The sequence below is a fragment of the Ruegeria sp. AL1 genome (assembly GCF_056540905.1).
The window spans coordinates 56,954-112,888 of the sequence record NZ_JBQFXP010000003.1; the positions used below are offsets into that span (position 1 = coordinate 56,954).

Annotated in this window: 57 protein-coding genes and 3 pseudogenes (1 of these 60 running past the window's edge); 31 read left to right on the top strand and 29 right to left on the bottom strand. The window is 54.0% G+C overall.

Annotation, left to right across the window (positions count from 1 at the left end; all coding sequences use genetic code 11):
- From ACRZ9X_RS05695 to ACRZ9X_RS05705, 3 genes are all read right to left on the bottom strand, one after another.
- Window positions 1-274 carry the 5' portion of a YciI family protein gene (locus tag ACRZ9X_RS05695; RefSeq protein WP_480516701.1) on the bottom strand. It extends 98 nt beyond the left edge of the window, so 274 of the gene's 372 nt are visible here — the first part of the coding sequence; the start codon lies at window positions 272-274; its stop codon lies beyond the left edge, outside the window.
- A gap of 121 nt (window positions 275-395) precedes the next feature.
- The gene (locus ACRZ9X_RS05700) at window positions 396-557 is read right to left on the bottom strand and encodes a VOC family protein (RefSeq protein WP_480516703.1); all 162 of its coding nucleotides are present in this window, start codon (window positions 555-557) and stop codon (window positions 396-398) included.
- Between the two features lie 563 nt (window positions 558-1,120).
- On the bottom strand, window positions 1,121-3,097 hold the full coding sequence (locus tag ACRZ9X_RS05705) for a trypsin-like peptidase domain-containing protein (RefSeq protein ID WP_480516705.1): 1,977 nt from the start codon (window positions 3,095-3,097) through the stop codon (window positions 1,121-1,123).
- A gap of 71 nt (window positions 3,098-3,168) precedes the next feature.
- Here ACRZ9X_RS05705 and ACRZ9X_RS05710 point away from each other — a divergent pair, with 71 nt between their 5' ends.
- The gene (locus ACRZ9X_RS05710; RefSeq protein WP_480516707.1) at window positions 3,169-3,549 is read left to right on the top strand and encodes a CU044_2847 family protein; all 381 of its coding nucleotides are present in this window, start codon (window positions 3,169-3,171) and stop codon (window positions 3,547-3,549) included.
- Between the two features lie 151 nt (window positions 3,550-3,700).
- Window positions 3,701-4,333, top strand: a pseudogene (locus tag ACRZ9X_RS05715) (tyrosine-type recombinase/integrase).
- Between the two features lie 157 nt (window positions 4,334-4,490).
- Here the strand turns inward: ACRZ9X_RS05715 and ACRZ9X_RS05720 are convergent.
- Window positions 4,491-4,649 carry a hypothetical protein gene (locus tag ACRZ9X_RS05720; protein WP_480516709.1) on the bottom strand — a complete coding sequence of 53 codons (159 nt, stop codon included), beginning with the start codon at window positions 4,647-4,649 and terminating at the stop codon, window positions 4,491-4,493.
- Window positions 4,650-5,548: 899 nt separating this feature from the next.
- Between ACRZ9X_RS05720 and ACRZ9X_RS05725 the strand changes: the two genes are divergently transcribed.
- The 6 genes from ACRZ9X_RS05725 to ACRZ9X_RS05750 all read left to right on the top strand — a co-directional run bounded on the left by ACRZ9X_RS05725 (window position 5,549) and on the right by ACRZ9X_RS05750 (window position 11,618).
- A complete protein-coding gene (locus tag ACRZ9X_RS05725) occupies window positions 5,549-5,881 on the top strand; it encodes a YegP family protein (RefSeq protein ID WP_480516711.1) in 333 nt (110 codons plus the stop codon).
- 236 nt (window positions 5,882-6,117) lie between these two features.
- On the top strand, window positions 6,118-6,576 hold the full coding sequence (locus ACRZ9X_RS05730) for an EF-hand domain-containing protein (protein ID WP_480516713.1): 459 nt from the start codon (window positions 6,118-6,120) through the stop codon (window positions 6,574-6,576).
- A gap of 125 nt (window positions 6,577-6,701) precedes the next feature.
- Complete coding sequence (locus tag ACRZ9X_RS05735; RefSeq protein WP_480516715.1) at window positions 6,702-7,766, top strand: hypothetical protein; 1,065 nt, start codon at window positions 6,702-6,704, stop codon at window positions 7,764-7,766.
- Window positions 7,763-9,292, top strand: coding sequence for an ABC transporter transmembrane domain-containing protein (locus ACRZ9X_RS05740; protein ID WP_480516717.1), 1,530 nt, complete (start codon window positions 7,763-7,765; stop codon window positions 9,290-9,292). Before ACRZ9X_RS05735 ends, ACRZ9X_RS05740 begins: the two co-directional genes overlap by 4 nt.
- Window position 9,293: 1 nt before the next feature.
- Window positions 9,294-10,877, top strand: a complete 1,584-nt coding sequence (locus ACRZ9X_RS05745; protein WP_480516719.1) for a sensor histidine kinase — start codon at window positions 9,294-9,296, stop codon at window positions 10,875-10,877.
- Window positions 10,878-10,946: 69 nt separating this feature from the next.
- Window positions 10,947-11,618, top strand: coding sequence for a response regulator transcription factor (locus tag ACRZ9X_RS05750; RefSeq protein ID WP_480516721.1), 672 nt, complete (start codon window positions 10,947-10,949; stop codon window positions 11,616-11,618).
- Between the two features lie 1,063 nt (window positions 11,619-12,681).
- On the opposite strand, the gene ACRZ9X_RS05755 is transcribed toward ACRZ9X_RS05750, so the two are convergent.
- Together ACRZ9X_RS05755 and ACRZ9X_RS05760 are read right to left on the bottom strand one after the other, a co-directional pair.
- Window positions 12,682-13,794 (bottom strand): linear amide C-N hydrolase, encoded by a 1,113-nt coding sequence (locus ACRZ9X_RS05755; protein WP_480516723.1) that lies wholly within the window; start codon window positions 13,792-13,794, stop codon window positions 12,682-12,684.
- Window positions 13,795-13,912: 118 nt separating this feature from the next.
- A complete protein-coding gene (locus ACRZ9X_RS05760; RefSeq protein WP_480516725.1) occupies window positions 13,913-14,401 on the bottom strand; it encodes a hypothetical protein in 489 nt (162 codons plus the stop codon).
- Window positions 14,402-14,554: 153 nt separating this feature from the next.
- Between ACRZ9X_RS05760 and ACRZ9X_RS05765 the strand changes: the two genes are divergently transcribed.
- Window positions 14,555-15,220 (top strand): Crp/Fnr family transcriptional regulator, encoded by a 666-nt coding sequence (locus ACRZ9X_RS05765; protein WP_480516727.1) that lies wholly within the window; start codon window positions 14,555-14,557, stop codon window positions 15,218-15,220.
- Window positions 15,221-15,400: 180 nt separating this feature from the next.
- On the opposite strand, the gene ACRZ9X_RS05770 is transcribed toward ACRZ9X_RS05765, so the two are convergent.
- Entirely contained in the window at window positions 15,401-15,556 is a 156-nt protein-coding gene (locus tag ACRZ9X_RS05770; RefSeq protein ID WP_480516729.1) for an ACT domain-containing protein, read from the bottom strand.
- A 371-nt stretch (window positions 15,557-15,927) separates the two neighbouring features.
- Between ACRZ9X_RS05770 and ACRZ9X_RS05775 the strand changes: the two genes are divergently transcribed.
- The 3 genes from ACRZ9X_RS05775 (at window position 15,928) to ACRZ9X_RS05785 (ending at window position 18,392) form a co-directional block, all read left to right on the top strand.
- On the top strand, window positions 15,928-16,704 hold the full coding sequence (locus ACRZ9X_RS05775) for an MBL fold metallo-hydrolase (protein ID WP_480516731.1): 777 nt from the start codon (window positions 15,928-15,930) through the stop codon (window positions 16,702-16,704).
- Window positions 16,705-16,792: 88 nt separating this feature from the next.
- Window positions 16,793-17,521, top strand: coding sequence for an SDR family oxidoreductase (locus tag ACRZ9X_RS05780; RefSeq protein WP_480516733.1), 729 nt, complete (start codon window positions 16,793-16,795; stop codon window positions 17,519-17,521).
- Between the two features lies 1 nt (window position 17,522).
- Window positions 17,523-18,392, top strand: coding sequence for a sigma-70 family RNA polymerase sigma factor (locus ACRZ9X_RS05785; protein WP_480516735.1), 870 nt, complete (start codon window positions 17,523-17,525; stop codon window positions 18,390-18,392).
- 204 nt (window positions 18,393-18,596) lie between these two features.
- Here ACRZ9X_RS05785 and ACRZ9X_RS05790 read toward each other — a convergent pair whose 3' ends face one another.
- From ACRZ9X_RS05790 to ACRZ9X_RS05815, 6 genes are all read right to left on the bottom strand, one after another.
- Complete coding sequence (locus ACRZ9X_RS05790; RefSeq protein ID WP_480516737.1) at window positions 18,597-19,013, bottom strand: YybH family protein; 417 nt, start codon at window positions 19,011-19,013, stop codon at window positions 18,597-18,599.
- Window positions 19,014-19,159: 146 nt separating this feature from the next.
- On the bottom strand, window positions 19,160-19,504 hold the full coding sequence (locus ACRZ9X_RS05795; protein WP_480516739.1) for a hypothetical protein: 345 nt from the start codon (window positions 19,502-19,504) through the stop codon (window positions 19,160-19,162).
- Window positions 19,480-19,944: a phosphate-starvation-inducible PsiE family protein gene (locus ACRZ9X_RS05800; RefSeq protein WP_480516741.1), complete on the bottom strand. Its 465-nt coding sequence runs from the start codon at window positions 19,942-19,944 to the stop codon at window positions 19,480-19,482. The genes ACRZ9X_RS05795 and ACRZ9X_RS05800 overlap by 25 nt, the downstream gene beginning before the upstream one ends.
- A gap of 49 nt (window positions 19,945-19,993) precedes the next feature.
- A complete protein-coding gene (locus tag ACRZ9X_RS05805; protein ID WP_480516743.1) occupies window positions 19,994-20,782 on the bottom strand; it encodes a transporter in 789 nt (262 codons plus the stop codon).
- A 40-nt stretch (window positions 20,783-20,822) separates the two neighbouring features.
- Window positions 20,823-21,833: a DUF1254 domain-containing protein gene (locus ACRZ9X_RS05810; protein ID WP_480516745.1), complete on the bottom strand. Its 1,011-nt coding sequence runs from the start codon at window positions 21,831-21,833 to the stop codon at window positions 20,823-20,825.
- A gap of 17 nt (window positions 21,834-21,850) precedes the next feature.
- Window positions 21,851-22,906: a DUF1214 domain-containing protein gene (locus ACRZ9X_RS05815; RefSeq protein WP_480516747.1), complete on the bottom strand. Its 1,056-nt coding sequence runs from the start codon at window positions 22,904-22,906 to the stop codon at window positions 21,851-21,853.
- Window positions 22,907-23,231: 325 nt separating this feature from the next.
- Between ACRZ9X_RS05815 and ACRZ9X_RS05820 the strand changes: the two genes are divergently transcribed.
- The 3 genes from ACRZ9X_RS05820 (at window position 23,232) to ACRZ9X_RS05830 (ending at window position 26,703) form a co-directional block, all read left to right on the top strand.
- A complete protein-coding gene (locus ACRZ9X_RS05820) occupies window positions 23,232-24,458 on the top strand; it encodes an AraC family transcriptional regulator (protein WP_480516749.1) in 1,227 nt (408 codons plus the stop codon).
- A gap of 68 nt (window positions 24,459-24,526) precedes the next feature.
- The gene (locus ACRZ9X_RS05825; RefSeq protein WP_480516751.1) at window positions 24,527-25,264 is read left to right on the top strand and encodes a porin family protein; all 738 of its coding nucleotides are present in this window, start codon (window positions 24,527-24,529) and stop codon (window positions 25,262-25,264) included.
- Between the two features lie 263 nt (window positions 25,265-25,527).
- On the top strand, window positions 25,528-26,703 hold the full coding sequence (locus tag ACRZ9X_RS05830) for an alpha/beta hydrolase (RefSeq protein ID WP_480516753.1): 1,176 nt from the start codon (window positions 25,528-25,530) through the stop codon (window positions 26,701-26,703).
- 209 nt (window positions 26,704-26,912) lie between these two features.
- On the opposite strand, the gene ACRZ9X_RS05835 is transcribed toward ACRZ9X_RS05830, so the two are convergent.
- From ACRZ9X_RS05835 to ACRZ9X_RS05850, 4 genes are all read right to left on the bottom strand, one after another.
- Window positions 26,913-27,485, bottom strand: a complete 573-nt coding sequence (locus tag ACRZ9X_RS05835; protein ID WP_480517296.1) for a tyrosine-type recombinase/integrase — start codon at window positions 27,483-27,485, stop codon at window positions 26,913-26,915.
- Window positions 27,486-27,720: 235 nt separating this feature from the next.
- A complete protein-coding gene (locus tag ACRZ9X_RS05840; RefSeq protein WP_480516755.1) occupies window positions 27,721-28,347 on the bottom strand; it encodes a LysE family translocator in 627 nt (208 codons plus the stop codon).
- A 444-nt stretch (window positions 28,348-28,791) separates the two neighbouring features.
- Complete coding sequence (locus ACRZ9X_RS05845; protein WP_480516757.1) at window positions 28,792-29,010, bottom strand: GDCCVxC domain-containing (seleno)protein; 219 nt, start codon at window positions 29,008-29,010, stop codon at window positions 28,792-28,794.
- A 355-nt stretch (window positions 29,011-29,365) separates the two neighbouring features.
- Entirely contained in the window at window positions 29,366-30,073 is a 708-nt protein-coding gene (locus ACRZ9X_RS05850) for an IS6 family transposase (protein ID WP_480516759.1), read from the bottom strand.
- Window positions 30,074-30,229: 156 nt separating this feature from the next.
- On the opposite strand from ACRZ9X_RS05850, the gene ACRZ9X_RS05855 reads away from it, so the two are divergent.
- The 5 genes from ACRZ9X_RS05855 to ACRZ9X_RS05875 all read left to right on the top strand — a co-directional run bounded on the left by ACRZ9X_RS05855 (window position 30,230) and on the right by ACRZ9X_RS05875 (window position 33,565).
- Complete coding sequence (locus tag ACRZ9X_RS05855) at window positions 30,230-30,631, top strand: cupin domain-containing protein (RefSeq protein ID WP_480516761.1); 402 nt, start codon at window positions 30,230-30,232, stop codon at window positions 30,629-30,631.
- Window positions 30,628-31,236 carry a glutathione transferase GstA gene (gstA, locus tag ACRZ9X_RS05860; RefSeq protein ID WP_480516763.1) on the top strand — a complete coding sequence of 203 codons (609 nt, stop codon included), beginning with the start codon at window positions 30,628-30,630 and terminating at the stop codon, window positions 31,234-31,236. The genes ACRZ9X_RS05855 and gstA overlap by 4 nt, the downstream gene beginning before the upstream one ends.
- 594 nt (window positions 31,237-31,830) lie before the next feature.
- Window positions 31,831-32,463: a tyrosine-type recombinase/integrase gene (locus tag ACRZ9X_RS05865; protein ID WP_072776096.1), complete on the top strand. Its 633-nt coding sequence runs from the start codon at window positions 31,831-31,833 to the stop codon at window positions 32,461-32,463.
- A gap of 144 nt (window positions 32,464-32,607) precedes the next feature.
- Entirely contained in the window at window positions 32,608-33,267 is a 660-nt protein-coding gene (locus ACRZ9X_RS05870) for a hypothetical protein (protein WP_480516766.1), read from the top strand.
- Entirely contained in the window at window positions 33,245-33,565 is a 321-nt protein-coding gene (locus ACRZ9X_RS05875; RefSeq protein ID WP_480516767.1) for a hypothetical protein, read from the top strand. Before ACRZ9X_RS05870 ends, ACRZ9X_RS05875 begins: the two co-directional genes overlap by 23 nt.
- On the opposite strand, the gene ACRZ9X_RS05880 is transcribed toward ACRZ9X_RS05875, so the two are convergent.
- Window positions 33,510-34,988, bottom strand: coding sequence for a pentapeptide repeat-containing protein (locus tag ACRZ9X_RS05880; RefSeq protein ID WP_480516769.1), 1,479 nt, complete (start codon window positions 34,986-34,988; stop codon window positions 33,510-33,512). The genes ACRZ9X_RS05875 and ACRZ9X_RS05880 overlap by 56 nt on opposite strands.
- Window positions 34,989-35,006: 18 nt before the next feature.
- The gene (locus ACRZ9X_RS05885; protein ID WP_480516771.1) at window positions 35,007-36,668 is read right to left on the bottom strand and encodes a hypothetical protein; all 1,662 of its coding nucleotides are present in this window, start codon (window positions 36,666-36,668) and stop codon (window positions 35,007-35,009) included.
- A 1,840-nt stretch (window positions 36,669-38,508) separates the two neighbouring features.
- Here ACRZ9X_RS05885 and ACRZ9X_RS05890 point away from each other — a divergent pair.
- The 3 genes from ACRZ9X_RS05890 (at window position 38,509) to ACRZ9X_RS05900 (ending at window position 39,657) form a co-directional block, all read left to right on the top strand.
- Window positions 38,509-38,646, top strand: a complete 138-nt coding sequence (locus tag ACRZ9X_RS05890) for a hypothetical protein (protein WP_480516773.1) — start codon at window positions 38,509-38,511, stop codon at window positions 38,644-38,646.
- Complete coding sequence (locus ACRZ9X_RS05895; protein ID WP_480516775.1) at window positions 38,646-39,335, top strand: hypothetical protein; 690 nt, start codon at window positions 38,646-38,648, stop codon at window positions 39,333-39,335. Before ACRZ9X_RS05890 ends, ACRZ9X_RS05895 begins: the two co-directional genes overlap by 1 nt.
- Window positions 39,336-39,408: 73 nt before the next feature.
- A complete protein-coding gene (locus ACRZ9X_RS05900) occupies window positions 39,409-39,657 on the top strand; it encodes a ParB N-terminal domain-containing protein (RefSeq protein WP_480516777.1) in 249 nt (82 codons plus the stop codon).
- 254 nt (window positions 39,658-39,911) lie between these two features.
- Here the strand turns inward: ACRZ9X_RS05900 and ACRZ9X_RS05905 are convergent, their stop codons facing one another.
- Genes ACRZ9X_RS05905 through ACRZ9X_RS05920 form a run of 4 tightly spaced genes read right to left on the bottom strand, consistent with a single transcriptional unit; the run spans window position 39,912 to window position 44,534 of the window.
- Window positions 39,912-41,432 (bottom strand): tripartite tricarboxylate transporter permease, encoded by a 1,521-nt coding sequence (locus ACRZ9X_RS05905; protein ID WP_480516779.1) that lies wholly within the window; start codon window positions 41,430-41,432, stop codon window positions 39,912-39,914.
- A gap of 6 nt (window positions 41,433-41,438) precedes the next feature.
- Window positions 41,439-41,930: a tripartite tricarboxylate transporter TctB family protein gene (locus tag ACRZ9X_RS05910; RefSeq protein ID WP_480516781.1), complete on the bottom strand. Its 492-nt coding sequence runs from the start codon at window positions 41,928-41,930 to the stop codon at window positions 41,439-41,441.
- Between the two features lies 1 nt (window position 41,931).
- Complete coding sequence (locus tag ACRZ9X_RS05915; RefSeq protein WP_480516783.1) at window positions 41,932-42,924, bottom strand: Bug family tripartite tricarboxylate transporter substrate binding protein; 993 nt, start codon at window positions 42,922-42,924, stop codon at window positions 41,932-41,934.
- Entirely contained in the window at window positions 42,921-44,534 is a 1,614-nt protein-coding gene (locus tag ACRZ9X_RS05920) for a sulfatase (RefSeq protein WP_480516785.1), read from the bottom strand. Before ACRZ9X_RS05920 ends, ACRZ9X_RS05915 begins: the two co-directional genes overlap by 4 nt.
- On the opposite strand from ACRZ9X_RS05920, the gene ACRZ9X_RS05925 reads away from it, so the two are divergent.
- From ACRZ9X_RS05925 to ACRZ9X_RS05935, 3 genes and pseudogenes are all read left to right on the top strand, one after another.
- Window positions 44,500-45,528, top strand: a complete 1,029-nt coding sequence (locus tag ACRZ9X_RS05925; RefSeq protein WP_480516787.1) for a LysR family transcriptional regulator — start codon at window positions 44,500-44,502, stop codon at window positions 45,526-45,528. The two genes, ACRZ9X_RS05920 and ACRZ9X_RS05925, sit on opposite strands and share 35 nt — an antisense overlap.
- 245 nt (window positions 45,529-45,773) lie before the next feature.
- A pseudogene (locus ACRZ9X_RS05930) lies at window positions 45,774-46,511 on the top strand (tyrosine-type recombinase/integrase); the annotation flags it as partial.
- Window positions 46,506-46,883 (top strand): annotated as a pseudogene (locus ACRZ9X_RS05935) (transposase); the annotation flags it as partial. The pseudogenes ACRZ9X_RS05930 and ACRZ9X_RS05935, both read left to right, overlap by 6 nt.
- A 503-nt stretch (window positions 46,884-47,386) precedes the next feature.
- On the opposite strand, the gene ACRZ9X_RS05940 reads toward ACRZ9X_RS05935, so the two are convergent.
- Complete coding sequence (locus ACRZ9X_RS05940) at window positions 47,387-48,085, bottom strand: hypothetical protein (RefSeq protein ID WP_480516789.1); 699 nt, start codon at window positions 48,083-48,085, stop codon at window positions 47,387-47,389.
- A gap of 234 nt (window positions 48,086-48,319) precedes the next feature.
- Here ACRZ9X_RS05940 and ACRZ9X_RS05945 point away from each other — a divergent pair, with 234 nt between their 5' ends.
- Both ACRZ9X_RS05945 and ACRZ9X_RS05950 read left to right on the top strand, forming a co-directional pair.
- Window positions 48,320-49,201, top strand: a complete 882-nt coding sequence (locus ACRZ9X_RS05945) for a cation diffusion facilitator family transporter (RefSeq protein ID WP_480516791.1) — start codon at window positions 48,320-48,322, stop codon at window positions 49,199-49,201.
- A 159-nt stretch (window positions 49,202-49,360) separates the two neighbouring features.
- Window positions 49,361-50,203, top strand: a complete 843-nt coding sequence (locus tag ACRZ9X_RS05950) for a hypothetical protein (RefSeq protein WP_480516793.1) — start codon at window positions 49,361-49,363, stop codon at window positions 50,201-50,203.
- An 82-nt stretch (window positions 50,204-50,285) separates the two neighbouring features.
- Here ACRZ9X_RS05950 and ACRZ9X_RS05955 read toward each other — a convergent pair whose 3' ends face one another.
- The 3 genes from ACRZ9X_RS05955 to ACRZ9X_RS05965 form a co-directional block, all read right to left on the bottom strand.
- Complete coding sequence (locus ACRZ9X_RS05955) at window positions 50,286-50,927, bottom strand: response regulator (protein WP_480516795.1); 642 nt, start codon at window positions 50,925-50,927, stop codon at window positions 50,286-50,288.
- Window positions 50,924-52,249 (bottom strand): sensor histidine kinase, encoded by a 1,326-nt coding sequence (locus ACRZ9X_RS05960; RefSeq protein ID WP_480516797.1) that lies wholly within the window; start codon window positions 52,247-52,249, stop codon window positions 50,924-50,926. The genes ACRZ9X_RS05955 and ACRZ9X_RS05960 overlap by 4 nt, the downstream gene beginning before the upstream one ends.
- A gap of 181 nt (window positions 52,250-52,430) precedes the next feature.
- The gene (locus tag ACRZ9X_RS05965) at window positions 52,431-52,829 is read right to left on the bottom strand and encodes a MerR family transcriptional regulator (RefSeq protein ID WP_480516799.1); all 399 of its coding nucleotides are present in this window, start codon (window positions 52,827-52,829) and stop codon (window positions 52,431-52,433) included.
- Window positions 52,830-52,928: 99 nt separating this feature from the next.
- Here ACRZ9X_RS05965 and ACRZ9X_RS05970 point away from each other — a divergent pair, with 99 nt between their 5' ends.
- Complete coding sequence (locus ACRZ9X_RS05970; protein ID WP_480516801.1) at window positions 52,929-53,252, top strand: hypothetical protein; 324 nt, start codon at window positions 52,929-52,931, stop codon at window positions 53,250-53,252.
- A gap of 4 nt (window positions 53,253-53,256) precedes the next feature.
- Entirely contained in the window at window positions 53,257-53,475 is a 219-nt protein-coding gene (locus ACRZ9X_RS05975) for a GDCCVxC domain-containing (seleno)protein (protein WP_480516803.1), read from the top strand.
- A 332-nt stretch (window positions 53,476-53,807) separates the two neighbouring features.
- Here the strand turns inward: ACRZ9X_RS05975 and ACRZ9X_RS05980 are convergent, their stop codons facing one another.
- Window positions 53,808-54,386: a luciferase domain-containing protein gene (locus ACRZ9X_RS05980; RefSeq protein ID WP_480516805.1), complete on the bottom strand. Its 579-nt coding sequence runs from the start codon at window positions 54,384-54,386 to the stop codon at window positions 53,808-53,810.
- Between the two features lie 26 nt (window positions 54,387-54,412).
- A complete protein-coding gene (locus ACRZ9X_RS05985) occupies window positions 54,413-55,003 on the bottom strand; it encodes a YceI family protein (protein WP_480516807.1) in 591 nt (196 codons plus the stop codon).
- A gap of 124 nt (window positions 55,004-55,127) precedes the next feature.
- Between ACRZ9X_RS05985 and ACRZ9X_RS05990 the strand changes: the two genes are divergently transcribed.
- Window positions 55,128-55,709 carry a TetR/AcrR family transcriptional regulator gene (locus tag ACRZ9X_RS05990; protein WP_480516809.1) on the top strand — a complete coding sequence of 194 codons (582 nt, stop codon included), beginning with the start codon at window positions 55,128-55,130 and terminating at the stop codon, window positions 55,707-55,709.
- The last annotated feature ends 226 nt before the right edge of the window (window positions 55,710-55,935 follow it).

Below are 55,935 nucleotides of genomic sequence, written 5' to 3' on the forward strand. Positions count from 1 at the left end.
CAAGATCCTTGAACTCCGCGGCATAGAACCCAAGGAAGTTCTCCTTTGTTTCGGCGAATGGACCGTCAGTGATCAGTGTCATTGCGTCTTCGGTCGAAGCGGGCTCGACCATCACGGCAGAGGTCGGCGGCATCAGCTTCATCGACACGAACTCCCCGCGCTCTGATAACGCCGATTGCAGTGCGCCGTGGCCTGACATCACCTCGTCCTGGCGATCTTTGGGCAGCGCTTCGAACACGCCCGGCTCCCCATAAATCGTGATTGCGTATATCATTTTCGCCTCCATGCATCATTCACATGGTGCAAGGACGCGCGAGGATATGCAAATCCGACAACCGGTAAACAACGCAAGGTCGCAAGATAGCCGCTTGGAACCCCGAGACGCTGATCGAATGCTAGGCGGGTTCCCAAAGCTCAATTGGGTTTCCTTCTGGATCATTGAGCCACGCGAACTTGCCATTTGGATAAGGCGAATCTGGATCGCGACGGACTTCAACATTCTTAGATTCGAGTTGTGCGATCATTTTCTCAATGTCGCGAACACGAAAATTCAGCATAAATGCCTTTTCTTGGTTCCCGAAATACTCTGTCACTTTTTCGAACGGGGCAAATACAGTCTCGCCTGCTTCCTACGTCCAACACGGTGTTTCATAGTCGTTTGGTACAAGGTCAATGCCCAAATTGTCACGATACCATGCCGCTAAAGTAGCAGGCTCGTCTGCCCTGAAGAAAAACCCGCCAAAGCCCAGTACTTTTTCCATCTTCGACATCAAACCCGGACACGCTATCGGAAAAGACTACACCAATATGTGGAAATTGATAAGCGCGGCCCTTTGCTGCCGATCGTACTACGAACTCGCTGCTGCAGTGCGGCCCGTCAAACCGGCCATTCGCTGCAATCGCAAAATCAAAGGTTGGCTGAACTCACACAACGCGGGACGAAGCAGGCATTCGCAGAGGTTAATCGAAGGTCCGGTTCCTTCTACAAGCAAGACGTTTCGGGAAGCTAAAAAACTGATCTCATCAACGATCTGTTCCAAGCTTTCGATCTCGACGGTTTCTGACCAGCGCACCATCTTCACGTAAGGTTGCAACATTTTTTTCCGTTTGAGGCACGTTTTCAATCTCGTTCTTCCATGGCCTCAAAGTCGAACTCATAATTCCTACTTTCAATATCTTTCGATGCAATTCGTACCAGTCGGATGCCAACGTTCTGTCGGTTGTCTTCCCCACCACGCTTGCGCTTGCGCTTGAACTTTCGAAAAAACTGGCAAGACATAGGGGCATTCTGAAAACACCCCCCTGCCAAACGAAAACCTTCAGGAAACTGACCATCCCTTCTAACTCTGACAACTTCGTGAACATTGCCACACGCATCCTGTACACCATCTTTTGTCGCACCAGTTGGGCATCTTCCGACTACCTTCAATGATCGTTGACCAATATCGTAGTTTAGATTTGCTCGCTCTGGGGTTGGCGGCTCGTGTCCCCAGGGATAGGGTTGATCCTCGCAACTAGACAATGCCAGCCACTCGGACACAGTTGGAACATCCCAGAAATAATTACCGGAAGATTGGTTTAGAGTTTCAACAAAAGAATCAATGCTAGCGGACAATAAGTTCCAGTGTTCTTCACCGCTCTCTGATAATACAGAAAGGGTATAAGGGTGCATTGGCTTTCTTTCCGCTTCGTATTTCCCTCGACTTGTGATGCTATACCATTCAAAGTTTGTGATCGGTGTAATGCTTGAAAATAATTCATATCTAATTAGCCTTGACTGATTTACTTTAACAACTCCTGGATAAAATATTTCATTTTCTTCACTGATAGAACGGATTCTCAGAGAGGTTTTTGCAATAAGATTTTTTATAGAGATGGAAAGGTTTTTGTCGGACTTCTCTGATAGATCCGCATCTAAATCCAGAAGTGCGTCAAGAATGAAGTCTAAATCCTGTGAGTTTCCCTTATTGATATTCAATATCCACTCAACAAACGGATAAAAAGATTTCCTAGTATTTCTATTTGATTTCTCAAACGAATTTAGAATCTCAAAATAAATTCGCCGTCGTGCATCGGTAGATATTTGCGATGATCTCATAGTTTTGAACAACTCTCGCAAAATTTTAGAAGAAACTCGTTCCTTTTCATCTTCAGAAGAAACTCGACGAGCCCAGTCAACGACGATGGCCTTCAGATAATTTGCGTTGTGATCCGCACACAACGCATACGCTAGTGAAATGCTAATAAGTTTCTCATCCCTTTCTTCGCGCGTTCTGGATACGTCAAAGTGTGTATGTATATTGCTCGGAAGCTCAATTTCATCGAGGATTCTGAGAATGTCGAGAACACCACTAATCGGCAAGCTAGATAGAGTGGTTTTAGGCTGCTCCAGGAGCATTTTGGACGCCGGGTGACGAAGAAGCCAATCTCCAAGACTGAAGAGATCAATATGAATAGGCTTGACGTTACTCTTACCAATTTTCAGGCTGGGTTGGTCATCTGGCTCGTCGACTTCATCCAGCGCAAATCGCAGAGACAAGGCGTTAACGATGAGTGCTTCCTTGGACTCTTTATCGATAGCACTAACAATCCCCTCTACGACTTCCCCATTCTCTGTGAACACGGCTGAACCGCTGGTTCCTTTCTGAACCCATTGAGAAAAATCATTGCCTGCAACTATCCAGCGATGACCGGTGTCACTAAGCCCGCCTAAGCTACCAGAAACTAATTTCACCTCATCGACTCGACTAAGATAAGTGTGGATGCAGATTGAGGTGCCATCAGGTTTTGCGTCTCTGGCGAGGCTGAGACCGGACTTTTTTATTTCGTTGGGCAGGTCTTCAACGACCTTCAGTATCGCAATATCTGAGACGCCATCTTGACGCGACTTTGCAACTGGAAAATATCCCCCTTGGGCAATTTTCACAGGGTAGACGGGACGGTCGACTACGTTTCTAAACTGGACCGATCCCACACCATTGCACTCATCCCAAACGTGTGCGCAGGTTATTATCTGTCCGTCTAATGCTAGAAACCCATTGCCTACGGCGCGCCCCTCACTATCCTGCACCGTTACTAGTGCCGTTCGTATTGACATTTGTGTGCTTTCCCAAAAACCCTATTCAAGCGGTTGCGGTAACCAAAATCAACATCAGGGATAATAGCACTATGGCAAAGCAGACTCTGAAGCTTTTGACTGCGCACGGCGGTGCGATCTTCATGGAAGTGGAGCGTGAGGAAAACGAGAAATCGATTGGTTCTGACCTAGAAGGCGTCTCTGCCGCATCTGATTTTCTAGAAGAAGGGTTTGAGAAGGTTAGCAAATCAATTGCTGGGGTTGCGGAGAGCTTGCAGTCGGAGATTGATCGAATCGGTGTTCGCGGTCCGGATAAGGTCGAAGTTGAACTATCTGGAACATTAAAGGGTAAGGCGAACTTCTGGATTGTTGAAGGCGAAAGTTCAGGCGCGCTGAAACTGAAACTCACTTGGGATAAGTTGACAGAAAGAAGCTCGAGCTTGCCCACCACAACAGAGTCTACAAAAGCATAAATCGCGCTTTGCGGACCTTCGTGCGACCTGCAGCACCTTTAAGTTTGGGCTCGAAGCAGACCTCGGAGGCAGCGCAGCAATCCTATGATATAGTGCGTTGTCAACGTCGGGTTGTCGTTATGGGAGGGCATGGCGGATCGGAGGATCAGTCATGGAAACACCAAACCTTCCTGCCATTCGCGCGCTTCGCCCAGCTTGGAACAAGGGACGCATCGTCGGTCAAAAACGCCCGCTAAAACCCAAACACGTCTGGGCAATTCGAGTAAGATTGGAGCTCGCAGAGAACCATCGCGACCTCGCTCTCTTCAATATGGCCATCGACAGCAAGTTGCGCGGCTGTGACTTGGTGAAGATGAAAGTCGTTGACATCATGGCCTCTGGTCAGATCAAGGAGCGGGCTTCGGTGCTGCAAAGTAAAACTCAGAAACCGGTCCGCTTCGAAATTTCTGAAGGTACTCGGACCTCCGTCGAGAAGTGGATGGAAGATGAACTCATGGTTGGGTCTGAATAGCTTTGGCCAGGGCGTTTCCATGAGCGTTTGCACAATTCAACGCGCCAGTATGCCCGGATCGTGCGTGATTGGGTCACGTCTATAGGTTTGGAAGCCAGCGCATATGGCACACATTCTATGCGGCGCACAAAGGTTACTCAGATTTACAAAAAGACGGGCAATCTGCGCGCGGTGCAACTCTTACTTGGGCATACAAAAATGGACAGTACCGTTCGTTATCTCGGTGTTGAGCTTGAGGATGCACTTGCCATAGCGGAGGCCATCGAAATCTGAATACTACGGGCCGCTTTCGTTGGCGGCCCATTGCGGCCGTTCGCCCGTGTCTCAGTCCGTTGCGGCGCGGCCCCTCAAACCGGCCATTCGCCGCGCCCGCAAAATCAGATGATGGAAGAAATCACAGCGCGGAAAAAGCTCCCGTTCAAATTTATTTTCAGCTGCTTTCTAGGCCCCAAAACACAAACGCCTGAACGATCAAAGATTCTTTCATCCGATAGGTTGCTGCCATTTTAATCTTGGCTATCTGCCCGGCTTCGAGAGGACCAGTAACGAAATTTGGGATGTCTTGCGTTGCCTCAGCGGTATAATCCAACTCCGTCGCCGTGACACGGGGTTTGACCCATATCTCGGTAGGGGAAAGTGTCAGCTTTGCAAACTCTCCAGCACCTTGAAAGTAATTTTTTTACTCATCGCGTCCACGAAACTGCTTTCGGGGGTTAGCAAATGACGCGTTCGTATCGTAAAAGGTGTCCACCAATTCGACAAATCGCGCTTGGTTATGAATGTCGTAGTATCTGTGCCAAAAAGATTCATCGACTGCCATCATTGTCTCATTCCGTTTCCAATCACTATGAGAAACTATGTCATTCAGAGTGTGGGACGTCGAGAACGTCCCGCAGTTCGTCAATAAAGCCCTGTGAAACATGGACTCCCTGCTGCCATCGGAGCAACCGCGGCATTTTGAAGAGCAGACCAGCTTGCACGGATTAGGGCGGCCCAGAGCTGACTTATTATACGGCGTTTGAAAGCTGCGGCCGCATCCCACTTGCCCGCAGCTATCAGTTGCCACGACCTCAGTTTATTGCCGCATTTGGCGATGCATATGAGACCTTCGTAGCGTTTTGGGGCTTTATGTTTTTTGAGGAGGTCCCAAGCGACTTCACGATCTGTGGCATAGTTCTGATTTTGGGGTAGGACTGCTTGTTTTGAATTAGGACAATTGAAGTGCGCGTTCCGTCTGAGAATAATTTCATACTATATGTGAACGCGGGTGATCTTACAGTGTGTCATTGTATTCCATCAACAACAGGCGGAAATCCTTGAATGCGTAGATGACCCGGGTCAGCGCGGAACCAACAGGTCCTTTGTTTGTCAGACTCTGTGGTCGCCCCTTAAGCTGGAGTTCCACAACACAAATTTCTTCTTGTGACTGTCTGGCAAAAAACGCAACGTCGTGGCGCGTTTGGGTTCTACATCAATGAGGTGGCTTACATGGCAGGAAAATTTGAAATTTACGAAGACAAAGCCGGAGAATACCGTTTCCGGCTAAAGGCGGGAAATGGAGAGATCATTCTGGCCAGTGAAGGGTATGTCCAAAAGGCCAGCGCCGAAAACGGCGTCGCATCGGTAAAAACAAACGCTCCGAACGACGATAGGTATGAGCGAAAGGAAACCAAATCCGGTGGCCATATGTTCAACCTGAAAGCCAGCAATGGCCAGGTTATCGGAACCAGCGAAAGCTATACAAGTGCATCCGGACGCGACAACGGCATCGAATCCGTCAAGCGCAACGCCCCTGATGCGCGGATCGAAGACCTGACCTGACTTAGACTCGTCCTTGATCGAGCTAACGACCGAGGCAAGCCAAGTTTCACGGTGGCGCGAAGTTGCGCCGCCGATGCCTTATTAACAGGTTTTCCAACCGACATTGCATCAATGCGTTTTCTGAAATTCCCCTCGCACGTTCATTTTCTGTTCATTTTCTGAATATGCGCGCTTCATTTGCACGCGCCATATTATCCAACTGGAGTTAAGAAAACACTGGTTCCCGCGAAGGGCCGATGGGCAAAGGAACATTTGTGTCGGGGAATGGATGTAGGACCAAGCGCTGGCCGGGGGCAATCTGTCACGCCGTCTGCGTTATATTTCTGACTTGTATTCTATGCGTCGGGTTGGGGCACGTCGGCACGGCCGAGGCGCAAACTGCAAGCTTTCGCTCGGTGGATACGAACGCGGATGGTGTTCTGAGTTTTGATGAGCTTGTGGCTGCCTTTGGGACGGCGGGGGCAAGAAAACTGCTTCAGGATATAGATCGCAACGCAGACAATCGCATCACGATTATGGAACTGCGTGGTGGACGGGACAACGGGAAGGACAGACAAGACAACCGAGGCACGCGTGAGACCGACGCGGGTAATCGGGGCGAGCGGGAAAACGAAGACGGCGACGACGGTGAGCGCGATAGAGATGACGGTGATGACCGCGATGACGGCGGCGATGATGACAAGGATGACGATTGATCTAGACCCGTCGCGTTCATCTGTCATTCATCTGATCACATGCCGTAGTTTCATCCGGTTTTGCGATTTTTCTCACATGGCGCTGGCAAAACGAAAGCATCGAACAGCCAGTCACGGAGTTAAGCATGACACAGTTTCCCCAAACCACTCCTTTTGCCTGCGACATTGCAAAATGGGCCTTTACTACCCGCAGAGTCGATCGATCCGACGTGCGCGGACTTTCCACGCGGATGGACGCCGCAAAGGCGGGTGATCTGATCCTGTGCGAGATTGCTGAGATCGGGCACCACAAGAAAATTCAATTGGCCGAGCGCCGCGCTTCAGCCAGTTATCCGGGCGATTTCGTCGTCCTTTGCCTGGGGGATCGCTATGCGCCGGATCAGTTTCTGGCCAGTGCAATCATTGATGACGATCTGATTGATTTGGTCGCAGGCGGCGGTGTCGCCGGGCGGGTGGACGCGGCCCATGTCCGTATGGAAGACCCCACTCGGTTGAAACCTCTCGGTTTGCTGACGACTGCGGAGGGGCGGGTGATCAACGTGGCAGATTATGCTCTGCCCAGCCTGCCATCCAATGATCAGGTCACTGTCATCGGTGTTTTTGGCGCATCCATGAACTCTGGCAAAACAACCGCCGCGTCGAGCCTTGGGCACGGCCTGATGCGGTCGGGCTTTGCCGTGGCTGGGATCAAGGCCACCGGCACCGGCGCCTTTGGCGACTTCAATAGTTTTGAGGACGGTGGCGCTCCGGCCCTTGATTTTACGGATGTCGGGATGGCCACTACTTACCGAATGCCGCTGGCGCAGATCGAAGCGGGCTTTGAAACGCTGGTTGCCACTGCCGCCACGCGCGGGGTCGAGGTCGTGGTGGTTGAGATTGCCGATGGTGTGTTCCAGCAGGAAACCCGGGCCATCCTGCAATCGTCGCGCATTCGCGACCGTCTGGATGGTATCCTGTTCGCAGCCCCGGATGCGCTGAGCGCGTTTGGCGGTGTGACCGTTTTGGATCAGGCGGGTCTCAGCCCCTTTGCGATTTCGGGGATGGTCAGTTGCTCGCCTCTGGCCGCTGCCGAAGCCACCGAGGTCACGGGCCGCCCGATCCTGTCGCGCGAAGACCTGTGGTCGCCCGAGGTCATCACCCAACATGTCGTGCCGCTGATGCGACGCACACCTGAAGATGTGGCCGCATGAAACTCCTCCCCGGATTGGCCACAAGGGACCGCATCATTGATGCGGTCCTGGTGGTGTCCAGCAGCATCCTGCAGGCGGGCGCATTGGCCGTTGCCGCCTTTGCCACTCGGGATGCGTTCGCAGCGCTGCACGCGGGCAATGTCCTGGCCGTGGAAACCGTCGCGCAACTGGCACTGGCAGGAGTTGTCGCGGCGCTGTGTCTGCTGATATCGCAATACCGCGCCGAGGCGTTGGGCCAGAGCTACGCGATCTCGCTGCGTCAGGTTCTGTATCGAAAGATCGCGCGCCTTCCGAAATCCCGCCACGAAGAACGTCGGCTGGGGGCTTTGTCCTTGCGTTTCGTGGGGGATCTTTCGGCGGCTCGCCTCTGGTTTGGCCGGGGCCTGCCTGATGTGTGGTCCGCTGCCGTGGTGATTCCGGGCGCGGGCGCCATTCTGTATGCGCTGAATCCGACGCTTGCGATCAGCGGCGTATCTGCGCTGGGATTTTCTGTTGCGCTGATGGCGGCCCTAGCGTGGCACCTGCGGCGTCGGCATCGGAACCTGCGCAGCCGTCGGGCAAATATCGCGATTTCCATGATCGAGCGGATCGCGATTGCACCGGAACTGGACCTGATGGGCCGCACTGACCAAGAGCTGCGCAGGTTGAACGCTCAGGGTACATCCCTGCGCGACGGTGCGCTGGCGCGCAGGGGCCGAACCGCCAGTCTTCAGGCAACGCTGCAATTGGGGGTGGCCCTTGCCGGTCTTCTAATGCTCTGGCAAGCCAGCCAAACCGGCATAGCGCCAGCCACGGTTGCTGCCTGTCTTTCGGTCATTGCACTGGTCGCCCATCCGCTGCAGAGGCTCGCCGGGGCATGGGACCAGTATTGCGCGTGGCGTGTGGCGCGCGAGAAGGCCGAGAGGCTGCTGTCGGAACCCGAGGTGCTGCGGAAAGCGACGCCCTGCACCGGCCCCATTGCAGTCGAAGTCACCGGAGAAGTTGATCAGACGCCCATCGCGTTCATGGCGGGACATAGCGCTGTCTCGACTCTGACAGGTAAACACGCGATGACCATCGCGCGGTGTATCGCGGGGCTCGACCGGCGCGCGGACATCAACGTGCGCTTCAGCAGGCAGGACAAGACCCCGAAAGTGGCCTTTGTCGGTGATGAACATATCGGCCTTCAGGGCAGTTTGCGCCGTTCCGCAAGCTTGATGTGCAGGAGACGGCCTGGCGACAGGAAGATATCGGAGATCATGCGGCACTTTGGCTTGTCTGATCTGCTGTCTGCGCCGCGCGGTCTTGATCAGCGCCTGGCAGAAAACGGCAACGGCCTGCTACCGCATCAAACATTGCCGCTGGACCTGGCACGCGCTGTTCTTGGCAGGGCGGATGTCATTGTCATCGCCTCGGTGCGGTGGGAATTGTGCAAATCCCATCAGGCTGACTTGCTTGCGACGCTGCAGGCTCTGTCCAGCGCTACGATCATATTGGTCGAAGAAACCATCCCTCTTAATCTGGAAGAGAACTCAAAGGCCGTCTGACATGCGCTCATCTACCCTGTTTGGTATCTATGCTATGGTTCTTGTCGGTTTTCTTGGCGGGCTGGCGGGCCTGACCTTATACAGCCTCGAAAAAACCCGGTGGTGGGATGCGCGGATACAGTTGGCGCAGGAATCCTATGGGCTGCATCTGCGGCTGGAAGCGGACCTCTACCGCCTGTTCAAGCAGCACGGCGATGCGCTGCTGATCGGGGATCGGGACGACGGGGTGAGTGAAGTCGAACTGCGGGCAAAGATCGCCCAGACTCTGGAAGCGATCCGTAAGACCATCGCGCGTGAGATTCAGATGGTGGGCGACGAAGAGATCGAGGAACTGGAACTGCTTGATGAGATTGAGGATGATATCGAATCCGTCAACGCGGCCATCGCAAGCCTCTCAGCCGAAGGCAACCCGATTGAGACCTTTGTTCAGATAGAACGCCTGGCGGGTCTGCTTGATGGAGATATCGATGACGCGCTTGATCAAAAGATTCAGGCCGCGCTGGATGAAGAGATTGAAGAGGTCGAGGATGTTCTGGCCGAGGCAATCGCGTTTCGGCAATGGAACGAGCGGTTGGTCTATATGATTGTTCTGGCCGCGATCGCGGTCCTGCTGGTGGGGCTTGTATCGTTCAACCGGCAGATCAGAAAGCCGCTGACACGGTTGGCAGATGGCATCGGTCGCCTGCGCAGGGCCGACTATTCCGAGCCGGTCCATCTTGGTGGCAGTCTGGAGTTTCGCGAACTGGGCACCGTGCTGAACGGCATGGCCGAGGGCCTCGCCGCGCGCGAGGCCAGCCGCGCCGAACAGAAGCGGCGGCTTGAAGATACCGTTGCCGTCAGAACGGCCGAGCTGCAGCAGCTTATCGATAAGCTGGAGACCGGCGAGGAAAACCGCAAGCGGTTGATGGCGGATATAAGCCATGAGCTGCGCACCCCGCTGGCCATCATTCTGGGCGAGGCCGATGTTACCCTGCGGACGTCGAATTCCCTGCCCGACGAGGCCTCGGATTCGCTGGCGCGTATTCGGGATTCAGCAAAGCATACCAATCAGATCGTAGACGACATGCTGACCGTTGCGCGATTTGAGGCCGGCCAGTTGAGGCTGGATCGCAGGCAAACCGACCTGCGCAAGATCGTTCATGATGCTGTCGCAATGTTCCCCGACCCGGTTCGGTTCGATAGCTCCGACATCAAAGTGATGGCATCGGTCGATGAGGTGCGTCTCCGCCAATCCGTGCTGGCCCTGCTACAGAATGCGCGGCGCTATGGGGGGCCGACGATCGGGGTCAAGCTGGACGAGGGGCTTGCTTCGTGCACGATAGCCATCGAGGATGACGGGCCGGGGCTAAGCGCGGCAGAGAAATCCCAGGCCTTTGATCGGTTCTTTCGGGGCTCGAACGCGTCGGGGCAAGGTACCGAAGGCAGCGGCCTGGGGCTGCCGGTGGTAAAATCCATCGTTGAGGCGCATGGTGGAGCTGTCGATCTTCAGGATCGGCCCGAGGGCGGGTTGCGGATCTTCATAACCCTGCCAAAGGTTGCCCGGATGAAAGTTGTTCAAACCGGCACGATGCAAAAAAGGGGTTGATGCGCGGACATCAGGGCTAACCTGATTTTGTCGGCGCAGTTTCGAACAGCGAAAGAGTTGAGGCACGTCATGAATATCTTGCTTGTCGAAGATGAGGCCCGCGTTGCCGATTTCATACGGCGCGGTTTATCCGCCGAGGGCTGGGCGGTGGATCATGCTCCGGATGGTGAAGATGCCTTGGAGCTTGCCGCGACAAACACCTATGACGTCATTCTTCTGGACCTGATGCTGCCCGGCATTCAGGGTCAGGACGTGTGCCGCAAGATGCGCGCCCGCAAATCGAAGACACCGATCCTGATGTTGACCGCTCTGGATAGCCCGGAAGAAAGGGTCGAAGGGCTGAAGATCGGCGCGGACGACTACCTGCCCAAGCCGTTCGACTTCGACGAGCTGATCGCGCGGGTCGAGGCACTGCATCGCCGTGCCAACGGGTATGCAAGCAATCTCAGCGACACCGAGATCATCTGCGGAGACCTGAAGTTTGATCGGACTTCGCTTCAGGTTTCGGTAGCAGGGCAAGAAATCAAGCTGTCAAAGAAAGAGCGTGATCTGTTGCTGCTCTTTCTTACCAACACAGGCCGTGTGCTGTCGCGCGAACGCATCCTGAATTCTGTCTGGGGGGTGCACGAGGACCCGTTGACAAATGTAGTCGACGTCTATGTTGGCCGCTTGCGCCGCAAGATCGGGGCCGAAGGCCAGCGGATCGTCACGCTCAGAAACGTTGGATACCGGATGGGCTGAGTGCGGTATTGGCGCAACGAAAGAAGTGACGCGTGGAACCAGAACCCGCAAATCTGTCATGATTTTCATCTTGGTGAAAAGTGACTGCAAGAAAGCACACGCATGATGCAGGGGTGGATTGATTAGCAGAACTTCGAGGGTTGGTGGATTCACAGCCCGCCCAAACCGGGGCACACCGGCATCTGACGATGCCACTCACTCCAAGAACCCGGCCAATCCTCGTGGCGGCCTTCTCCAGGTGTTTCGGCGCAGTGGAGGAGGTCGCCTATTTTGTGACCTGCGGGCTGCTGAAGGCAGTGCATGCTAGCCTTGGAGTTGTCAAATCTTATATTTTGTAGAACCAAATGTATTGTGGGAAAGTGCGCTGCATTCTGTAGGATACAGTTCTGGACATCATTACGCTACGTCAGGGATCTACATTGAAAGGCGCAGAAAGAATCTCGTTAATAATTGGTACAAAATGAGAATTTTAGAACTATGAAAACCACCTGACCGACAAGCTGACCTGCACAGGCCAATCTTACATATTTTTAAAGATCCTGAATAATTCAGTTAAACTGAATATCGCTTCTACACTCATCTGTCGGTTTGTATGAGTCGTGGGCAAGCATGTTAAGCATCATCATCTGCGCGATCGCATATGCCAGCTTTGAGTGCACCAACCTGTGGTGCGTCCTTGCAGGTGACAAAGGCGATGCGATCTCTCCGCTACTCGCGTGTCATACACCGTTTGGGTAAGCGACTCGTGTTATCACCTCAGTGGTCGTCCATCCGGTGGTACGCTCTGTGCGTGGTCTCAAACGTCCCAATCCACGGGGAAAGCCCTTTCCTCTGCACCATTCTCACATTTGCGGATCGGCCCTAAACCGAAGTTGAATGATCAGTTTGGTTTCTGCATTCGCGCCCGCTTTCCGGCCGTTCGGCGCGAATGCAAAGCCGTGTATCTTCGGACCCACGATCTGTGAACTATGGCGTCATTCGTTCTCCTGCATGGGCTGGAAAGCGAGAATAAACGTGCCCCAGCCCACGGCTGAAGCACGGTGGTCCTGAATTCCGGAGCGTTTTAGAAATCTCCTGTTCGGTCGTTAATGACAAAGTCGGTCTCGGACGGCACGAATTTGGGGGCCGTCAGACCTTCCAGCGCTTGTTTGACATCTACACTCTGCACCGTTTGAGACTTGTAGGTCTTGAAGTGATACACGCGGTTTTGGGTGTCAGAGGCTGCAGTCCAAACCGTATAGTCTGTATGCACACCTTCTGGTGTTGGCGCGCGCACGGCCCCTTTGGGGATATCAAACATATTCAGAACGTGGAACGCCTGAAAGATCGTCTCAGCTGCCGTTTCCGTCGGAAGGGCGGTTTCCTTAAACGCGACCGCGCGTACAAAACGGGACGGCGGCGTAAAATCACCGGGCAGACCAAGCATGCCAGTCCCTTCGCCAAAGGCTGACAGTGTTTCACTGCCAACGGTGATCGGTTCGCGATTTTCGGGGCGAATGTTGAGGTAATTACGTAGGTTGGTCAAATGCCAGTCATAGGTTGGATTGTTGGTTATGACGCCGACTGTATTGTCGAAAATCTTGAGCCCCTCGTCGGTCTGCTCGATCACAATCGCTGCGCCGGATGCATCAACGACCGTATAATGGACCGGGGCGTAGCTTCCGATGACATCAATATGGCTTCCAACCAGTTCAATGGTCGAGATCGCCTTGCGCACTTCTTCAACTGTACTAAACTGCCCCAGAACCCAGTTCCCAAGCTCTTCTGATGACACCGCGCGGTCGCGATTTTCATCGCTTACCTCGCCAAAGACGGCATCCCCTGCGAAGTAGAATATACCGAAATACAAGCCTTCGGTATTCATGCCATCCACGATGATCGGATATCCAAAGGCATTCGCGCCTAGAAACCCATATTTGGTGGTGTAGGTGAAGCCAGCCTCGTCGGGGTTGGCCTGCAATGTGGTGATCTCGGTTCCGGCAGGAACGGCATATAGGTCCGATTGCACATCAACACCGAACTCCATTGTCCGGGCCGGAACAATCGCGCCATCTGCTGCGCGTAGAATAATCCCGGTACACGCATAGGCATGTCCGCCGGTCAGCGCGATGCAGACTGATAGCAACAAAAGCCTGAGGTTTTGCAGAATTGGGTTTGGTGTCCTGGATCTATACATGAGAAAATCTCCATTTTTAGGTCGTACGAATTTCAGATTGCAGATTACCTTTGAGACACACCTTGGCTCGCTCAACTTCACTTATTCGGCTACGCAAGCAAGCCAGCGCCTTTCGCAGTTAGTCACCGACGGCACCGAGGTATAACTTCAGGTCAACGAGAATGCGTTGCAGGGCCATAACCTCGCTCAATGTTTCCTGCGCTTCGCGCGCTGTCGGCGCGTTATGGTCATTTATCGCGTTGGCCGCAGCCATTAATTTGGCGAATTGCTGACTGAGATCAATGATCTGATGTGGCAGTCCAAGCTTGTTAAGTTCATTCAGCCGAATGCGCCTTTCGTCCCCGCCATGCCCCCGGAACTCTCTGATGGCCTCGGTCACATATGGGAAACTGGACACCTGTTCGAGGATAGCAACCGACGTCAACGGCATAAGCCTGTCGCCGTATTCGGTGTTTCGCGAATAGTACCGGCCCAGTGTTGCTTTGGATTTTCCGGTCAAAGCGCCAGCGGCTTCGATGCCCATATCCTTGACCAAAAACTCAGTATGCTTTTTCAGATAAAGCCTAATGTCCTGTTCCGTCGCAGGATCTGGCTGTTTCGCTTTCATTCGTCCGTCCTGCAGCACCAGAAGGTGCTGACACCTGTAAGTAAAATTGCTGCACCTCTTGGCGCAAAGCATACGTTCGAAATAATGACCTTGTATTGCCCGATCCGATGACTCAGATTGTTCCGGGCTGCACAATGTTGAGATTTTTTTGGAATGGCACCTCCGATTCAAGCACGATGGCTGGCCTCGGCGCCCGATGATCTGAAAAGCGAAGTGATCGCAAAGTGTGATCGACTGACTTTGCAGCAAGATCAATCCATTTACCGCGCCGGGGATGAGGCCGGTGGAATATACGGTGTCATTTCCGGTCGCATTGATCTGCACCTGCTCCACCTGCGCGAAGGGCGTACTTTGTTGCACTGCGGAGGTCCGGGAGGTTGGATCGGAGATATGGCTGCACTTTCGGGTGAACCCCGGAAGTTCGAGCTGATTGCGGGCCGCGATAGCGAAGTGCTGCGGCTCACGCGTAGCACTTTGATGATGTTATGCGAAGCCCACCCCATTCTCTGGCGCAACCTGGCAGAGATGGTGAACACCAACATGCGCATGGGGTTTAACACCATCGAAATGCTGCGCACCGAGGACCCCACGGCGCGGGTGGCCACATGCCTGGTGAGATTGAGTGCCGGTGGCCCCGGTTGGGGTGGTACGATCTCGGTCTCACAAAGTGAACTTGCATCGCTTTGCGACATCGCCCGCAGGCGCGTCGGCATCGCACTGGAGAAGTTGGAAAGCCTCGGATACATCAAGCGCAAATATGGGCATGTCGAAATCACGGATGCGAACGGTTTGGGAGGAGCATTGCCCAAAGGGCACTAACGTTTTGATAACGTAATGCAATTGACCTAGCCTTCGACTGTGGCTGTGCTGAATACCAGTTTCATAGCACAGCCCTGCATGTGCCAGAAACTACAGGCACATCATAGTGCTTCCTGAGACGGGTCTATCGCATCCGCAGACGTTTCGCCGCAGCGTGATCCGGTAATTTGGGCATCTGGATCATGAGGAATACCAGGGGTCGGCGACCCTCAATTGCTGCGGCGAAAGACCATGGGGCATTTTTCCGGGCTCAACTGTAACAAAAACGTACAATCCGTCGATAAGAGTCGCCGAAATCGACCTTATCAATTCGTCCAAGTTTGTCTCACCAACCATGTATCACTCTCTTGCGTCTATTTTTGCGGCTGCTATTTCGATGAACCTGCCGTGGATCGACAGCAGAGAACAAGCTACTAGGCACTTTGAGATTTTGCCAAGGTTTCTGGACATTGGTCGATTTTGCAGCATCCGTCAAAAATGGGCTCGTTGCCGCCTTTCACTACTTTTTACATCAGTGACCGGTTACATCCCGAAGCCGACCTTCAAGATCCGACTTTGCAATTCTCGTGTTGCGGACTTTAGCTAACCTTCGCCGCACCTGAGCGAATGGCTGCTTGTTCGGCAGATTTCAGATTATCTTTTTGCGCCCCGTTTGGGGCATGTGATGTGTCTTCCTTCTGAGAATTTCACTTCAGTGGGAGAACAGTGTGTGTGATCAGGGAACAAGCGTCATGCCTCATGGCGCGCTGGATGAGGTTTTTCCAAGCATTTGGTTTGTTGAGGGCAAGTGGACCATGCCAGTACCCATGCGTCCGAGCATTTCGCGGTCGATGATCGTGGTGAAGACACCAGGGTCGGGCGAGCTCACACTTGTGAACAGTATGCGTCTGTCAGAAGACGGTTTGGCAGCGTTGGATGCAATTGGGCCTGTAACGTCCGTGATCCGGCTGGCCTCGATGCATGGCGCTGATGACGCCTTCTATCGCGAGCGATACAACGCCACCGTCTATGCGCTTGAAGACACCACCTATCAGCGCGGTCTGAGCGCAAACGCGGACGCCGCGCAGTCCTACTTTGCGCCGGATGTTTTCTATGGCGCCAGTACAGTTCTGCCCATACAAAACTGTCGCGTCCTGATTATGGATAGCCCCTCACTCCGCGAGGCGTCCCTGCTGATCGAAGATCACGGCGGTATCTTGTTGAGCGGAGACTACTTTCACAACACACCGGTGCCGACCGAATACAACAATCGTGCCGCCAAGGTATTTCTGAGATTGGCCGGGTTGTTTCGCCCTGCGAATATTGGCGTGGCCTGGTTCATGATGACCAAACCAGAGGCCGAGGATTTGCTTTCGCTTCTCGATATTGATTTTGACCACGTGCTGCCCATCCATGGTAAGCCTGTGATTGGCAATGCGAAGGCACAATATGAACCGGCCATTCGAAAGTTTGCGCGCAAGGCAGCCAAAAGAGCTCAAAAATAGCGGATACTCAAAAAAATTCTAAGACCGCGCCCCGTTCTCTGTCCACCAGGTGTCTTACCTTCAATCGGCTGACAAAGAGGAGATGATAGTGACCAGGAAGATACTCATCCTCGGCGCCGGACGTGGCGTGGGCCGCGCAACAGCAACCGCGCTCTCCAAAGAAGGGCACAACGTTACCGCTGTGGCACGGACGAAATCGGATCTGGAAAGTTTAGCAGCCGAGACCCCCGGCATCACAATCGACGCCTGCGATGCATCGAGAGAGGGTGCGATTGCAGAGCTTTTGCGACGCCACTCGCCCGAAACTGTGCTGCAAATCGGCGGCATCAAACCAAAGATGGGCATGTTGAGCGGGTTTAGTTGGTCAGAGTTCAGCGCCCCATGGCACAGCGATACCAAAATGAGCTTTGACCTCGCGCAAGCCGCCCTCAACAGCGCTCTGCCTAACGGCGGCAGCGTGATCGCTTTCGCGAGCGGTGCTGCGTTGAATGGTTCCCCATTGTCAGGCGGTTATGCGGGTGCCAAGCGAATGCAGCATTTCGTTATGAACTATGCGCAAATGGAGGCGGACAAACGCGATCTTGGGCTGACCTTCACCACCGTCTATCCCAATCAATTGATCGCGGGCACCGAAATCGCTAACGAGGCCTCCGCCGCATATGGCAAGATGCAAGACGGAGATGCCGCCAGTTTCATGAGCCAGTGGGATGCCCCGCTGACACCCGATGGCGTTGCCGTTCACATGCGTGCTTTGGTGACCAAACCCCAAAAGGGGGCTTTTGGCGTCGATGGGTCCCGCATGGTAGCACTGTCGTGACATGAGCAACGCGCAGTTTTCGAAAGACAACGATCTGAACGCCGAGATCGCCAAGCTGCGGCCGGAATTGCACCGCTTTCTTTCGCGCATGATGGGATCGGTATTCGACGGTGAGGACGTGCTGCAAGACACACTGATCGCCGCATTGCGTGCGCTCGAAGCCGGAACCGAGGTTGAGAACTTGCGGGCCTGGTTGTTCCGGATTGGCCGTAACACTGCGCTCAATGCCATCCGTGCGCGCAAATCGGAGCAGGCTATGAAGGACCGACTGACGCAATTCGAAGCGATCACGCGCACGTTGCCTCTATCAGGCGGTACGTCCGACGCACTGCGCCCGCTGATGGCCTTAACACCCAGGCAGCGCAGCGCTGTAATCTTATTTGATGTTCTGGGCTACAACGCCACTGAAGTCGCCGAAATCTCGGACACAAGCGTCGATGCCGTGAGGGCTGCGTTGAAACGCGGACGCGCCGCATTGCGCACTGCGCCGGAAGCCAACCCAGTCGTGCTGAGCGACAAGGACAAGGTGCTCTTGGATCATTACACGACCTGCTTCAACGCACATGACTTCGATACCATCCGGGCCATGCTCGCGGACGAGGTGTCCCTGGATGTGGTCAGCATCGAACATCGCAGGGGTGCCATTCCGGTGGGCGGTTATTTCACCAACTACTCCAAGGCCACCGATTGGCTCATGGTTCCCGGCCAAGTTGATGCCGCGCCGACGGTGCTGGTCTTCGACCGCGAGACCCCTGTCAACACGCCCCTTTACGTCATTCGCCTGACATTTACCGGCCATAAACTGCTTAGAATTCAGGATTTTCGCTATGCTCGATACCTCATGCAAGATGTTCACTGGCAACGTCTGTAGCCCTGTTCCCGGAAGATGAGTTGATCCAATAAGACTTTCCGGCGGCATTGCCGCACAGCCCGCTCACCGAAGTATGAGTAACGCAAGGAGAACACATGACGTAGAAGTCGTTCGCTGCGCGTTGCTCGAACTGGTAAGATGCGGATAGAAGCAGACTTTTACCAGACGACAATCAATGTCCGCTTTATGACTTGTTCGGTTGCTTCACTTTTTTCCTTGCCAGCCGGAAGTGCAGGTTACAGCAACAGTAAATCGCCAGCCATCGTCAAATCTCCGAGCTACATAGTGCCCATCTATCACTTCGATGGATGATCCATCCTTCCTTAGACGCGCCACACTCTTCGCATCAACGACCGCCATCTGCTCCCCACAGGCTTGAGCCGAAATCTCGCTGACTTCTGTGTGGCTGAAACCGTCTGCTTCCAGTCCTGCAAATACCTTCTCGAGCAGCACAACAAAACTGGCCCTGTCAGAAATCGGTATATCTATTCCGGGGAGAGCGTAAAAAGCGGGTTCTGAAAAACAATTGGCGACGCCCTCAAAATCACGACTGTTCCAAGCACTCAGAAACTGAACATAGAGTGCTTGAATTGCATCCGTCGGGTCTGAAAAGTTCGACATTCTTAATCTCCACCTTGTTTAAACGGACATTCGTGTGCGCTGCAGCATTTGTCAAAATGGGCTCAGAGCGGTCATCTGACAACTTCTGTCAGCATTCAAAGGGCTCCCAGCGTGCCAGAGGTCGGCTCTGCGGACAAAGCCGCAGTTCACTTTCTGGACGGTGCTGACGCAGCATATTTTAGCAGTCGCTGCACACGCCTTACTGCAACGCAGCGCACGTCGCCGAAGCAGTCGTTAACTGGCACCAATTTGGACCGAACCGGCACCTCGTTTTCGCTGCTGGTAGTGCAGACGTTCGAGACGCAGACGAAGCGATCTTTCGTCGGACAAGTGCCAAGGTCTGCTTTCGGATTTTTGGGATTGTCGAACGTTTTTTCTTTGGCTGAATAAGTAGCAAATTGCAAAAAAGCACCAATGTCGACGATTTCGCTTAGGCTAGCATCGATAAAGGCGTCCTTGGAATTTCCTACTTGCCACGCCACAACAACCAATACGTGACTCCAAACGCCAGACCGAGTCCAGAATACCCAACGAAATAAAGCGGCTCCAGGTCCGTCGTGTCGAGTGTGATGACCTTTCTGGCAACGGCCATCAGGGCAGTTGCAACTACCAGCTTCACATGTATGACATCGGCCGTCAGGTAAAGCGTGACATTCGTGTAAATCTCGATGGCGATCAGTACGACAAGCGCGGCCGCAAAAACCTCCAACAGATCACTGACGTCAAGAACCAGGACCGGCGGACTTATAAGCTTGATGTAGAACGAGTAGCCGGCGTCGATGACGGCAAATCCGATCACAACGACCATGAACAAAGACATCACACGAACGGCGTGTCGAATGAGCCGATTGCAGCTTCTGACAATCAGATCCTCATGATCTGGGTCAAGCTCGACATGCGCTTGCGCATTGCGTTGCATCTGATCGGCCATCAAGACCTCCCTATTTTCGACGTTTCATGAACTATCCTTCAGCCAAACGTCAGCGGCCTCTGGGCAAGACGACCTGAGCCTGCAATCGTAGGCGAACGCCCTCGGCACCCACCTCGGGCGCTTCCAGCCAGTAGCCCGCCCCCGCTTGCAGATTGACTGGCAGCGCCCCCCATTGGACCAGCTTGGAGATCGAAGCGTTTATAGGCACAGCCCAGGCTTCAGTTTCCCAGTCATAGGTGCTTTCGCTTTGCAGCGAATAGGTCCACGCGCCTTCGGTGGAATAAGCAAGAAAGGGCTGGAGAAAACTAACATTCGTGGGGGTGTCGGGGTTGCTTTCCAAGTCCCACAGATGATTGGCCAGCGCACCATAAGTCCACGGCCCCGTCTGCCGCAGGGCAATCCCGGTAATCCCAGCGGCCCATGTATCACTCGATACGTCGCTAAAAGTTGGAAAGCGCACAACGGGACCAACGCCCCACGTTACGTCCCCGGTTCCGATTGGCGAGAACCAGGCAGAGAACAGGATATCTCCGAACCCCTCCTGTCGTGTGCCCGGCACAACGTCTTCCTGCCAGATGTAAGGAATGATAGTTCGTGTGATCAGGTTAAGGTCATCGTTCAGTTGAAAAGGCACGACTGGTTGAAAGTTCAGCGTGGTGCGCGAGCCCTGATCAGAGACGCCCAGATTTTCATCATAGTTCAATTGAAATGGAACCGAGACGATTGCCGCAAGTGGATTGGCCAGTTCTTGGGCCAGATCGGATGCCTCGTCTGCAACGGTTGTGGTTCCGGCACTGGCTGCAAAAAGCAGCCCCAAAAGAGTAAGGGATCGACGCATAGCCGTGTACTCCTTTTGAAATGCGGGTTGGGCGAGTGGCCTAGTTGATCGGCTCTAATTTCGGGAAGGCCCAATTACCGTTCAGGATTGCATCCTCCGGCTCATAGAGGCGGATCGCGTAGTTCCAGCCCGGAGTAATCGGCAAACAGTTAACGCGGCCATCGTCGCACCCGCCGAAATGCAACGTGACCGAGCCGTCCTCTGCCGCTTCGGCTGTGTAGCCATTATAGCTGTTTACGCCCAGATCATTGGCTTCCAGAAAGCCGTCACCGTTATAGACAGTCACTGACCAGAACGCCCGAACCGGCACATCCTTGACCGTTACCGCATGTGGTGTCTCGCCGTCATTCTGATCGACCGCGTCCAACATGTAGATCGCGGCCTCAGGCGGAAGCCCGCCCCAACCCGAGAACGCACCGACCAGAAACTGAACCGGATCAATATCGTCTTTGGTTCTGCCAAAGGCCCGTGCTGTATCGGTGCCCAGCAAGGATAAGTCGTTTATCGCCTGACGCGCAGTGGCAAGCTGTTCGGTGTTCCAGTTGGGCGCATCAAACGGGCCCGTCCCCCCGCCGCTGACGACAATTCCATCCTGTGCCGCTTGCGCGGCGGCAATATCATCCGGGTCAGTTACATCGACGAATGTGCGAAACGCGATGAAACCAAAGCGCGTACCAAGGTCTTCCTGTGTGATTTGATACATGCCGGGCTCTGCCTCGGCGTACATGAAGTGATCCTGATTGATGACATGCATCGAGATATAGCGGCCATCCGCCACGGGGAGCGTCACTTCGACGGGTTTGCTCAAATCCAGCAAGATGCCGGAGTAGAGCGTGTCCTGATTCATGCGGATAACCGGCTGGTTGTCCGGTGTGGTGGCTTCGCGCATATGCCCTAACTCGCCAACAGCGAGGCCGAGATTGGCCATGTTGGTGCGAAACATGTGATCTGTCTCGGCACGCACAAGGGTGTCGACGGTTACATCGACAATGTCTTCGGCCCAAACGCCTGTCGGGAGTGTAAGCGCGACTGTCAGAAGAAGCTTTTTCATCGTAAGCATCCTGTTGTTCAGTTTGCGGGTTCTACGGAGGGGAAGACCCAGCTTCCGTCGATGACCTCTGGGCCCGGCTGATAAAGGCGCACGGCATAGTTCCAGCCATCCATGATCGGGAGACAGTTCACGCGTCCGTCGTCGCAACCGCCGAAATGCACGGTCACACTGCCATCATCATTCTTGGTGCCAGAGACCGAATTGACCACATACGAGTCGAGGGAATTGAGTTCAAAAAACCCGTCTGCATTATAGAGGCTCACGGACCAGAACGCGTTCACTGGCACATCCGCTGGGACCTGGATTTTGTATTCTCCAAGCGGCACGCCGGGCTCGATATTGAGGTAAAAGGCCTCGTCTTCGGGCAGTCCACCAAAGCCGACTGCTGTGCCAAGGAAATGGCGTAACGGGTCTATATGATCTGCCGTACCAAAAGTCCGGGCGCTGTCTGTGGCGAACCTGCCCAGCTCAACCGCTGCTTGGCGCAGGGCCTCAAAGCTATCCGCGTCGTAATTGGGCATCTCGAAGGGTGTCGCGGAGGCGGCATTAATGGTGAAACCGTCCTGAATTGCATTGACCGCCGCAACATCCTTGGGGTTTTCGGCATCCACCAGTATTCTCATGAAAACAAGCACGTAAGGGGTATGGAACGTTTCCATGTCAAGCTGGAACACACCGCCACCTTCGAACACTTCATTGATAAAATGATCTTGATTGACCACCATCGTCGTCATGTATCGGTCGCCCACATCGGGCAGAGTCAAGGTTGCGCCTTTGCTGATATCAATTACCGCAACGCTGTAGAGCGTGTCGCGGTTCATCCGAATGGTGGGCTGATTGTCGATGGGGGTGGGTTCTTTGAAATGAAAGAACTGATTTACGCCTCCGGCCAGGCCATTGTACGTCTTCAGTTCGTTGTCTGTAGCAGCCCGAACAAAGTTGTTTATGGTAATGGGCACTTCGTATGTCTCTGCAAGTGCATCGACCGTGGTATCAAAGCTCTGAGCGGTCGCTGTGCTTCCGATCAGAGCAGCTAAAGCAGCAAGTTTCCAGTGTTTGTGCGTGGGATTCATAGTTTGTCCGCTCCACTAGCCAATTACAGAAATGTATTGCTAGATGGTCCCGGCAGCTGATCAAATGCGCACTCTCGCGCCTCTCATTTTGTTGTTTTTGAAACGCTACAATTGAAGCCGTGGCCATCTCTCTCCAACAAACCACAAAGTTCGAATGTATGCCCTGACAGATTGGAGCGGCCACCTCCGAAAACTGGCCCAAAATGACAGGTAGCGGCAGCGCGCCGGCCAGCAACTAGATACTCTCTTTGTGTATTGACCCAGCGGCGGGCCTATTATTCATGTTGTGATGTCAGCCTGTTAGAGCGCACTCTCTGCGGGTAGCGTGGTTCCATTCGGTTGTGCCTTTACCAGCGGGCACCTGACCTTTTTACCTCAAAAAGTGACTTCAGCTTTGACGCAGGTCAGGGACACTGAGCCGCGCTGGTCTATGCTTGACCTGCCCGGCCTTTCAGTTGCGATACCTAAGGGAGTTATGATGACAGGGCAGGACGCGCATGCTCAACACAGAACACCACCGCTTACACGCGGGCGGGTCATCATCCCGCTTTTGCTTGCGTTTCAAGAATCCGGTCAATCTGTAGAAAATCTCCTTGCGGAATTCGATCTATCCTTCTCGGAGTTGAGCGCTCCGAGTTGTTTCATTCCGCACGACACTGTCTATGCCGTGTTTGAAGCCGTCGCACAAAAGACATCCCCAGACTTTCCAGCACTTGTTGGTCAAACTTCAGATCCGACGATTGCATCCCCATTCGGACAGGCCTTTCGCGTCGCAAAATCGCTGGCTGATTTCATTGCCAGGTTCTGCGTTCATGCGGGAAACAATACAAATGCGGTCACCATAACACTTGATGTCTCTGGCGAGTTCGCCGTGCTGTCCGCCAAACGCAGGTTCACGCCATGCTGTTCGCCCGCCTATATGGATGCGTTTCAGATCAGTCGATGGGCTACGTTGCTGCATGAAACCGCAGGCCAACGTTGGGAGGCGAATAAGGTTCTTGTGCGGGTGAACCGTCCTGATCTGCTCCCGTCTTACTTCTACGGTATCCGGGCGGTAGGCGCGGGCACAGACGGGTATTCCATCCGCTTCCCAAGTGCCTGGCTTTTGTTTGAACTGGTTAACCGAACTGCGACCGATTACGTGTCGACCACTCAGGACGACAAAAACCCTGTGCCTACAGACCTGTTGAGTTCGATCCAAAGCGTTGCCAATTCAATGGTCGGACGCACGGACTTGTCGGTTACAACCCTCTCCAAAGCATGCGGTTTTCGAGGCGCGGTTCTCAACCGACGGCTTGCTGCCTATGGAACATCACTGTCTCGCATCGTCATCGAAGCCAAATGTGACCAGGCAAAATACTTGCTTTCCAAGTCTGAATTGTCGGTGGGCGATATCGCTGCTCAGTTGGGGTATTCTGACGCTACCGCAATGACACGGGCCTTCAAGAAATGGACGGGTCAGACACCGTCGGAGTTTCGCGCCCGTGAAATGAACTTCGTTAAGGCATCTGTTCCGATACTCGACCCGGTCGAATGCAATTGTGAAACGTAACAGGAATACGACGCGGCTCATCTTTTTGCCGCGTTTCAAACTTGGGATTGAAATAAGGGGAGCAGGTCATGGAATTCACACAGGTAAGGAGTTTCTTGGGCAGCTTTCTGGTTGCGTCGACTACGCTGCTCTACGGTTCTCCAGCAGTGGCTCAGGACTCTGGTTGGAGCTTCTACGGCAGTTTCTACACCTATGGCGCGGATACCGAGACAACCATTGGCCCCTTGGAATCGGAACTGAGCTTCAGCGACGCACTTGAGAATCTGGACCTCGCCTTTATGGGCACGGTTGAGGCGCGACACGGTCGATGGTCACTGATCGCAGACTATATGCGCACAGATCTGACATTTGAAGGCGACACCCCTGGCCCGGTGTTCAGCGGCGCAGAAACTAGCCTGAAGACGCAGTTCTTTAGCGGGTGTGCGGCGTACACGGTCTATCAGGACCAATCTCTGGATGTCGATCTCGGTGGCGGGCTTAGTTGGTTTGATACCAGCAGCACAATCACACTGGGCGGCGGCCCCAGCCCGGCACTAAGTTCAAAATCCAGCGACGATTGGATCGACCCCATGATTGCAGCCCGCATCTGGTATCAGATCAATGACCGCTGGTCGGTAATTGCCTTGGCTGACTATGGCGGATTTCGCTCAAATCGCGAAACGGCGCAATTTGTAGCTACCATGGGTTATGCCGTCACTCCAAAGTGGAATTTGCGCGAAGGTTATCGCTACATCATGGTAGACAAAGGTGAAGGTGACAGCAGGTTCAAGCTCTCACAACCCAGACCCTTGTTGGGTGTGACATAAAGCTTTTGAGTAAGGGCATTATGCGAAAGGTGGCCATGCCGAACACAAACAGGTCTGAAGTGTCGAAGTTGCGCCAAGACGCGAGCAGCGGTTCTGACATGTTGGGGCCAGGCAATTGCAGCCGGATGCGAACAGTCGGACAAAGGCAATTGAGGCAAGCAACGACGAGGCGACTGATTACCAGAGCTTTGCCTGCGGCAACCGTGTGTTCGTTCTGTGTCCTTGCTGCCTGCGGGCCAAATATCTATGACGAAATTAAGCTGATGCCCTCCCCAACGGTCTATGCCGAAGCTGCTTTTGACCCTTACACGGACATCACGGCAGACAATTTCGTGCAGCGTTCGCAGCTATTCTACGCCACAGATCGTCTGCCCGCGGTTCCCGGCGACCCACAAGCCTATTACAACAATGAGCGCGGTCACATTCTGCGCACCGGCGTTGCCGATGTGCAAAGCAACCCCCCGCTGGCGACGTTGGAAAAGCTTCGCCACGTTACTATGACGCGCGACCGCGCTAAGGACTACACGCTCAGTTTATCTGACGTACAAGAGATTGGTATCATGCCGTTCAGCGTCACGCGCTACATGAACGATCCACCTTCGCAACAGGAGATGAAAGCGGCCGGTCTTCGGTTTGCCCAACGGGTTGACGATCAGCTTGCAGCTTCTCGCAACAAAGACGTTTTCATCTATATACATGGCTACAATGTCGATTTCGATTACTCGACCCTTGTTTCCAAAGAGTTGCAGCACTTTTTGGGCTATCAGGGCGCTTTCATCAGCTACAACTGGCCCGCTACACCCAAACGCCTGGCGTATTTTCGGGATCAGGAATCTGCATTGGCGACGCGTCGCAATTTGCGGTCTCTTGTCGAATACCTGTCGGCAAACACCAACGCCCGGCGCATTCACCTTATAGGATACAGCGCTGGGTCCAGGCTCGCATTTGAAGCCGCCTATCAGATTGCTTTGCAGCCTGAACCAAAGCCGCGGCTGGGACGGCTGATCCTGATCAGCAGCGATCTTGATCGAAGCTACTTTTTGCAATCGATTGAAGACGGCCTATTGGATGCCGTTACAGATGTGACACTCTATCAATCGCAGACCGATTCAGCGCTGGCGATGTCACGGTTGGTCTTCGGTCGCGACCGTCTGGGTCAGGTTTCCGATGAAGCAATAAACGGGTCTCTGTTTCAGCGCCGACTTTCTGAGATGAAAACCCTACACATCATCGACGTGACCGAGGCCGAAGCGGCCGATACAGGAAACGGGCATTGGTATTTCCGATCTTCGCCCTGGGCCAGCAGTGACCTATTCATTTCTCTGCTTACAGACCGAGATCCTCAAGCGCGCGGGCTTGTGCGTGCTCCCGGCGAAGCTGTCTGGAGTTTTCCACCGAATTACCCTCAGATACTACAGCGCTATCGAAATGGCAGTTAGCACTTTGATTCCAACAGGTTAGAACCACTGGAACCAGATTTTGATTATATTTTATGAGACTCACAACGCACCTAGAATGCTCAGCGCAAAGCTGACGTTTGAGTAACGCGCAGCACCGGTGGAAGTGGGGCTTGCCACCGACCAACGCCGCGCGATAGACGGACACCCGCTTTGATATGGCGAACGGCAAGGCCGTTCGCCAAGGTGGCTTAGATATCGGTGCGCTCAGCGATGCTCAAAGCATCTTCGAGTTCAACGCCCAGGTATCGGACAGTGCTGTCTACCTTGGCGTGACCCAGTAGCAGTTGTACGGCCCGGAGGTTGCCAGTTTTTCGATAAATCTCCGCTGCCTTTGTCCTGCGGAGCGAATGCGTACCGTATCCGCTCGGCTCAAGTCCGATTGCCGTCACCCAGTCGCGAACGAGCCGTCCGTACTGGCGGGTCGAGATGTGCGGGCGGTCATGGAAACGGCTGGGGAACATGAAACGACACGTAAACATCTCGGGCGATTTGACCCAAACCAGGACAGTTTCGCGCGTGTTTTCTGTCAGTTCGAACTGGACCGGTCGCTTGGTCTTGCTTTGGATGACAGAAACGCGTTCGCGAACGCGACCATCCTTCACCAGATCAGACACAGCCAGTTTCACCAAGTCACAACCGCGTAGCTTGCTGTCGATGGCGACGTTGAACAAAGAAAGGTCGCGCAGGTTACTGGCTAGTTCGAGCCGTGCCCGGATCGCCCAAACCTGTTTAGGCAACAGGGGTCGCTTCTGACCGATGATGCGGCCTTTGTTCCATGCTTTTCATTTGGGGGTGACTGCGGGTAGTTGGACTCTTGGCATGATTTGCTCTCCGATCCCCCCTCCGCGCCCCTCATCAGCACCGCGCTGACGGGACAATTTTACAGGTGGAGCGAAGCGCCGGCGTCAGAGATGCAAGAAGTGTGTCATCGCCGCAGGAACAATAGACAGCTCAGAGCCCAATGTGTCAGATGCCGCGCGTTGCATGAGTGCCCGCTTACTGACTCAAAATACGAACCCCCAACGCACCCAGAAAGAAACCAGCTATGCGATCAATGATCTTTGATGCCTTAGCATAGAGTTCGCGGATACGTCTGATCGAAAACATGGTTGCAACCAAGCTGTACCAGATGAATTCATTTAAGAAGATGACTGCCAAGACCAATGTAAGCAGCAAGGGTGATGGAGATTGAGGAAGAAGCGTTGTCAATATCGAGCCCATGAATATCACAACTTTTGGGTTCGAAAGCTGGATCATGAGCCCCTTGTTAAATGCTCCCAAGCTTGTCTTCGCCGCCACCGTGTGGTCTCCGGTTGTATCAACAATATCATCACTACGAAGTAGTTTGAATGCGAGAAAAATTAAGTAAAGCGCTCCGGCTGTCTTTACAATGACATACACCCACGGCACCGCTGTAAAGAGAATTCCTAACCCAAAGATCGCAGCGAACGCCCAGATAATTGAGCCGACGCCGAAACCGAGCGCATTGGCAACACCTGCTTGCCGAGATACGGAAATTGACGTCTGAGTGGCTACGATGAGACTTGGGCCAGGGCTGATGACAGCGAGCAGATGAAACAGCCAGAAACCACCCAAAACCGCTACGATGCTAAGACTGTCCAAACCGAAATCCTCTGATTAACTCAATCCGAACATCGCACCCGCCGTACAATGTGTCCACTGCCCAAAGCAGACCTTGTTCGCAGTACATTGAACAGTAGCCTCGTCCGCGTCTCGCGCATTGCCTGATGAAGTTTCGCTGCGCTCGGCACAAATGGCCGCCCTTGTCGCCGCCGCGCCGTATTCAAGATGATGCCAGTGCGGCAAAACTCGCGCTGCGAGCGCGCGCAGCGAGAAAATCGAATTCACAGGTTGGGCTCGGAGCGGACATCTGTTGCCGCGCAGTATCGTGTCATCAAGGAAATATGGCGTCGTTGTGGTCGGCCCATACCCGCCGTTGACCATAACGTCCTAGTGCTGCGGTGCGGCCCGCCAGACCGACTTTCGCTGCGCTGCCGAAATCCTGACCCATTAGAATTCACGCATCACAGGACGAAGCAGACTTTGTCATCCGCAACAACTATCGCCATTCTGGATTGGTGGGCAAGGCACAGTGGCATAGGAGCAGTAGACACAACAGTCCCCTGCCAATGGCTTCAAGACCGCTGCGCAAGACTTGCATTCATAGAACCACTGGCAAGCATCTGTCGGCATTATTTCGGTTTCGCTGTGGCCGCATTTCGGGCACGTCAGGGTGCTTTCAAGTACTACGGTTTGCTCTGTCATTGTTTCACATCTGCATTATCAGGTAATCGTTGATCCGGGCCTCGTTAAAGACGACGACCCACGCTAACACGGTGATTGCGGTCGTCCCCGAAAGCCACCATTTCAACTTTGTTAGGGAACCGCGCTTATAAGATACAAGCCACGATATAGCGACAAGCGCCGTCGAAATCGCCAATACGTAGTAGCTTGCCGCCGCGATCTTTCCGAAAATGGCTAGCCAACTACCTCCTAGTCCCAGCAACATCATTGTCATGGGCAATACACAGCAAGTCGCGACGCCTAGTGCTGACAGTGATCCCAGAGGTGCTGTCAGACGAATTCGAACCAGTCTCAGTTTGCCGCGGAAACCGCGAACCTATCCGGAACAAAGCTGACGCCACTCGGCGAGAGCAACGGTGCGGGTCAGCTTGAAGGTGTCTCGACTGGCTAGCGATCTTTCCTGGTTGAAATGGTTGTAGATAGAGGAATGGACGGAGGCGAATTTCTGTAGACTTCGCATGCGCCTGAAACGCTGCATCGCGCGTTCGCGTCGTCGAAACGGCAGGTGCGAATTCTCGACTCGGTTGTTGAGCCACTTGCCCGTCTGTTGTTTTTCGAGCGCGCCAATTTCTCTGAGCGCAGCCTTGTAGGAAGCGAAGCGATCTGTGGCGATCTTTTCGGCGCAACCGTACCGCTTCATCAATTTCTTGAGGAATTTCAGTGCTGCGGCTTTGTTTCGACGCTTCGTGACGACGGCCTCAAGCACTTCACCTTCGTGATCGACGGCACGCCAGAGATAGTGGCGTTTGCCGTTCACTTTCACGAATACTTCGTCTACGTGCCACTTCCATTTTGAAAAGGCTCGGAGTTGCTGAACCCGTTTTCTCCGGATCTCTGATGCAAACATCGGACCGAACCTGTTCCACCAGTATCGGACAGTTTCGTGGCTCACATCGATGCCTCGCTCGTGCAGCAGATCTTCGACATTCCGAAGCGAGAGAGGGAAACGGATGTACAGCATCACCGCAAGGCGGATGATCTCGGGACTGGTTTTAAAGTATTTGAAAGAGGCAGGTCTGGTCATGTGAAAAAACTACGCAACCGCCCTGCCCCGCTCAAGCAAAGTTCTTCTGACAAGACCTGATGGTGAACGACAATGCCTGCCAATGGCGCCAACCTGACAGAACCCACTACGTGCCTTCACAGCGCACGCTTTCGAAAGGATAGAAAGAGCTACGTGATGGAATATGTTCACATTCAAGCAGATGCCAATGGCGTAGCCCATTTATCCAAGGAGGTGTGGGCGACGCATGAGGGAGAATTCACCCCTCCGTCGCCAAGTGGCTACGAAATTACCGAAGCGATCAAGGCAACCGGGGTCATCATGATGCACCACCCTGCCGGGTATCGGGACGCGTGGCATTGCGCGCCCTCGCCTGTTCTTGGGACGGTCCTTTCGGGAACCATCCGCATTGATACGAGCGACGGCGATAGCTGTCTGCTGCAACCCGGCGACCAATTTGTAGCCACGGACTTGGACGGCGATGGCCACAAGATTGAGGAAGCATCCCTGCAACCCTACGATCTTGCGCTGGTGCTTTTGGAGGATGTTCAAAGCTTATTTCCAGAGGAATTAAAATGAAGCTATTCTTCATGCCCGGCGCGTGTTCTTTGACGGTTCACGTTGCTCTCATCATGACTGGACGAGACTTTAGGATTGTCCAGGTCGACTATACGACGCGCCGAACCTCTGATGACCAGAGTTTTTTGGACGTAAACCCAAAAGGGTATGTCCCCGCACTAGAAACTTCGGACGGACAGATATTCACCGAAATCCCGATCATTATTCAATACCTGGACAAATACGCGCCCGAGGCAAAGTTACTGTCGGATGGTGAGTATCAGCGACTTCGTTCATTTGAATGGTTACATTTCCTAGCCACGGAAATTCACAAGAGTTTCAGCCCACTCTACCGACCCGATACACCACACTCATTTCTTGAAGTAGGTCGTCAGCATCTATCGAAGCGTATCGCAGTTATCGAAGCTTCGCTGCAAAATGGCCCATATTTGTTGGGTGAAGAGTTTTCGATAGCCGACGTTTATTTATATACGTTGTGCCGCTGGCTCGAGGATCAGGATCTGGACATTAGCCAATGGCCGGCGCTTCGCGAACATTATCGAAGGATTGAGGCCAAGCCCGCGGTTCAGACAGCTCTCTCAAAGGAAGGGTTGTCGAAGCACTAAGGGAGCCAACGGTCTGGAAGCTGCCGTTAATGACCGATGCAAGGGCGGCCCAAAGCCGACCTTCGCCCATACAGATAGTCGCTGCGGTGCGGCCCGTCAGACCGGACTTTAGCTGCGACAGCAAAAACTGAAGGGTCGTGAACTCATTGTCGCGGACGAAGCGGTCATTCACTTGCGATGAGAAAACGTCGTTTTTCTTGAAGCCAGTCGCTATCTGCCACCATCAGCCATACCGGCTCCTTTGCTCCGTACAAATTCCTTGCCATCGTAACCAGCATTAGGGGTATGCGGGCCATGGGATTTTGGCGGCTGATTTCTCTTTTTCTTTTGGGCATTTAGAAACATGTAGACGCCAAGAATGCACAGTATTAATGGACCAAGGATTGAAACAATCTGGTTTGCTGTCAATTTGACCTCCAAAACGTTTCCTAGTGTTGAACATCCACATATATAGCAGTCATTAGGTTGCCATGCAGCATGTGTCGCTCTGTGCTCGATGCAGACCTCGGAGTCAGCGCAGAAATCCTTTGATATGGTACCTTGTCAACGTCGGGTTGTCGCTTTGGGAGGGAATGGCGGATCGGAGGATCAGTCATGGAAACACCAAACTTACCGGCCATTCGCGCGCTTCGCCCAGCTTGGAACAAAGGACGCATCGTTGGCCAGAAACGACCGCTGAAGCCAAAGCACGTCTGGGCAATCCGAGTTCGACTTGAACTGGCCGAGAACCATCGCGACCTCGCGCTGTTCAATATGGCAATCGACAGCAAACTTCGTGGCTGTGATCTTGTAAGGATGAAAGTCGTCGACGTAATGGCATCGGGACAGATCAAAGAGCGCGCATCCGTCCTGCAAAGCAAAACTCAGAAACCAGTCCGCTTCGAGATTTCCGAGGGCACGCGTGCTTCAGTCGAAAAGTGGATGGAGGACGAACTCATGGTAGGCTCGGAGTATCTTTGGCCTGGCCGTTTCCATGAGCGCCTGCACATTTCAACACGCCAGTATGCGCGGATCGTCCGTGATTGGGTCACATCCATTGGCCTTGAGGCAAGCGCATACGGAACGCATTCGATGCGGCGTACCAAAGTAACCCAGATCTACAAGAAGACTGGCAACCTGCGCGCCGTGCAGTTGCTTCTTGGGCATACGAAGATGGACAGCACAGTCAGATATCTGGGTGTCGAACTTGAAGACGCCCTAGCTATCGCCGAAGCCATTGAAATCTAGTGCAGTTGGGTCGCTTTCACTGGCGGCCCTTAGGAGACGTCTAACAAAGTAGTCAGTGCTGCGTTGCAGCTTCTCCTGAGCGGACATTGGTCTACCAATTCAAACGCATTGTGGCACTATCGGAGCGGATACCGAGGGTTCTTTATGCAACTATTAGCAGTCTTTCTAGTTTTTCTTGCCACTTCGTTGGCCTCCGTCTTCTTGTTGTCAAAGCGCTCGGATCGATTTTGGGAGGTTACAGAGTACATACTTTTGTCAGTTGCTTTGGTCGGTATTGCAGCGGCAGTTGCCGACATAACTGCATCCCGGAAACAACAAGCGGTTTCTGACGCTGCGGCTGCTTCCCTGTCGGCCAAGTCCAGTCTCAATTATCGCACGGAATGGGTAATGAATTCTTGCGGGGTTTGGTGGGATGACGTCTTAAACCAAACCAATGATACACCGCCAGCGTGTTTTCAAACTCATCCAACGATAGTCGGTGCGACCTGCGAGTCTTCGTGTCGCGCAGCTCACTTTGTTGGCCAACATAGAATGCAAACCTATTCTCCGGCCGAAGAGCGTGAGGCTGCATCAGGTCTGCATATGAACATCTGTTACGATGGTGCGGAAGACATTGGCATGTGCTCCAACTTGGAGTCCTATCTCGAACTGGCTTCCAAGCATGCCGAACTTAGCGCCTCAAAAACACTCTATGACTTCGTTTCTGGCGGCCAGGCGTCCTTTTGGATCCAAGTTTTGTTTGCTCTGACACTCGGGGTTCAAGCAGGAAAGATCAGAAGAGATGCAACAAGCAGAAGTGCTTGATTTGGACGGCCCTAAGCAGCTAATGGTCATTGCTCCGGATCGCTGCATTGCAGACCATCAAACCCGCCATTCGCTGCATTTGCTTGATTTCAACGTCATCGGATGGGCGGCGTTGATCTGCCCTAGTTGTCCTGTTCTCCAACAGATGAGCCAGTCGATGAAGAAAAGTCGCTTCATCGAAGAACAGATTTTCAGCGTTCTGGTGCAAAATCAGGCGGGTCTTGTTGCGAAAGAACTGTGCCTCAACGTCTTGGCTTCAATACGTAGTAGATGGTGTCGTCCAAATCCGATTGATTGAGAAAAGGATGATCTGGTTTCGCCGAAACCACCATCCAATGGCGGATAAATTTCGACTTAGCTTCGCTAATCGCTTCACCAAAAAAACCCTCAGCTATTGCTCCAATGTCCGGAGCTTCATCGCCGGAACTGATGATTGCGTTCTCAAAGCTCGTGGACGAGATGTCTGTTTCCAAAAACGTTGCGCCGAAGAGCACCGTGTTTGTTAGGTTCGCGCCCTCCAAGATCGCCCCATCAAAGTTCGCGTGGTTTAAACGCGCAAAGCTAAAATTCGCATTTGCAAGATTTGTGATGCGGTCAGGGTGAAAGGCACCAATCGTATCTGGACAGGGCGGGTTTTCTTCTTCTTCCGTCACAGCCGTTGAGAAATTGACTCCGGTCATGTTGGCATAACTGAAATCGGCGCGTTGAAGCTGGGCACCCCTAAAGCTCGCCGCGAATCCATAGGACTCGCGAAAATCGCTGCTGCGCAGATCAAAACAGTCCAGCTTAACCTCGCTCAGAAAGTACTCCCGGAAATCTGAGAACTGAAACACTGGGCCCTTCTGATGGAGGTCGCCCATGTTGGATATCGGCGCGAAGACGATCTGCGACAACAATCGGGATCGCTCCTGACTAAGCGGCGTCCGCGTCAACCGCACCCCGAACTCCGCATCAAAGGGCAGAAGATCCTGCTGAACCACGTTGAGGGTGTTCTGCAGAGAGTATTCCACGAAGCGGTAGGGTCGAAATGTCCGGCTCAGCGCGACGATCTTCAAGATCAGAGGTTCGGGTAACTCGATCTCGCCGCCGGAGCCCTGCAGGCGCACAAGTTCCGTCTCGAGGTTCTCCAAAGACACAGCCAACGCCGTTTGTCTCTGCGCCTCCGCCAGATGCAATTGGTTTTCAATGAGACGGTTTTGAACGGCCAGGCGCTCTGCCTGAATGAAGGTTGCGGCAAAGATCGCAAAGGTCGCCGCTCCACCCAAAACGCTGACCAAAAACACCAGACTAAAATACCGGCCAATCGCACTGCCGGCGAGTACGAAAAGACCGGACAGTGTGTTGCCGAGCCGGTTTTCGGCCTCCTCGCGCTCGACCTCATCAACAGCGTCTTTGTCGGCGAAGGTACGCACATCCGAAAGAACTTGCTTCGGGCCATAGACCTCGTCGGCCGGCGCCACCAAATCCTTCAAGCTAAACTTTCGGGACAGGGCCTGTGCCATGAAGAAAAAGAACAAGGCTCCGAAGACGGACAAAAACGACAACGCCAGGAAGCCGATCAGCACATTGGTGATGATCCCAAGCTGTGCGCTCACGATGAACGCCACCGTAAAGGCGATCCCAAACCCGATCCCGTAAATCAGACCCGGTCGCGTCGCCCAGGCGAGCGTCTTCAGAACCGGGGGCTTCGAGCTTCCCTGGTCCGTGTCTGTCTTCGTCATTGCCGCCTCTCCGTGCGTTCAGGCGACCGCGGGCGCCTCGTCGGGTTGCAGAACCGCGACGAAGGATCCGACTTTGCCTTCCTTTGTGGGATCATCCGGCCGCCTTGCGCGCAAAACAGATCCGACCAAAGCGGGCAACCGGTCCTTTCCGTTCGGCCAATCGGCAACCAGGTGGCTACGGTATTCATAGACATGGCCGTCTGTAGCGGGCGTTGCACCCTTCGCGGTTAGGACGATGATCTCGCGCTGTTCCCACCAATCCGGTGTCAGCTCGTAGTCAACATTGCGGTCATCATAAAATCCCTCAACATCGTAGACATAGTCGGGATTGGGGTCCGGATGCCCACCTTGAAGCGTGCCGGTGATCTGGCCATTCCCGGCCTGGTCAAGGGTCAGGTCCGCGACAAACCAAAGGGCAGCAAGGTTCTGATCATCCCTGTCCGCGTCATTATGGAAGCTGCGATAGGTCCAAGTGCCGGTCAGAGGGAATTTCAGTTCAGGCGGCGCATCAAAGCGTTCGAAGAACGCGTCTTTGACCTTGTCCCCCAGCTGCTCGTCGGCCGCCTCGGAAACATGCGGTTTTCCCTGCGCCAATAGCTTCTTGTAGAGATCATCAATCCACTGATGCCAATGGAAGAAGCGGAGCGAATAGTTGTTCGTGTAAGGATCACGAATATCGCAATGCTCAAGATGGCCGGCGCCGTGATACCGCACTCCGAAGCCCTCAAGATAAGCGCCAAGCTCGGTGCCCGTATTGAACTTTGACAGATCCGGATCGAGCAAGGCCGGTGCAAAAAGCTCAGGCGCAAGCGCCTCGCCATTGGACCCGCCAATGCCCCAGGGACCAAACCCGGCCTGCTTTAAGATATGCGCGGAATGATGAATGCCTGGCTCCCAGGGCTGTTCGCCGTCTCGCCAACTCGTGGTCGGAGGTCTGCCCCAGCGTGCGAGATACTCATTGTAAGCATCGAGGAGATCGCTGTGGAATTCGAGGAACTCCAACCCGAACCCATAGGTGTTCATCGGATATTTGTGACGGGCTTTCTCGCCGAACTGGCTGTGCCATTTCGGGCACCGGCCATTCCCGAACACATCATCGTGCCAGGGGAAATGATCCTGGTTGAATTGATCCATGAAGGTGATGTCAGACCACTTGTCATGGGGATAGGTCTCGATCTCTTCGCCGGCCAAGGTCCGGCGCAGATCATCCGCCCACTGCAGAAAGCCCCAGAACCGGATGCTGTAGGGTGCTGTCTCGATATTGTTCAGCTCATTGTGGCGGTAGAGGCGAAGCTTGCCGCCACTGACGGGCCTTGACCAAATGCTGTGATGTCTTATGTCCGCGAAATATTGCTCAATCGCATTGCCGAGTGCATCGACCGCTGGCCATTCTTTGTTGCGGCCCCATCTCACATAGGCATCGTTGAAGTGGGATAGATCACCCTGCAGGAGTGAAGGCACCGCCGGATTGCTCTCTTCTGGCAGCCACGGTCGCAACCGGGAACCATCCCAAGGCTCGATGGGCCTGAGGCCGTGTTCTTGCCGCCAGCGTGCGTAAAGCTGCAGGAGTGCGAGGTCGGTGTCCTCGGCTGTCGGATCGGGCTGGGCAGGTTCCGGATTATGAACATAATGCACCATGAACTCAGATCCGGCACCCTGCTGATCGACCGCTTCGCGCATATAGCGGATCGATTCACCGCGTCTTGGTCGCGCTTTCAGCCAGGCTTTGTGACGGGTTGCAAGAAGATCAAGAAATGCAATTGGGTTCTCGGGAAATTCCATCTTTCCGCACCTCAAAAAAACCTTGAATATGCGGGACAGGATAGATGGTACTCATGATGTTGCATAGACACCGAGTGCACTTCGACCCATGTTGGATTGCGTATTGCTTGAGCGAGTGTTGGATCTTCATCTCTGCCAGCCTTGAAAGTGGCGGAGAATCGGAAGTGGCGTGACCCGATAGGCACTTTGAGTACGGCCCAAAGGAGACGTCCAATGCACCCCTCGAATTCTGCGGCTGCAGCCCGCATTCCTGCCGTTCGCTGCGCAAGTGAAATCCGGGGTTTGGTGAACTCACGGTAAGCGGGACAAACCGGACTTGTGCGTTTGCGGCTATTGCTGACGCAGCATAGATTTGCCGTTGCGACACATTTATCGCTGTGTTGCAGCCGTGTCACCAGACCGGTCATTCAAAGCCACGAGGAATCTTTGATCTTAAATCGCACTTTCGCCACCCTCAGGCCCCCGCCAAAAGAGATGCGGACTTAAGCCGCCGTTCGCCGCTGGTTCGATCAAAATTTTTTGAAGGCAGTTTTTTACCGCTGGAAAAATCCTTTAGGAAATTCCCTAGGCCAACTGGTAACGTGCTTGTTCCAAAACTACCTGCTCTAGCGGTGCTAGCATTGCGACGAGGGAAACTTCCTTGACTCTATGCTGGCTAAGAACCACAAAGGTGTATTGGTGATAATCACTCGTCGCCGCGATGCTGCCGGTTACGATGATCCAATGACCTTCAGACTAATTGTAGCATGTACCCCAGCGTAGGAACGGGTTTCGCTGGGGTCTTCGCTATGAGCTCGTTCCTCGCAAGCATTCGCAATTGTCACCTGACATGCACCAGTCATTGCGTGACCCATGAAAGAAGGCGCCGTATGAACAGCACATGGCTCATAAACTGCGTGCTTGATGACCGATAGATCAGGTCTCAGGCTCCGTTTCGACCAATCATTCATCGTGTTTGCGCGCTGCATTCTTTGTTTTATCCCGACACTCTTGGTGTTGCTCTCAGGAACGCAGCTTCCTGCCCAGGTCGCGGGCAATGCCGATGGATCGGTTTGTGACGAAGGTTTCGAAAACAAGAACGGATCCTGCCAAAGAACCGACTTACCAGAAAACGCATATTTGACGGGTAGCTCATATGGCAGCGGCTGGGAATGCAATCACGGTTTTCAGAATGTGGGAGAACTTTGTGAGGAGATAAGAGTTCCTGAAAACGCCTATCTTTCATCAACCGGAGACCGATGGGAGTGCAACCGGTTGTTCCAGCGCGTCGACGACGAATGTGAAGAGGTGATTTCACCTCAAAATGGGTACGTCGAAACCCGGTTTGGCGTGCAGGAAATACACTGCAACTGGGGATTTCGTAAGGAGAACCAGGATTGTGTTGCAATAGAAGTCCCAAAAAACGGTCGTCTGAGCGACAAAAGAAGCTCGGATGGGTGGGTATGCCTCAGAGGCTACAGGGCAGCGGAGAGCGGCTGTGAGCCTGTGGCAGTTCCACAGGATGCATATCTTGCACCTGAGACTTTTTCCGGATGGAAATGCGAGCGTGGTTTTCGCGCAAACCGGGACACGTGCGTTGCGATCCTTGTACCTTCAAATGCTCACTTAAATCGAAGAGGTGATGGTTGGGAATGCAATCGGCCGTTCACGAGACAGAACGATAAGTGCACCGAAAGTGTGCCGTAACAACCGGTTGATGGAAGCCAAAGCCGCCTGACAAATCCGGAAGGACCAAGCCGTGAACCATAACTCGATTGACGAAAACTTGGGTAAAAGCCTCAAAGCTGAAAAGGCGCGTCGCCGGTCCTACGGGATTAAAATATCTGTGGCGTCGGCGGTGCTTGTTGCGGCGATAATTGTGGTGGTGTTTCTCTGATGCGTAAAAATGCCCCTCAAGTAACCCTTCCCGGTTCAAAGATGTCAGCTCGTGGTCTGGAAGAAAGAGCATTTCAGGACCGCAGTGTTCGTAAGGCGCGGAACGCTGACGTATCTGGTGTGATCGAGGAAGAATTTGGAAAGTACTTGATTAAAGCTGGCGTTCTGAGCGGCAATAGTGTTGCACGAGCATTTCCCAAGCCACCAGCTAAAACGCAGGCAATGATTGCCGATGCAGTTGGCGAAACACCGGCATTGGCCATTGAAGCCTTAAAAGAATCTCTCGAAGAACGAGACAGGAAACGTAGCGGTCAACGCCGTTTGGAGGGAAACTCCGGCACCCTCGTTCCCAGTGAAAGAGAATATACCGAGGCATTGCGACAGATCAGGCTCACCCCTGCGCAGGTCACAATGCTCAAAGCACTTACTATCGCAGGCAAGGACGGTCTGACTATTGGTCACTTGTCTCAGGCGGCCGGTTACAAATCGCGCGAGGCATCCATCAAGGTCTTTAAGAAAATCGGACTATTGATTGCTGAATACCTGGAGCTCGAACTTCCCGAAGTCGGGCCGGCACAGAATGATGGTGCTGCTCAGGTAATCGCATTTTCTCACATCGAAAGTGACAATGAACCAGCGACTTGGATCATCCATCAAGAACTGCGCGAGGCTGTTCGTTCAGTTCTATGACGTACGTTCCGGCGCCTGCTTTTGAAGCAAACTCCGAACCTGAACAAATGCACGAAAGGTTGCGCACGTAGTTATGTTGGGGAAAAGACCATATCCGCTCGACCTGATCTATGTGCCTGTGAAACGGGCGAAAACACTTGATCAACAAAAAGTTCTGACGCTGGCCGAAGATATCCTGAAGAACGGCCAGAAGACCCCGATCCAGATACGCACGGACAACGAGAGGTTCGTGCTGATTGCAGGCCTTCATCGATTAGAGGCTATTCGCGCCCTGGGCGGTGATACGGTCGATGCCTATCTGGTACGCGCCAGGCTACACTAAATGCCCATTGGAATTGGCGTTTGACAAAGCCTCGGAAAATGTCAGCAGACGCTGACTTTTTTCATCCCAAAGATGCAACCGTGCGCAATGAAGGCTCTCAAATAAAGTAATACGCTGGCAATTTTCCAACTCAGAATGGTCACGCAAATCCTCGTTTATAGCGCTAATTCTCTGCGCTTGTGCCAACGGCCGCTTCTGCTTAGCTGTCTCGCAACAACCTACACCAACATTCGAGTGATCATAGACGCAGTGATCTAGTCATCTGGTTGCGTTTCTAAGCCGAACGATCGCTTTGTTGCGCGCCAACGTCGAAAAGCGATGAATGCAAATCCGAGTAGGATGGCCAAATCGATGACGATCAACGCGGCTGCGACCGGACGGTCAAGGAATATCCAGTAGCCATCTCGGGATATCAGCAACGAGCGGCGTAGATTTGCCTCAAGAATTGGACCTAGGATCAAACCCAACACGATGGGAGCAAGCGGGTATTTCGCCAAACGAAACAGAATGCCGACCAGCCCAAAGCCCAGCATGACCCACAGGTCAAACACCGAACCCTGCAGGGCATACGTTCCGATACAACACAAGATGAGAATTGCCGGAATCAGGTAGAGTTTCGGGATCAACAAAACTCGAATAAAAAATGGAGCCGCGAGAATGCCTGCAAATAGCAACATGACATTCGACGCCATATAGACGAGAAACAGGCCCCCCACGAACTCTGGATTCATCGTGAACATTTCGGGGCCCGGGACGAAGCCAAGGATCAAAAGCGCACCCAACAGTATTGCCGACGAAGCGTCCCCGGGGATGCCAAGGGCCAGCGTGGGAACCAGCGTGCCGCCCACGGTTGCATTGTTGGCTGCCTCGGTCGCAATGACGCCGCCTTCGGCGCCTTCGCCATATTTCTCATCCGGTTTGGCGAATGACTTGGCAATAGCATAAGAACTGAACGAACTGATGTCGCCGCCCGCACCAGGAAGAGAGCCGAAGAATACACCGACGAAAGATGACCGCAGCATATTCTTCCAGTGCCTCATCACCAGAAACACAGATCTGAAACTGGGCTTGGCGATCTCGATCGTGGGTCGACCCAACAGGTCGCCCCTTGCGACTTGAAAGACCATCTCGGAGATCGCAAAGAGCCCGACGACTACGGCAACTATGTGGAACCCATCAAGCATGTGGTGCGACCCGAAGGTGAACCGATACCCCGTTGAGAATGCATCGGATCCGATGGTCGACAATAGCAGACCAAAGCAACAGGCCATCAGGCCCTTTACCAAAGTGCCCTCGGAAATCAGCGAAATGGTCAACAGCCCGGTGACCGCCAGCATCGTATATTCGGGTGGGGCAAAATTACTGGCGAAGGACGCGAGTACGGGCGAAGCGGTGATCAAAACAACGCCGCCGACAAGTCCACCCAATGAGGATGCCGCAAGCGCAAGGCCAATAGCTTTGGAGGCTTGACCCTTCTGGGCCATTGGGAAACCGTCCAGCAACGTTGCTGCTGCGATGGGTGTGCCAGGTATTCGAAGCAAAACTGCTGACACAGCGCCTCCGCAGGAGCCCCCGACAAAAATAGAAATGAGGAAACCCATTCCTGCAAGGGGCGGTAGACCTATGGCCACCGGTAGAAGCAGAATGATACCCATCAAAGGTCCAAGTCCCGGCAAGGCTCCGACAAGCAAGCCGATCAGGATGCCCGCGAAGGTCAAAGCAATTGCGAGGGGCGAGAAAAACAGCTCAAAGCCACCGAGAAGGGAGTCAAACATCAATGCTCACCAGGGGATATTCAGACCGAAGATGCCGCCCGGCAGCACGACGTTCAGGACCTTTTCAAAGACAAAAGCCAGAACGAAGGCCAATGAAAGCGCAAATCCCACAATAACGCCAGCGTTGCGGGCTCCACAGAGCATCATGACTGCCGCCACCATGGGCGCAGTTGACAGATGGTATCCCAGCCAACCGAGGCAAATCAGGTAGATTGTAAAGATGACAAGCAAACCGACCGACCGCCGCAAGGCCGAAGGAGAAGTAGTTTCTGATTGTTCTGCATTGCTTGAGGTGAAATTGCGGACCAATTGGACGGCAAGAAGCCCCAACATAAGTATCGCGATGCTGCGCGGATAGCTGGCTGCGTTGTCATATGGGCCGCCAGATGCAATCCCTTGCTCGGACATGGACGTCGCTATCTGTTGGAAGACCAGCGCGCCGAGGCCCGCGAAAAACGCGAGCCCCGTCCATTCTGCAAGCTTGGCCGACAGCTTCATCTTATTGCAGCTTTTTGAGCTCTTCTTCTTCCCATTCCAGTGCGCTGCCCATGGCCCCGAGTTGGTCTTTCACACCACCGACAACCTCGTCGTACATGGTGTATTCATAGGGCAAAGGCACGAAGCCAACTTGCCGGATTGCTGCTTTGACATCATCTCGAGCCATTGCCGCGGCCATTGCTTCGCGAAGCTTGTCCACGACGTCCGCTGGTGTTTCCGGGTGAACAATCCACCATGTCCAGCCCATCGGGCCCAGTTTGGATAGACCTGTGTCAAACTCAATGTCATCCAGTCCGGGCGCGCCGTCGAATGCCGCTTTAGAGTCTTCCAGTTCGGACAGAACCAGCATGATGTTGAACGCGGATGGATCGGACTTGTAATTGCCGACATTTACAAAAGAGAAATCCAGAACGCCAGATTTCAAGTCTTTTGCGGCGTTACCGTCCTGCGTGTAGGGCACGTTCTGGGCAACACAGTCATGCGCCTGAAGCACCTTCGAGATCACCATGTGCGGCAGGTTGTTTCGCGAACCAGAGGAATAGCGAAGCTCTCCACGATTGGCCGTGCAGTATTCCATAAGCCCGGCAAAGTCGTCCCAGCGGCTCTCCTCGGTGCGCCCGCCAATTGCGAAGGCGTTCGAATGAGCCGATTGCAGTGGCGTGAATTCTGTATAGTCCCATTCGGCTTTACCCAGGATCGGTGCGAGAACCAGCGGAGCCACGTAAGAATCCATGATGGTGTATCCATCCGCCGGTTTGCTCATGGCGGTCGTCTGCGCCTTGGTGCCCGGTCCACCCGTCACCGACAGAACGGTCATGTCGACGCCAAGCTCTTCGCCCATTGCCTTGGCAATGACCTGGCTCACCGAAGAACCTGTGCCGGGTCCCCAGGGGTGAATGACTTCGATGGTGCGCTCCGGGAACTCGGCCATAGCAGCGGTCGCCGTAAGCCCTGCTACAGCCGCAGCGGTCAGGGTTTTGAGTGGTTTTTTCATGACTTGGGTCTCCTCCTGTCAGTGTGTTTGTCAACGTCCTTGATGGGGCGTTTCTTGGAATTCGGATCGGACAGCCCAAACCGATCATAAATTTCGAGCGGTGCGTCGTGCCTCAGAAAATGTGCGGAAATGTGCGCCGAAAGCCGGGCGACGATGGCAGAGTCGCGAACAGGCTGCGTCTGACCCGGGTCGGCATCGAGATCGTAAAGCGCAGTTTCGCAGTCTTCGAGCGTTTGGCCGTCTTGCCCGACTTGGCTGTTCTTCGAGTCGAGCGTGAGCTTCATAAGCGGGACGCCCTTAGTGAAGTCGAACGGCCCTGCCAGCTCCGCCGACCGCAATTCGCCGACGTCGAAGGGACCTGTCATGTGAGTCGGCATCAGCGTGTATATACTGAGTTCGGAGCCTTCCTCTTCCTCGGGATATCGGAAATAGCTATAGCGCCCGTCTGTTACACAGACCGGCCCGCCAAACATGCCAAGTGCGACGGAGGCGTGCCCCGGAACATCACTGGTCAGGGAGGGGACCAGCGACGTTCCGGTGACACCAGGAGGAACCTTGCAACCATGAATGTCGAGCATCGTCGGCATCAAGTCGGGTGTCTGGCATAAAGCGGCCCGCCGGGTCCCTCTTTCGCCATCCGGATGCGCGATCATCAGGGGAATGTGCGAGATTTCCTCGTAGTAGGGCATTCGGTTCTTGCCCCACCAGTCGTGTTCGGACAGTAGAAACCCGTGATCTGTCGTCAAGATCAGACAGGTATCGTTCCAGAGCGCGTGTTCATCGAAGTAATCCAGTAACTTGCCGAAATACTCGTCGCACATGGCTACAAGGGCAGCGTAGTTACCTCGGATTTCGGCGATCTCTTCAGCGGAGTTCGTTGCCTTTTCGTAAATTGGCCAATCAAGGATCTTGCCCTTGTATCCGCTTCGATAGGCCTCCTTGAACCGCTCCGGCGCAACGAAGGGCTCATGTGGGTCAAAGCACTCAAGTTGCAAAAACCAGTCGTCAGACTCGCGGTTGAGATCAAGGAACTCGAAGGCGGCAGAGAAACACTTTGCAGTTGGGAAATCAGCTTCGGTTTCGAGGAACTGGGCGTTGATTGCTGCGCGGGATTTCTTCCAAGCGACTTTTGAGGAGTTTCCGCGTGTTGCCGTGCCGTTTGGCAGTCCGTCCAACGGATAGTGCCGCGCGTCAAATGCCTCCCTTAGTCGGTCGACCGGTGGTGCCACGAGAACCTTCAGCGGATCGTATTCCTGGCCCCGTATGTAATCCCAGCTATCGAAGGCATTCGCATAGCCCCAACCGCCATCCTCGAAATAGTGCAAATGGTCCGAGATCAGATGCGTGTAGGTGCCGTTCTGGCTGAGAATGCGGGCATAAGAGTCATCGAATGGCTCCAGCGGCCCCCAATGTCGATGCATGAAGTTCAGCCGTCCCGTGTGCATGTCACGCCGCGCAGGCATGCAGGGAAGGCTACCTACATAGTATTTGTCGAAGGTCACAGCTCGCCGTGCGAAACGGTCGAAGTTCGGCGTTGCGATGGCCGTTCCGCCATAGGCACCAAGTGCCAGGCGGTTGAGCGAGTCGAATAGAACGAAAACGGTCCGCATCGCCCCTCCCAAAGCAATTCCCACGGCTGACGCATACATTGCGGTATTCAAGAAATTCTGTAAAATCGAAGTATCGACTACATTCATTCAAAAAGTGAATATCTTGGAAAGAAACCTCGCCGCCTTTCTCGCCGTCGCCGCGCACGGATCGCTTACGGAAGCTTCGGATGAGCTCGGCGTTACCCAACCGTCCGTTACCAAGCGGATCGCAAACCTTGAAGCAAGCTACGGCACACCGCTCTTCGAAAGGGATCGGCGGGGGATGCGTCTTACCGAAGCGGGCAGGATGCTTCTGGAAAATGCCGAAAGGATCGCACTAGAATACCGTCTGTCACGCGAGAAGATCGGTGCCATCGCATCGCCGGGACTTTCCGTCTTGCGCGTTGGAGCGGGTCCGCTCTTTCACCTCAGCTGTGTCGCGAGTCTTTTTACCGAACTCAAAACCCGTTTTCCCGACCTTCGGCTCGATCTAAAAACCGATATGACTCAGCATGCGCGCGAAGCATTGCTGAGCGGCGAGATCGACCTGTATCTCGGTGTCCTTGACGGCGTTGGCCTGGAGACCGAACTCTCATCCACTACGGTGACCGAGGTGGAGCACGGTGTCGTTATGCGGCCGGACCATCCGGCAGCAGGCCAGGCCGCCATCGATATCCGCGAGCTTGCAGGACAGCAATGGGTCATATTCGGCAACGATCCCGAGACCGAAAGCAGGTTTCGCACATTGCTTAAACCCACACCTGCCACCCAGGATGTCATCGACATTCGGACGACCTCGTTCACGACCGGCTTGCAACTTGTCCGTGAAGGGCCGTTCATCATGTCGGCTCCGCTGCAACTGGCTTCTCGTGTCGCGAAAGAGGGTTTGGTCATACGGCCTACCGAGCAAGGCCTGCCGAGGAGACAGGCTGGTGTCCACCTACGTCGCAGCGCGCTCAACTACGGTGTGATGAAGGTCTGTCTGGCGTTCTTCGAGCGGTTTGAGTTTCGATAGCGGACATTGGTTGCACCCGCAGCATTTTGTACTTTGGGCTCGAACCGGTCATCTGAGGGTTTCAGTTGGCCATCAGAGGCATCCGGTGCGTGCGGTGTCTGCTCTGCGGGACAAGGACGAAACCGCTTTCGCGGTATTGGCGCTTGCGCCGGGTGGTGCATGCTGATGTGGTCGGCGTGGATTTTGCGAACTGACGAGCCTGTCTGACGATTGGGACCTTCTCAAACTGATGACAGGAGGTTCCGATGGCGGACCAATATGTACCGGCGCTGCGCCAGCGTTTTCTCGAAGACATGCAGATCAAGGGACTGCAGCCGAAGACACAAACGATGTACCTGCGGGCGATGCGGGAGTTCACGCGGTATCTGGGTCATTCGCCCGACAGCGCGACACCGGAGGAGTTGCGGGCGTTTCAACTCGACATGAAGGAGCGCGGCGTGAGCGCGCCGACCTTCAATAATCGGCTGACCGTACTGAGCTTCTTTTACGCAACCACATGCCCGCGGCCTGAGATGAAGCGGCACATGCGGTATCAGCGGGCGGCGAAGAAGATCCCCATTGTGCTCAGCGCCGAAGAAGTGACGCGCATTCTGGAGGCTGCACCCGGGCCCGGGCTGAGATACAGGGCTGCCTTCAGTGTCGCCTATGGCGGCGGGCTCAGGGCCAGCGAGGTCACGCATCTCAAGGTGGGCGACATCGACAGCGACCGGATGCTCATCCGCGTTGATCAGGGAAAGGGGCGCAAGGATCGCCATGTGATGCTGTCGCCGAGCCTGCTGGACCTCCTGCGCGATTATTATCGCGAGGCGCGGCCCGCAGGTTGGCTCTTTCCCGGGCGCAACCGGGTTGATCCGATTTCGACGCGGCAGTTCAACCGCGCTTTCGGGGTGGCCTGTGACTTCGCTGAGATCAGGAAGAAGGTCTCGCACCATACGTTACGGCACAGCTTTGCCACACATCTGCTGGAGGGTGGGACGGATACCGACACCGTGGCCTTCCGGTGGAAGGACTACCGCATCAAGCGCGGCGACCGGATGAAGGTCATGCGGCTGCCTACGGGTGAGTTCATCCGCCGCTTCCTGATCCACGTCCTGCCCACCGGCTTCCACCGCATCCGCCACGCGGGCTTCCTCGCCAACGGCATCCGTCGTGACAGGATCGCGATGATCCGGCGCTTGTTGGATACGGAGCCAGCACCCGACCAGGCACCGGATGAAGGGACGAGCGACGACCCCGATGACCGGGCCGCTCTTCCGCCTTGCCCGAAATGCGGCGGGGCCATGATCATTATCGAGACCTTCCTACGCGGCCAAATTCCAAAATCCCGCGTACCGCCATGGGGGGACGTCGCATGATCCAACCGTCACACCCGGCCCCGTCAGATGGGCGCGCCGGGCCAGTCAACGCGGCCAGTCCGCCAAAAACAGCGCTGCACGAGGCTCATTGCCACAGAGAAATGGGTCGACACGCTACACGGTGGCCAAAAGATCAACGCGCCTGCTCGGATCAGCATGGCAGGCTTCGCTGTTCACCGCATCGCTGACCCAAGCCCCGGGCCAAAATCCCCATAGCAATAAAAGCCGCCCGCGCTTTCCTCCTTGTCAGATTTGTCGCCGCTGCAGCTCGCGCTGACAGCAGCCACAAACCTTGGACTTTGCTGCCATCCGCATTTTTGCTTCAAAGGGCCGCAGTCCGCCCCAAGCGGTCCTTCTCAGCCAAGCATTGCAATTTAGTAAACCCGCAAGGAAGCGGCATTTAGACTGATTCCGCCCAAAGCCCGCGTCCACAGCGCAATCCCCAGAACTGACTTGGTAATATCAGGTTCAATACGGGCGACACGCGTACCAATGTTGCCCGATTAGTCAGTTGCGAAGCAGTAAAACAAACCTGCCCCGCCGGAACGCGGCAGATGTTCCTCACCGCAACCGCGCGAACCGTGCGATGAGTTCCAGGACAACATATTTCGGGCATCATTGAGACCTACACGGTCATGGTGTCCGACAATCGCAGACCCATCTTCACTATTCGAAGTCCAGTTGCTGCATGTCGTATCGCCACCTGCCGTTGAGAAATGTCCGGCGGAATCGGAGCCCGTCAAAATGTCATGTTTGTTCGGCTGACTGCCACGCCCATTGACAGGGTTACCATTTTCGTCGAGCGCGGTCTGAAGGTTAATATTCACGCTGTCGCTGTGCAGGTCCTCAACACTGTTGGCGATGAGTTCTCCATCGGCATTATGCCACGGACCCGATCCGATCCGGTCGCGTGCAGAAACGCCATTGGTGATTGTCATCGGGTCGGTACTGCGATCAATGGACATTGAGGTGCTCAGATAGGCCGCGAAAGTCTTGGAAGAACCGGTCGCCGAGGCAAGCGCATTGCAATGAGCATCGGCGCCTTGGAGGCCACCTAAGTTGGCACCGTCGCCCTTGCCCACACTTGTGATGAAGAACGACATCTTCTCGCCTGCCGATTGCGCCTGTGCGGTCGCCGCGATACAGCAGATTAGGAGTGCAACAACCCCGTGGGCAGTTTTTCGTTTGGTGAACTTCGACATGTGTGTCTCCCTTCGTGCTGTGTGATCACTGATGCTAGCCGTATGTAACAATCGGGTCCATCCGAGTAACAGATGTATGACACTGTGGTGCCAGCGCCATTCACGACAGCCGGTCGAGCATGACCGGCACTACGGCCCTGTTCATCTTTATCCTAATCCTGTCTTACGTGTTAAGCACGATAGCTCATCTGTTCCTAGGATCTCTTGTAACGATTGACTGAGGCTCGTGACCGAATGACACAAAAATTTGCTCTTTGGTCCATTCCGATTTCCATTGCGGTACTGGCTCTGAAACTGCTGGCCTGGTGGCTGACGGGCTCGGTGGCGTTGTTGTCAGACGCAATGGAATCAACCGTGAACGTCGTTGCGGCGCTGCTGGCGTATTTCGCAGTTCGCGTTGCAAACAAGCCTCCTGACGAAAACCACCCCTTTGGTCACAAAAAAGCTGAGTACCTTTCCGCTGTCGTCGAGGGCGTACTGATTGTGCTGGCGGTGTTCTTGATCATCAGAGAAGCCGTACTGGCGCTCCCGAACCCGCATCTTGAGGATGCGCCGCTTCTTGGAATCGTCGTCAATGTCATTGCAACGGGTGTGAATGGCGCATGGGCTTACCTATTGCTCAAAACTGGCAGGCGCGAGGGTTCGCCTGCATTGGAGGCAAGCTCCCGGCACATTTTCACAGATGTCATGACCTCAGTTGGTGTCATCGCAGGTCTGATACTTGCACTTGTCACCGGCTGGCTGATCCTCGATCCGATCCTGGCAATTCTTGTTGCACTGAACATCTTGTGGGAGGGATGGAAAGTTATTCGGGCTTCCGTCGATGGTCTGATGGATGTGACACTGTCGGAGCATGACTTGCAGACTGTTTCCAACGCAATCGAAGCAAATCTCAGCGCAGCCTTAGAGTACCACGACCTCAAAGGGCGTAGATCCGCGAATGTTATCTTCGTGGAGTTTCACCTTGTTGTGGACGGCGCAATGCCAGTCAGTGCAGCGCATGATATATGCAATGACATCGAGGAAGAATTGGAGCGTTTGTATCCGGGTTCTGTCTTTGTCATTCACCTCGAACCTGATGACGAGTTGAAGGGTGACGGGGTTAGCGACCACTAAACTGGTCACATGGCTCAGCAAAAACTCTATAGGTTTGTCTGATCTGACTAAGACGTTCGGCTTGAAATTCGTCAGACCTAAGCCCGATGTGGGAAAGCCGAACCAGAAGTAACCTGTCTCCAACGTCACGAAGCGTGATGCTTAAAATTGGAGGCGAAAATGAAAATTCAAAGAAAGCTGGGTCAACTTCTTAGTACAGCGGCGTTGGCTTCGTTGATTGCGGCGACGCCTTATGTGCCAGTGTTTGATGCCGATGGTCGCCTACATTTTGAACCATCATATGCCTTTGCCAAGAGCGGCAAGGGGAAAGACGGGGATGGTCGCGACGATGATCGGGATGATGATCGTGACGACGACAGAGATGATGACCGCGACGACAACTCGGGGTCGGGCAATAGCGGCCGTGGTGGTGACCGGGACGATGATCGTGATGACGATAGAGACGATGATCGCGACGACGACCGAGATGATGATCGTGACGACAATTCGGGATCAGGAAAAAGTGGTCGCGACGACGATGATGGTGATGACTCCAAACGCTCCAACAAAGGCAGCGGAAAGAAGGATCGGTCTCAAGCAGGGGGCAAGCCGTCGGGTTCGGCTGGGATAACAAAGGTCGAAACAAACGCTAACGGCATTGAAGTGCGTTACGCCGACGGAACCAAGGAGGAGATCGAAAACGGGCGGTATGAGAGAAAGAATGCTCAGAACCGAACTATTGAGGAGCGTCCCGCGACCGGTGCTGACGTCTCAAGGCTTCGGTCTTTGGCAAATGGCATCTCAATCGACAACGTGCGCTCTTCAGGGCAAGGCGGCACTGCTGGAAGTCGGCCCACGAAAATCGAACGCCAGGGCAACAACATCGAAGTGAACTATGCCAATGGTTGGAAAGAGGAGATCGAGTTTGGGCGCTACGAGTTGAAAGACCCGTACAACCGGACTGTTGTCGAGAGAAACGCAACGGCCTTTGATCGCCGTAGGTTACAGTCGGTTACCAACTGAACAGCAACACCAGTCGATAATCCGTTGGCGGCTTCTGATTTGAGAGGGGCCGCCATCGTCGTTAAAGAGACTGCTGTTAATCTCACTTGTTCCAAACATCATGTGCAATAAGCGCGGCCTCTACCCGATTGCGCGCATGAAGCTTGGACAGGATTGCCGTCATGTAGTGCTTTACGGTTTTTTCCTGAAGGTCTAACTCGTCAGCGATTTCACGATTACTTAGTCCTTTGGCCACACGTCTCAGTATTTCTTCCTCACGATGCGTAAGATCATCGAGAATGCTGCTGTTAATAGACATGCCGCTGTCAGCATTGATTTGCAGCAATACTCGCGAGGCCAAGCCCGGAGAAACGAACCCTTCACCTGCGGCGATGCTGCGTAAGGAAGCGGTTAGTTCGCTCGCGGTTACTCCCTTCACAATGTACCCAATCGCGCCCGCCTCCAAGGCGTCCGCGACATCGCTGCTGTTCTCTGAGACCGTCAAGATTGCAATGACGGGCGGATTTGCCATCGCTGCAATTGTACGTGTCGCGCTTATCCCGCCACCGGGCATAGAGAGGTCAAGAATAGCTATGTCCGGCTGATGCTTGCCGACCAGCGATACTGCCTCTTCAGCGTTGGACCCAGCGGCCAAAACTTCGAAACCATCAGCTTCATCCAACGTGCGTTGCAAACCATCCCTGAATATTGGGTGATCATCAGCTATTACGACAGATGTAGTCATGATGTGCCTAACTTTCTGGGAAAGAGTGTCATAGCAATGGTGGTGCCTTCGCCCGGTCTCGATACGACTTCGAACCTGCCACCAATACTCTCGACCCGATCCCGCAAGCCCATAAGCCCCTGGCCACCATCGTCTCGCAGCGCGGTTTCTTCTGACTTGTCAAAACCAGGTCCGTCGTCTTTGACCTGGACAACTATGCGGTCGTTCTGCGCCTCAGCGATAACAGTGCAATTGGAAGCTGGAGCATATCTCGCGGCATTGGAAAGCGTCTCCTGGAGGAACCGAAAAACGCACAGCTTGTCGGACAATGACAACTCTGGGGCCTGGCTACCCAGGGATGAAACATCCGGTCGCAACGGGCTGTGTTCGGCATGATCCTCTACCGCTCTCTTCACAACATCGACGAGTGACAGGCTGTCGATGTCCGGAGCGGACAGCCCTCGCGATATTGCACGAATTTCAGCCAGAGATTTTTGCAAAGACTGCTGAATTTCCTCGGCCTCTTTAGGCTTTTTGGACTCTTCGGAAAACGCCGCTTCCAGTCTAAGGGCGGCGAGCGACAGGTATTGCGCAGGACCGTCATGCAGTTCGGCACCGAGTTTCTTGAGGAACCGATCTGTTTGCGTGGCATATCTTTCTGACGCCTCGACCACACGCGACCGCAGCAGCGCATTCTGCTCAGCCATCCTCTCACTTTCTGTCAGGCGCTGATTAAGAAGAGCCCCCTGTCGTCGAATAGTTTTGTCGCCAATTGCAACAATGGAATACAGAACAATCGTACTTGCCAGAAATGCGGAGCCGACGACCAACCAACTTGTTCGCCTGGCCTTGGCTAAGTCTAACTCAAGCTGATCAGCTCTTTCGTAGAACTCCGCAACTGCAATGATTTCGCCTGACCAGAGTTCGCGGATGGGGCTGTAAACTTCAAGCAGTGGTATCCCCAATGCCGCCTCGGCGGCGCTCTCGGCATGATCAAGCTCTTCGAAAGAGCCGGAGATATCACCGCTCCACGCCCGCCTTAAGTCATCCGTTGGATTGAAACGGTTTCCGATGATGTCTGTATCAGAGGCATGTGCAATCACACTGCCTTGCTTCCAGAATTTGTAGGAGACAATGCGGTCGCGCATTGGCTGGGTCATGAAAATCTCGTCCAGCGCCAGGCTCGCCTGCTCTGAGAGGCGGTCGCCATGTGCCAATTCCTGGCTGAGCGGGGATACTACGCTTTCCATATACAGCGCTGCGGAGTTGGCGGAGTTTTGGACGACTGCGTTCTGGATTCGATTTGACACCCAGACCCCGACAATTGCGGTAGCAGTGCTCATCACAACGATGCTGGCCGCAAGAAACACTCGCGACAACGACCAATTGCCAATCGTCAGGTCAGATACTTTCGCTCTCATCGTGAAATCGACTATGAACTACAATCTGTTACCGCACCACAGACCTTGGTCTGACGCGATCTGGCTAAATCTCAGACCCTTTGGTTCCGCCCAGCGGCCAGAGTCAGATATCATCCATCGTTCTCAGTCTTTGCAGCATCGGGCATTGAACGTTTCCGCTATCACAATTGGCCGTAAGCTCACTCAAGGCGTGCTCCAGGCGTCTGAGCACATCAATCTTGCTTCGAACGCTGGCAATGTGTGCCTCGGCCAATTCTTTCACTGACCGGCAGTCTTCGGCACTTCCTTCTGACAGCGCCAAAAGCGCCTTTGCGTCAGATAGAGGAAACCCCAGGTCGCGGCATTTCTTCAAAAACCGAAGTCTACCCACATCGTTTGCGGAATAGAGGCGACGATTGTTCAGAGCTCGTGCGGGTCTTGGTACGATACCTTCGCGTTCGTAATAGCGGATGGTTTCTACTCCGACCCCGGATTGCCGGGAAGCCTCACCTATCGCAATCATGTGAAGTGTCCCCTCTTGATCCTGTAGTTACTACAGGAGTTATACGTTCTGAATGCCGGTGCCTCAACACAATCAAATCGCCTACCCAAGGAGCGAGAGATGAAGAAGTATGTGACATTCAGCTACCTGGGATCGGTTTCCGCTTTGGGGGTAGCAACATGCTGTGTTCTTCCAATGGCCATGATGTTGTTAGGCTTGGGTGGCAGTTGGTTGGCGGTATTCGGAAGAATAGCGGCGGCAAGCTACTATGTTCTCGCCATGTCAACAGCGCTGGTCGCGGTTTCATGGATCGTAGCGCATCGAAACGGGACGATGGCAAATCTGAAATGGTGGCTTGTTGGAAGCTCAGCGATCACCGCGCTGGCATGGATCATCGTGTTCAATGAGGCTCAAATCAACGATTATCTAATCATGCAGATGTGAGACAATGACAAAACAAACTGTGGTGCTGGATAGCACTTTGACTTGTCCTGAGTGCGGACACATTGAAACCGAAAGAATGCCAACCGACACGTGCCAGTGGTTTTATGAATGCAAATCATGCAAGGCAGTCTTGAAGCCACTAGAAGGCGATTGCTGTGTTTTTTGTTCCTACGCAACTGTCCCATGTCCGCCAATTCAAGAGGGCAGTTCGTGCTGCGATTAGAGGCAATCCCGGCTTCCAAAGTTCAGTGCTCGTGGCGGCACAGCTCATGATCGGCGAGTGAAGCAAGCACGTAGCGGTGCTCTGACACCCCATCTCCACTACAACCTTTTGAAATCCGGTTCAGTTCTTTCTCAAGTGCGCGGAGCCTTCTGACTTTTGCTTGGATTCAACTGCGCGGGACGGGAGCTACCATTGATGCGAATGGCTTGTATGTATCGAGCGCTTCGCCACGGCGATAATGTAAGAAAGAATTTGACCGCTAAAAGCAAGGCGGCTGAAACAGCACTCTTATAGGAAGCAGGCGTCACCGCACACTTTCAGGCAAAACAGGCTTAACCCAAGGTGTTGCCGGTGATGAAGGTGTACGAACTTTCCACCAGATCGATGACGGCCTCCAGTTCTTCTGGTGTCGTCGGAGTATAGATCATGACAAAGCCGCTCCACCCAGGACGTTGATTGGCCCACGGGTGCGCTACCGCCCAACCCGCCTCAATTGCCCTTCGCGCCATTGCTGGGTCGAGCGAGGCGTGCAGGCTGCCATCTGGGTGCATATGCGCAAATTCAAACCCACCGACGATAGAGTTCGGTTGAGCCAACAACATGTCGGGATCAAGCTGAAAGCCAATCGCGCCGGGTAGTGATATTCGTGTCGGACCAAGTGTGACCCCTGGGAGTTGCGCGACACGCTCCAGCAATAGCTGGGCCAAACCGGCATCAATTTCGACACCAATCTGGGTATGTGGTACGCCGCTTGTCGTCTCGGGACGGGGCGAAGTGCGCTCTGGCAAGGAGCGTTCTTGTGTGGATGCCGACTGGCACGTCAATGCCACCGCCGTTACAGCAACCGCCAATATTCTCAGGTGCACATTCATCGTGTTGACCATCCGCCAATCAAAAAGATTGTGTGCCAACCGCCGTACCAGTGCCCTTGCACACATTATTCAGCCTTTAACGCTTCTATATTGATCAAGAGCTCTATCTCGTCGCTCACTGCTGGCGCAAACGCCCCAAGTCCGAATTCAGACCGCACGATGGTCGCCGTGGCTGCCAGCCCCAAGGTCGGGGTGCCCTCCTTTGCACCAAACGGATATGGCGCTGACTTGTTGAGCGTCGTTTCCAGTACAACAGGTTTGGTGATGCCATTCATGGTCAGGTCGCCAGAAATATTCGCGGAATTGTCCCCGGTGACTTCGATGCTGGTTGAGGCGAATGTGACCACGTCACCGTCACTCGCGCTGAAAAAGTCATCAGACATGAAGTGTTGCAAACGGGCATCCCAGCCCGTGATCATGGATTTCACAGGCATAGACACTGTGACAGATGACCCAGACGGATCATCTTCGTCGAACTCAATCTCACCGCTAAAGCCCGAGAACATTCCATATGTTTCTGAGAACCCGATGTGGTTGTAGCTGAACAATACCTGACTGTGTCCAGGATCCAGCTCGTAAGTGCCGCTCTCGGACAATGCGGTTGTCGCGCCCATCGATAAGAGTACCGCCAGCGGGGTTGCTGCCACTTTGAACATTGATACGCTCCCATTTTGACAAGACGTGTTCGCGGATTTGAGTATTGAGCTTTAGTTTTTAGCTAGCCATACTTATAGAACATGATGCTCTACTGCGCAACAAGATGTTCTATAGGAGGGGCGATTGAAAGAAGATCCCAGGCTGATCGCCACACGGCAGGCCGCGCTTGATGCTGCGCAAAAGATACTGATGGATGAAGGCGTGCTGCACGTAACTCATGGCGCAGTTTCAAAGGCAACAGGCATTTCGCGCAGTACACTTTACAGGCACTGGCCAGACGCGCGTAGTCTGCGTGATGCAGCATTCCGGCGCATAGCAACACCGCCGAACATACCACCCAAAACCGATGGCCCGCTGCGATCTGACCTGCGCTGGTTACTCGGAGTACTGATGGGAGCCTTGAATGACACACCATGGGGCCAAATCGCGCCTCAGGTGGTCGCTGCTGCGTCCACCGATGCAGAAGCGCGGTTGGTGATCACTGAATTCATGAAAGACAGGTTCGCAAGTGTTGAAGCAGTATTTTCAGCCGCAATAGACCGCGGTGAGATCGCCGCCGACGTTCCGGTTGACCAATTCATAGAACTGGCAGTCGCTGCACCTTATTTCCGCAAGCTCATTCGTCACGAGGCACTGGACGAGGATTGGCTGGATCGACATGTTGATCTGCTTTGCAGTATCGCGAAAACCAATTCGGGACAGTGACCATCGCCTGACTTTGCAATCAAAGCGACCTGCAACAGGCGCGAGATTTCGGCAGAACAGCAAGTAATGATCAATAGCGTGTCCAGCCAGTTCCTAATAGCGGCTGCTCCAAATGGTCTCGGCAAACTTTTGCTATGATCGTCCGCCGAAGTATGAAAAGTCAGCTTTCTGTGCACTGCCGACGTTGATGCACGGTGCAGCAATTTGCACTTTGGGCTGATTCCGT

Excerpts from the sequence above, each read along its gene's own strand:
- gstA (WP_480516763.1), top strand. The coding sequence starts at position 30,628 with ATGAAGCTATTCTTCATGCCCGGCGCGTGTTCTTTGACGGTTCACGTT.
- ACRZ9X_RS05750 (WP_480516721.1), top strand. The coding sequence starts at position 10,947 with ATGAATATCTTGCTTGTCGAAGATGAGGCCCGCGTTGCCGATTTCATA.
- ACRZ9X_RS05740 (WP_480516717.1), top strand. The coding sequence starts at position 7,763 with ATGAAACTCCTCCCCGGATTGGCCACAAGGGACCGCATCATTGATGCG.
- ACRZ9X_RS05830 (WP_480516753.1), top strand. The coding sequence starts at position 25,528 with ATGCCCTCCCCAACGGTCTATGCCGAAGCTGCTTTTGACCCTTACACG.
- ACRZ9X_RS05875 (WP_480516767.1), top strand. The coding sequence starts at position 33,245 with ATGCAACAAGCAGAAGTGCTTGATTTGGACGGCCCTAAGCAGCTAATG.
- ACRZ9X_RS05700 (WP_480516703.1), bottom strand. The coding sequence starts at position 557 with ATGCTGAATTTTCGTGTTCGCGACATTGAGAAAATGATCGCACAACTC.
- ACRZ9X_RS05945 (WP_480516791.1), top strand. The coding sequence starts at position 48,320 with ATGACACAAAAATTTGCTCTTTGGTCCATTCCGATTTCCATTGCGGTA.
- ACRZ9X_RS05725 (WP_480516711.1), top strand. The coding sequence starts at position 5,549 with ATGGCAGGAAAATTTGAAATTTACGAAGACAAAGCCGGAGAATACCGT.
- ACRZ9X_RS05955 (WP_480516795.1), bottom strand. The coding sequence starts at position 50,927 with ATGACTACATCTGTCGTAATAGCTGATGATCACCCAATATTCAGGGAT.
- ACRZ9X_RS05785 (WP_480516735.1), top strand. The coding sequence starts at position 17,523 with ATGAGCAACGCGCAGTTTTCGAAAGACAACGATCTGAACGCCGAGATC.
- ACRZ9X_RS05790 (WP_480516737.1), bottom strand. The coding sequence starts at position 19,013 with ATGTCGAACTTTTCAGACCCGACGGATGCAATTCAAGCACTCTATGTT.
- ACRZ9X_RS05735 (WP_480516715.1), top strand. The coding sequence starts at position 6,702 with ATGACACAGTTTCCCCAAACCACTCCTTTTGCCTGCGACATTGCAAAA.
- ACRZ9X_RS05865 (WP_072776096.1), top strand. The coding sequence starts at position 31,831 with ATGGAAACACCAAACTTACCGGCCATTCGCGCGCTTCGCCCAGCTTGG.
- ACRZ9X_RS05845 (WP_480516757.1), bottom strand. The coding sequence starts at position 29,010 with ATGACAGAGCAAACCGTAGTACTTGAAAGCACCCTGACGTGCCCGAAA.
- ACRZ9X_RS05810 (WP_480516745.1), bottom strand. The coding sequence starts at position 21,833 with ATGAAAAAGCTTCTTCTGACAGTCGCGCTTACACTCCCGACAGGCGTT.
- ACRZ9X_RS05800 (WP_480516741.1), bottom strand. The coding sequence starts at position 19,944 with ATGGCCGATCAGATGCAACGCAATGCGCAAGCGCATGTCGAGCTTGAC.
- ACRZ9X_RS05885 (WP_480516771.1), bottom strand. The coding sequence starts at position 36,668 with ATGCGCGAAGCGGTCGATCAGCAGGGTGCCGGATCTGAGTTCATGGTG.
- ACRZ9X_RS05915 (WP_480516783.1), bottom strand. The coding sequence starts at position 42,924 with ATGAAAAAACCACTCAAAACCCTGACCGCTGCGGCTGTAGCAGGGCTT.
- ACRZ9X_RS05765 (WP_480516727.1), top strand. The coding sequence starts at position 14,555 with ATGGCACCTCCGATTCAAGCACGATGGCTGGCCTCGGCGCCCGATGAT.
- ACRZ9X_RS05940 (WP_480516789.1), bottom strand. The coding sequence starts at position 48,085 with ATGTCGAAGTTCACCAAACGAAAAACTGCCCACGGGGTTGTTGCACTC.
- ACRZ9X_RS05870 (WP_480516766.1), top strand. The coding sequence starts at position 32,608 with ATGCAACTATTAGCAGTCTTTCTAGTTTTTCTTGCCACTTCGTTGGCC.
- ACRZ9X_RS05705 (WP_480516705.1), bottom strand. The coding sequence starts at position 3,097 with ATGTCAATACGAACGGCACTAGTAACGGTGCAGGATAGTGAGGGGCGC.
- ACRZ9X_RS05745 (WP_480516719.1), top strand. The coding sequence starts at position 9,294 with ATGCGCTCATCTACCCTGTTTGGTATCTATGCTATGGTTCTTGTCGGT.
- ACRZ9X_RS05710 (WP_480516707.1), top strand. The coding sequence starts at position 3,169 with ATGGCAAAGCAGACTCTGAAGCTTTTGACTGCGCACGGCGGTGCGATC.
- ACRZ9X_RS05815 (WP_480516747.1), bottom strand. The coding sequence starts at position 22,906 with ATGAATCCCACGCACAAACACTGGAAACTTGCTGCTTTAGCTGCTCTG.
- ACRZ9X_RS05975 (WP_480516803.1), top strand. The coding sequence starts at position 53,257 with ATGACAAAACAAACTGTGGTGCTGGATAGCACTTTGACTTGTCCTGAG.
- ACRZ9X_RS05985 (WP_480516807.1), bottom strand. The coding sequence starts at position 55,003 with ATGTTCAAAGTGGCAGCAACCCCGCTGGCGGTACTCTTATCGATGGGC.
- ACRZ9X_RS05950 (WP_480516793.1), top strand. The coding sequence starts at position 49,361 with ATGAAAATTCAAAGAAAGCTGGGTCAACTTCTTAGTACAGCGGCGTTG.
- ACRZ9X_RS05805 (WP_480516743.1), bottom strand. The coding sequence starts at position 20,782 with ATGCGTCGATCCCTTACTCTTTTGGGGCTGCTTTTTGCAGCCAGTGCC.
- ACRZ9X_RS05825 (WP_480516751.1), top strand. The coding sequence starts at position 24,527 with ATGGAATTCACACAGGTAAGGAGTTTCTTGGGCAGCTTTCTGGTTGCG.
- ACRZ9X_RS05755 (WP_480516723.1), bottom strand. The coding sequence starts at position 13,794 with ATGTATAGATCCAGGACACCAAACCCAATTCTGCAAAACCTCAGGCTT.
- ACRZ9X_RS05880 (WP_480516769.1), bottom strand. The coding sequence starts at position 34,988 with ATGACGAAGACAGACACGGACCAGGGAAGCTCGAAGCCCCCGGTTCTG.
- ACRZ9X_RS05970 (WP_480516801.1), top strand. The coding sequence starts at position 52,929 with ATGAAGAAGTATGTGACATTCAGCTACCTGGGATCGGTTTCCGCTTTG.
- ACRZ9X_RS05905 (WP_480516779.1), bottom strand. The coding sequence starts at position 41,432 with ATGTTTGACTCCCTTCTCGGTGGCTTTGAGCTGTTTTTCTCGCCCCTC.
- ACRZ9X_RS05965 (WP_480516799.1), bottom strand. The coding sequence starts at position 52,829 with ATGATTGCGATAGGTGAGGCTTCCCGGCAATCCGGGGTCGGAGTAGAA.
- ACRZ9X_RS05850 (WP_480516759.1), bottom strand. The coding sequence starts at position 30,073 with ATGACCAGACCTGCCTCTTTCAAATACTTTAAAACCAGTCCCGAGATC.
- ACRZ9X_RS05855 (WP_480516761.1), top strand. The coding sequence starts at position 30,230 with ATGGAATATGTTCACATTCAAGCAGATGCCAATGGCGTAGCCCATTTA.
- ACRZ9X_RS05920 (WP_480516785.1), bottom strand. The coding sequence starts at position 44,534 with ATGCGGACCGTTTTCGTTCTATTCGACTCGCTCAACCGCCTGGCACTT.
- ACRZ9X_RS05770 (WP_480516729.1), bottom strand. The coding sequence starts at position 15,556 with ATGGTTGGTGAGACAAACTTGGACGAATTGATAAGGTCGATTTCGGCG.
- ACRZ9X_RS05910 (WP_480516781.1), bottom strand. The coding sequence starts at position 41,930 with ATGAAGCTGTCGGCCAAGCTTGCAGAATGGACGGGGCTCGCGTTTTTC.
- ACRZ9X_RS05895 (WP_480516775.1), top strand. The coding sequence starts at position 38,646 with ATGCGTAAAAATGCCCCTCAAGTAACCCTTCCCGGTTCAAAGATGTCA.
- ACRZ9X_RS05730 (WP_480516713.1), top strand. The coding sequence starts at position 6,118 with ATGGGCAAAGGAACATTTGTGTCGGGGAATGGATGTAGGACCAAGCGC.
- ACRZ9X_RS05760 (WP_480516725.1), bottom strand. The coding sequence starts at position 14,401 with ATGAAAGCGAAACAGCCAGATCCTGCGACGGAACAGGACATTAGGCTT.
- ACRZ9X_RS05960 (WP_480516797.1), bottom strand. The coding sequence starts at position 52,249 with ATGAGCACTGCTACCGCAATTGTCGGGGTCTGGGTGTCAAATCGAATC.
- ACRZ9X_RS05900 (WP_480516777.1), top strand. The coding sequence starts at position 39,409 with ATGTTGGGGAAAAGACCATATCCGCTCGACCTGATCTATGTGCCTGTG.